This window comes from Corynebacterium sp. H113, assembly GCF_037572315.1.
Lineage (GTDB): Bacteria > Actinomycetota > Actinomycetes > Mycobacteriales > Mycobacteriaceae > Corynebacterium.
In genome coordinates this window covers 57,210-114,052 of sequence record NZ_JBBHKZ010000003.1, presented here as the reverse complement: position 1 = coordinate 114,052, position 56,843 = coordinate 57,210, and the positions used below count along the sequence as shown (strand labels likewise).

The following is a 56,843-nucleotide window of genomic DNA, read 5'->3' as shown; positions in this document are numbered from 1 at the left end:
ATGACTTTCCTCTACCTAGTGAACAGTCGGTCGAGGCTTACTCGCCCTGAACCAAACACAAACACGATGATGAGCCCGCCAATGAGCGAGAGAACCAATTCTGCGCCATCGTCACGTACAAACAACCCATTTCCCCAGTGGACGGCCCACCAAGCCCCCAGCATCTCGATGGCGAGAATGATTGCCACGGTCGGCGCTAACAGTCCCAGAATGAGCAGCGCCCCACCGACGAGCTCAACGAGTGCGACAACCCATACCGTCAGACTTGCCTGCGGAATGCCAGCTGCCACGAAGTAGCCCGTGGTGGCCTCGACACCCGTGCCAAAAATCTTGTCCCAGCCATGAAAAATGAAAATCACGCCAAGAATCAATCGGAGTATCAGCAGCGCTCCGTCACGTACGGCGGGTCGGTTCATGCCGGTTATGGTACCGCACCACGCAAAAAAGCCCCCTCCAACCCCTTGGAGAGGACTTTCTGCCATCACACCCGGTGTGTCATGGTGGAGCTAAGGGGAATCGGACCCCTGACCTTCTCGTTGCGAACGAGATGCTCTACCAACTGCGCTATAGCCCCAACACTACTGCGATTGCGCTGTAGCTATTTTCATGTTACGCGCCTCAGGTGTTCATTTGAAATCAGCTGCTAGAACGTAGTGCCGAGAGCTTTTCGACGGTTATTGCTTAGCCAACAGCGCGACGGTAATCGTCGCCGTCGTCATAGTCATCGAACTCGCCATAAGGGAGGTCGGCGAACTCTGGGGCTTCGTCGTCAATTTCTACGACGACGGCGCCTGGCCGGCGAAGACGGTCTGGAATACCGAGTTCTTCATCTTCATTGTTGCGTACTCCAAGTCGGGACATCTTCATACGACGAATACGGCGGGCACGCAGCTCCTGCTCAGCCATGACGGTACGACGCAAAGTCACCAAGTAGAACGTCAGCAGACCGACACCGACAAGTGGCATCCACCAAGCCCAGCCACCGATGAAGAAGGCCGCGACAGCCAGAATGACAATGAGCGCGACAAGACCTGCCACAGAACGACGACGACGTTCGAAGCGAGTTGCAGCGTACTTTGCGTCCGACACTGGGTCGAAACCGCCACGTCCACGTCGACGCTCGGCGAAAGCATAGTCATCTTCGGTGAGCTCGTCATCAAGCTGGTCAGCATCGTTTCGGGCACCAACCGCGACAGCATTGCCACTGTCTTCCGCATCGATGTCAGTCTCAGAATCCGCGTCGGCAGTCGACTCGTCCTCCACATCAGCTACTGCGTCAGAGCCGGAGTCAGCCTCAGCATCGACATCGACAGTGCGCTGAGAAACAAGCTCATCAGCAATTGCATCTTCAATTGCGACATCAATGTCATCGGCCGACATCGGCTCAAGCTTGGCCGTGACGGCCGTAGCAGCCGAGGCTCCCTCGTCTGCGCGAACTGCCGAGGCAGCTGGTTCCGAATCTTGCTCCCCGTCAACATTTGCGGATTCTGCAGTCTTCGCATCGGCGTCAGTATCGTTGTCCGACTCGTCAGCCTTGTCGCCTGCCGACTCCAACTCGTAGACAACGTCACCGTCGACGACTTCCGCTTCCGGTGCCGCTTCCGGCGCAGCCGACCCATCAGCGTCATCAGCGCCATCAGCGTCATCAGACTTGTGCTCCGCAGTCTTCCGCGCAAACTTAGTCGGCTTCACTGGGTCATCGTCGATAAGCACATCAGACAAATCATCGGCATCGTCGACTACCGGATCGACGGTCTCCAACGACTCATCGACTTCCTCAGCATGTCGCACATCGCGCGCAGACAACGTCGGACGACGACGCGACGATTCCACCTCGTCACCACCACGGTGCAACAGGCGAGTCTTTCCCAGCGCGTCTGACGTGCGACGAATCGGCTCACGGGTATTCACCACGAGCGGTGCCAGCACAAATAGCCACACCACGATGAATAGCACCAGAATCAACGAAGTCGACATTCTTGGGGGCTCCTCCGGGCTCTTGTTAGGTTCATTACACCGTATCGCCCCAGCGTGCACGCAACATTGTGCCACGCCGCAAATTCACGGCATGTTAGCCAGAGTTCAGCTCAGCGTAGGTCCCAATCACAGTCGTCTTCAGTAGGAGCTGCTTCACGACGAAACTTCCCTGCATCAACAAGCCGATCTACTGTCCGAGCGCCATCAATATTGGACAGCATGAGATGATCGCGCCATGCGTGGTCCATATGGAACGCCTCACGGGCAACGCCCTCTTCGACGAAACCACAATTCTTCAGCACCTTGATGGACGCAGTATTGTCTGCGCGGACCGTCGCTTCGATACGATGCACACCCATGCTGGCGGCATAATCGCAGGCCAACGCAAGCGCCGCCGTGGCGATTCCCTTACCCACGTACTCAGAACTAACCCAGTAACCAATCCAACACGTAGAAATAGGGAATGGTTGGATACCGCCAATGGTCACCATGCCGACGAATTCGTCGTCAAGATCGATAACTGCGCTTATCCCAGTTCCGGCAAGCTCAGACGCATGCCACCTTCTACGGAACCGGCGAAACTCACGCAATGTGTGCGCATCAGCCCAAGGCACTCCAACGGTGGGCTCAACTTTACGGAGAATGTTCTCGTCAGCGAGGCGAAGCTCGCGCCAACGGCGACCGTCGCTACGCGCAGGGCTACGAAGCCGAACAGCACCAGCGTCTGTCAGCAAGCGAAAAGTGCGCACCTTAAGCTCAGGCCTGTCGCGCTAGGAACAACACGTCTACGGCATCGCCGGGACGGACGTACGTGACATCGTCATCGATAACAATAAGACAGTTCGACTCCGCCATACCTGCCAGTAAGTGCGTCTGCGCACCACCGGAACCGCCAAGTGGCTGCACCAAATACTCGCCAGTTTCCCGATCTCGCATGAGCTGGCCACGAATGAATCCACGACGATTCTCCACCGATTCAATCGGAGCAACAACACGCGCCGATACCGTACGACGTCGCGGATTCCGCTTCCCCAACGCCAGGCGAATCAGAGGTCGGACCATTACTTCAAAGACAATGAGCGCCGACACTGGATTGGAAGGCAGCAAGAACGTTGGCACGCGGTCGTCACCGACCAATCCGAAGCCTTGCACTGAGCCTGGATGCATGGCGATACGCGACACATCCATGTCGCCCAGCTCCGACAACAGACGACGGATCTCCTCGCCAGCTTGCCCACCAACTGCACCGGTGATGACCAGCAATTCGCTCTTGATCAGCTGGCCCTCGATGATCTCACGGATACGACGTGGCTCTCCATCAACGATGCCCACGCGGTGCACCTCTGCGCCCGCATCACGTCCGGCAGACGCCAACGCGTACGAGTTCACATCAAAGACCTGGCCTGGCCCAGGGGTGCGATCAATATCGACCAATTCCTTGCCGATAGAAATCACAGCCATGCGTGGCTTCGGATGCACCAACACCTTCGACCTGCCAACAGCCGCCAACAAACCGACCTGAGCAGGTGAAATGACGGACCCAGCTGAAACTGCAATGTCACCTGGCTGGACGTCGCCGCCAACACGACGAATGAAATCACCGGTGCGAACCGGACGTAGCGCCGTCACACGGCGACCGCCCTTTCCCGACTGATCAGTCCAGTTCAGTGGCAATACTGCGTCCGCCAACGTTGGCAGCGGAGCGCCGGTCTGCACACGAACCGCCTGATTAGGCTGCAAACGCATCGGGTGCTGAGAACCAGCAGACACTTCGCCCACAACCGGAAGCTCTACTTCCTCGAAAGAGGACAAAGAGCCCTCTCCGGCGCTACGTAAAGCACCAGTTTGGCCACCCACATCGACCGCACGGACGGCGTATCCGTCAATGGCAGCCTGCACGAATCCTGGCAACGGTTGCTCCGCCAAGACATCCTCAGCGCAGAGAAGCCCCAACGACTCAGAAATTGCAATACGTACTGGATCAGGCCGCATTGCATTAGCGGTAATTGCCGCCAATTGTTCTTCTACCGAACGCACAAGATCCTCCTAGCCAAACAGCCGTAGTTACTAACTGAGTCTATTGCTCTTCAGCCAACCGTTGTTCCAGGTACTTCTTTAGTCCTGGGCCATATGCCGGATCCTTCAACCCAAAGTCAACACACGCGCGAATAAAACCACCTGGATTACCCAGGTCATGACGGAAGCCCTGGTGCACCAAAATATGCACTGGGTGACCTTCTTGAATTAGCAGCTCGATAGCGTCGGTCAGCTGGTACTCACCACCCTTGCCACGCGGGATTCGTCGTAACGCATCGAAGATTGCGCGATCCAACAGGTAGCGACCAACTGCGACAAAGTTTGATGGCGCCTCTTCAGGGGATGGCTTCTCCACCATGCCCTTCACGCGCTTGACGATCTCGTTGTTATCCGCGCTGCCATCTGCATCTTCGATGTCGAACACACCGTAGTTGAAGACTTCTTCACGAGGGATTTCCAGCGCACACAGCACCGAACCACCAAACTGCTCACGGACTGTGGCCATGCGTTCCATGACGCCCATCGGCAAGACCAGGTCGTCTGGGAGCATGACGGCGACACTATCTTCGTCATCAGCAAGCAACTGCTCTGCGACCAGCACTGCATGCCCCAAACCAAGTGGCTTGTCCTGAATAACGGATTCCACTGCGATTACTTCGGATGCGCGAGCAACCTTCGCCGCGATTTTTTCCTTGCCACGCTGATTCAACAGCTCTTCCAGGTCCGGGCGAGCCTCGAAATGCCCCAGCACCCCGTCCTTCGATGGAGCCGTCACGATAGCCAACCGAGATGCACCGGCGCTTGCCGCCTCTTCGGCAATAATCTCGATACCTGGCGTGTCCACTACGGGTAGTAGCTCTTTCGGAACCGTCTTCGTAGCTGGCAAAAAGCGGGTTCCCATGCCAGCTGCGGGAACAATTACGGTGCGGGCAGGTGTAATCACACGCTCTTCCGCTGAAGTCACGTCAGAATCGGTCGCAGGGATCATAGTGGCCACGATACCCACAACATCTTTCGAATCTGCGGAGCCAAGGCGGTGAAGTTTGACATTCGTTTCGCATTCTCGGCGTATTCTCATAAACATGGGTACTTTGCCACGATTTGAGACGAAACCAGAGCTCCGGCAGTGGCTCTTGGAGCAGCGCGACCAAATGCTGCGTTCTACTCGCCAGCTTCACGACGATCGCCTGATCAACAACACCCTGACCTGGGTAAACGAACAGTGTGAGTCGCTGAAGAACGCCGGAATCACCACTCCAGTAATCACCTGTTTTGCTCCTGTGGAAACTGAGCCTGGCGCCACTGGTGGGGACAAGATTCCCGAGGCACTTGCTGCAACGACGCGTTTCTTGGACAGGATTCGCCAGGGCATTCCAGCAGAAGCGGAGCTTCTTTTGCCGATCTGCCCGCCAGGTAAACCATCAGCACTCAACTGGGCAAGCTACGACACTTCCCTGGAAGAGCCACTGGTTCCCGGTAAGTACGGTCTGTACGAACCTGCGGGCGAACGCCTAGGCACGTCCGCGATCGTCGGGGCACACATTGTGTTGCTTCCAGGAATTGCTGGAGACCGCAACGGAAACAGGATGGGGCGAGGCGCAGGCTACTATGACCGCTCACTGGAGCTAGTCCAGCAGCGCAGTCGCGTATCGGTTGACGGTTCTCCCGAGGGGGTCCAGGAGACTAAGCAACTCATTGGTTTGCTCCTACACCCTTCCGAACTAGTCGATCATGTGCCATTTGACGATCATGATGTTCCTGTCGATGCCATCATCACCGCTGACGGAATCACCACGATTTGACCCACACTGTGGTGTAGTCCACCGGATTTAACTCAGATGCAGTTCGAAGCGATGGAACCGAAAGTGGTTACGCAGCGTCCGTATAAGTAGAGGGACTTTTACTACACACTGCCATCCACTTGGAGTTCCATCATGCGTCATTCATTTCGGCGTGCGAATCCGCGCCGGTTGTGGCGACAAGCAATCGCCATGTTTCTTCTTGCTATAGCCGTCGCACTCGTTATCGCCGATCGCGTTCAGCCAGAATCAGGTCATGTCACCGTTGCTGTTGCTGCCCGCGATATTTCGGCAGGTGCAGAGGTTGCTGAACACGATGTGGTTCTGACTGCGATTCCCGAAGGTCTTGTGTCACAACACAGCTTTGCGTCGGCTGAGGGTGTCGTCGGACGCCGGGTAGCTACGCCAATCGCACGCAATGAGGTATTGACTGAACCTCGATTCGTCGGCAAGGAGCTAGCAGCTGAACTAACGGGGGTGCCAAACGCCCATGTAGTAGCAATCACACCGCATGACCAAGGCATTTTGCCTGTACTGCATACCGGCGCAGTCGTAGATATTTTTTCTGCTGGTCAAGAGCAGAATTCCGTTCACCTTATCGCCCCGGGCGCGCGTGTACTCGTTACGGACAAGGAAACCGGAGTGGTACTCCTAGCGCTCCCCAGAGAGCGAGCGGGGGACGTTGCGACGGCAAGTCTAGATATTCCTTTATCTCTTGTCTTGTCAACAATGACTGATGCTGCATAAGATGACCGCAGTCAATAACTCGCCATAGCGGGCTCGATCGTGGGATACTCCATGGGGCCAAGATTCGTGGCTGTTCACGCTTTTATTTGAGAGGAACTTCCTTGCTCAAGGGATTCAAAGAATTCATCATGCGCGGAAACGTCATCGACCTCGCAGTCGGTGTCGTTATCGGTTCGGCATTCACCGCAATTGTCACTGCATTCACCGAAAACCTCATTCAGCCACTGCTGAATGCTGTCGGTGGCACCAATGCAGCGGATGGCCTGGGCTTCCGCATCTTTCAGGACAAGGCGAACACTTTCCTTGACTTCGGTACGGTCATCTCCGCAGCAATCAACTTCTTGCTCGTCGCTGCAGTTGTGTACTTCCTCATCGTCGCACCGATGAACAAGCTCAACGAGATCCGCGAAGCTAAGCTGGAAACCCCTGCTGAAGAGGAAACCACCGAGGCAGACCTGCTCACCGAGATCCGCGACCTGCTTGCAGAGCAGAACCGCACGCCTCGCTCCGAACTCAATGCAACCGACGAGTCCCTTGCTAAGCAGGGCATCGAGGACCTCGACGAAGGCCCACGTCACGCAAAGTAAGAGTTCTTAGAAACTCAACGTTCTAGGAACTGCCCCAATGTGGTGGTCGTTCCGAGTTCCAAAACCCCTCATCAAACTCAGAAGATTCTTCTGGAGTTTCCGGTGGGGGGTTTTCGCTTTTCAGTGGCGAGGTGCGTTCACTATCTCGTCGTGAAGCAAATGACTCTGGGGCAGCCCCTGCCCTACGACGCTTACGGCGTGGACGACGGGTACCTTCTTCGCCCATTAGACTGCCCAACGCCCCAGGTCCTTCAAAACATGGTGGGCTAGCGGTCCGAGCGTTGCCATGCCATCGCGAATAGCCGCGCGGGTTTTCGCCATATTCACCACGAGAGTCTGACCAGAAACGCCCGCGAGACCACGGGAAACTCCAGCCTCTGCAGATCCTGCAGAAAGCCCCGACGCGCGAAGCGCCTGCTCGATGCCCATGAGGCGCTTATCCAGAACCTTGCGGGTAGCTTCCGGAGTAACATCACGAGGGCCAACACCGACACCACCGATGGTGATGACTACATCTGCGCCACCCACTACTGCAGTCTCCAGTGCTTGGCGAATACTACGCTTAGCCAACGGACTTGCAACGACAGCATCGACAATAAAACCGTCTTCCTCAAGCAGCTCAACCATGAGCTCACCCAAACGGTCTTCATCTTCCGGATGGTCACTGCACAAAACGATAAGTGCACGGCGCGTGGCTACCGCAGGGTCCATCAGTCGTTCCAGCTCCGCCAAACTACCGGCGTCGGGCTCAAAACCAGGCTCGGTGGACTGCACAGCTGGAGAATCGACCTCGGCTGATTCTTGCTTACTCACGGAAATTCCAATCTACTAACGGATGATCGCTATCCACTGTCTCGCGGAACTAGCCCCTAGCCGGATCCAACGTGACATCAGCAGTGCGCTCGTGTTCACCATTCTCGTCGGTCACTGTAAGTGTGACAGTGTCTCCAACCTTATGCGACCGGATAGCAGCTATCAGTGCAATACCGTTGTCGATAGTGCGGTCACCGAACTTCACAATCACATCGCCAGACTTCAAACCGGCTCGCTCAGCTGCTCCACCAGGAGTTACTTCACGCACCAGCGCGCCCATGACCGGGGCTTGCGTATCAATCTGGGCCTGAATAGCGGGCATCACCACGCGACCATTTTCAATGAGTTCATCGGCAATACGACGCGCCTGATTGATCGGAATAGCAAAACCTAGGCCAATACTGCCAGCCTGCTGTCCTTCAGCACTGTTTGAAGCAATAACGCTGGGTACGCCGATAAGATTGCCTTCCATATCGACCAGCGCGCCACCGGAGTTACCAGGATTAATCGCGGCGTCAGTCTGGATCGCATCGATCACTGAAGTTTCACCACCCTGACCTGCAGCAACAGGACGATTCTTCGCGGATACAATTCCCGACGTTACTGTAGAAGTCAGACCCAACGGCGAACCCACTGCAATAACTTCTTGGCCTACTGACACAGAATCTGACTCACCCAAAGAAATCGGACGTAAATCACGGACGCCTTCCACACGGATGACAGCGATGTCTGTCGCAGCATCACCAGCAACGACGGTTGCTGGATGCCAGGAGCCGTCGCTAAGCAGAACAGTCATTTCAGAGCCAGGCTTCTCGGCAGAAGCGACAACGTGATTATTGGTAAGCACCAAACCATCGGACGACAGAATTGACCCCGACCCAGATTCCTGGCCCGCCATCGAATTCACCTGAATAGACACCACGCTTGGCAGCACCTTTTGCGCGACTTCCTCAATCGACCCCGGTGCAGGTGGCTCAGTACGCTTCGCACCAGGCTCATCCAGTGCATTGTTGCCACCACGAGAACCCGTCGCGGTTGTCGCGAATCCGCCACCGTCAGTGACCAATGCTCCTGCGACACCACCTACCGCCGCGCTTCCCAACATCAACGCAGCGATTGTCACTGCCCCCAGCTTCGAACCACTCTTCTTCTCTGGCTGTGCCAGACCATTCGGCTGCTGCGCAGAATATGCCTGCTGGTACTGCGGGGAACTACCGAAAGATGCATTTCCTGGTGGTGGAGTGCTACCCCACTGTGAGTTTCCCTGACCGGAACTCCCGTAACCGGAACCACCGCTCGTACCAAACAGTCCGTTCGAATCTGGATTTGTCATAGTAAATACCTTGCCCAATGCGTCTAACAAATAGCTGAGAATTCTCTTCAGTTGGACCGTGAAGTCCAAAAGTTAGGCATCGATTTCTGTGTCATGCTTCCGAACTGGCGAACCTGGCAAACACACACGCATCTGTGCACCGCCGTCGTCAGACTCTTCGGCAACAATAGTTCCGCCGTGACGGACGATAACTTGCTTCACAATAGCCAGACCCAAGCCAGAGCCAGGCATTGACCGAGACTGGATAGACCTGAAGAAGCGTTCAAAGACCTTATTTCGGTCCTCAGCTGGGATTCCCGGCCCGGAGTCCGCGACAGTAAGCTCCGCCAAATCCTCGGACAAAGGCACCAGGCGAATCCGTACTGTGCCCTTTTCAGGCGACCACTTTGCCGCATTATCCATAAGGTTCAGTACTGCACGTCCCAGCGCCGCGGGATCACCAAACAGATACCAATCCGTCAGTTTCAGGTCGAAAGTAAGGTCTGGTCGGCGTCGTTCCACTCGCTCGAGCGATGTCTCGACGACATCCACCAAATCAACTTCCTCGATAACCTGTTGAGGCCCATCTTCTCGAGCGAGATCCACCAGGTCACCGACCAGAGTCGACAGTTCCTCGATTTGAGCGATGACGTCAGCTTCCAGGTCCGCACGATCCTGTTCCGGAATACCCGCTGCACCTGGGCGGGATGCCATCATGAGCAACTCGACGTTGGTACGCAGTGAAGTCAATGGAGTCTTCAACTCGTGACCCGCATCTGCCACCAACTCCGTTTGCTTAGTTCGCGATGCTTCCAATGCCACGAGCATCTCGTTGAAGCTTCGGGTGTATCTGGCGAGTTCGTCGTCACCCTCGACGGGGATAGGACGAAGTTCTCCCGTGTCAGCAACACGTTCCGCGGCTTTACGCAAACGAGCTACTGGAGTCAGACCGGCAGTGGCAACCGTGATACCTGCTGCGACAGCGAATAAGACGCCAATGACGGAAATGATCAGTAAGACCATGCCCAATGAGCCCAAAATGGTTCGAGTTGACCTCAGATCCTGAGCGAGCACCAAAGTAGCGCCCGACGGATCGTGGATGGCAAAAATACGTCGCTGATTGAAATCATCCGTCCGGATAGACTCCGATCGGTGCCCACGCAAGACTGCCAGTTCTGGGCCACCTAGTTCGATCACATCACCGCGACCGGTGACACTGCCCCGACCGAAATACATGGCATCCAGGTCAGGGTTCAAAATCTTTAGGGTGTCAGCCGTAATCATCGGTTCGATGGCGAACTCGGAAGCATACGGGGAATTCAGCAACTGCGTCGCCTGTGCCCGCAAGTTGTTATCCACTTCTCGGTACAGCGTGGCCTGCACAGTGACAAACGCCGCCAAAGTCATCAACCCTACGGATGCCGCTACGATCAGCGCCGTCAAGATGGTCAGTCGCCACCGCAATGACACGATGCGAAAACGCCGTAGTAGGAATTCAATGATCCCACCGTGCTCATCCGCAGGCTCAGCACGTTTAAGGCCATCACGCGGATCCACTACAGGAGGCACAACTCCCGGGACTCCCGGGGTTTCGGTCGGAGAAACAGAAGAGACGCCAGCTGAACTAGTATCCAGCCGACGTCGACGCCGCAAGATCACGGAGCGGTCTCCCGCAGCACGTAGCCAACACCACGAACGGTGTGAATAAGACGAGGCTCGCCTTCAGACTCCGTCTTACGACGCAAGTAACCGATGTACACCTCCAGCGCATTGCCAGACGTTGGGAAGTCGTATCCCCACACATCTTCCAAAATAGAGGTACGGCTCAGCACTCGACGAGGGTTGCTCATCAACAACTCGAGCAGCGCAAACTCGGTGCGGGTCAGTGAGATACGACGCTCGCCACGGAACACCTCACGAGTATCTGGATCCAGCGTCAGATCCTCAAAAGACAAGGTTGCTGGCGCAGCTGACGACGATGGTTCCAGAGCAGCACGACGCAACAGGGAGCGAACACGCGCCAAAAGCTCTTCCAGAGCGAAAGGCTTAGGCAGATAGTCATCCGCTCCAGCATCCAGCCCAGCGACACGCTCCGAAACAGAGTCACGCGCGGTGAGCATCAGCACAGGAAGATCGTCTCCCTCGCTGCGAAGACGACGACACACATCCAGGCCGTCGAGCTTCGGCATCATCACGTCAAGAATTGCCAAATCCGGTCGATCGTCTGCGATCTTCATCAGCGCCTGTGAGCCATCTTCAGCAAGGTCAACGGTATAGCCATTAAACGTCAACGAACGGCGGAGGGATTCCCGGACCGCCTGATCGTCATCGACAACCAAAATCTTCATACTCTCCATTGTGCCGTCTATGTATGTTGCGTGCCTAGAGACTTACTGAAAAGTTCCTGTATATCCCAAACCCGGACTCCCACAAGCGCTGAAAACAAAAACCCGCGCTACCTGCCGGCAATGCCGGAGGTGGCGCGGGTCTTTTCAGCCGAAGCTTGAGTTCTAGTTAAGAACTAATTAGTACTGCTCAACATCAATGAGGCCGAGCTGTGCAGCCTTGACCAGACGACGTGGGATACGAACCACACGACCGTCGATCTTGACTTCCTGGAGGTCGACGTTGTCGGCCTTCCACTGGGAACGACGTGCACGAGTGTTTGCACGCGACATACGACGCTTTGGAACTGCCATATCGAATTACCCTCCTTACTCTTAGTTCTTCTTAGTGCGGCGAACGCGGTTGCCGTAACGACGCTGGAACTTCTCAACGCGACCAGCGGTGTCCATGACACGCTGTGCGCCGGTCCAGAATGGGTGGGACTCGCTGGTGACGTCAACGACGATCAGCGGGTACTCGTTGCCATCTTCCCACTCAATGGTGCGGTCGGAAGTAGCGGTCGAACGGGTCAGGAAAGAGTGACCCGTGCCGGCGTCCTTGAATACCACTGGGTGGTAATCAGGATGGATATCCTTCTTCATAAGTTCTCGATTCCCTCAGGATTGAACTACGGGTCGCTTTCACATCGGCTGAGCTCTAGAATTACCTAGATCACGATGCGTTCGTGCCCGAGTTGGGATGTACGTGACCGTTTCATCGAGGCCTTACGCGTTGGCCTAATGCGTTCGCGCGGTTTCCGATGAGACTCCGAAAATAGTACAAGGTCACTGGTAAGATTCCTAATCGCTCTATTGCAGCATTCTCTCGACATGCTTTGCGACGACTCGTCGTCAAGCAGCACAACAGTTGATCTGGGCTGAGCCTAGGTGCGTAGCGGTTGCAGGTAATACGGAACCGTGTACGGGCGATTAGGTTTTTCAGGGGTTCCCCGTGTATTCTCGACTCTCGCTGTTGTCTGTTTATTCGTTTACGCTCAATTGCCGATGAAAACGTAGTGCCGGGGGCTAATTTTAGTCATTCCTTGTGCACCGTTGTCGTGGTTGTTGAGCCACCAAGAAGCAAAGGAAATCTCCATGTCGGCGATTTGCCAGGTCACGGGACGGAAGCCAAGCTTTGGCAAGTCCGTTTCTCACTCGCACCGGCGTACGTCGCGCCGTTGGAATCCCAACGTGCAGCGAAAGAAGTTCTACCTCGCATCCGAGGGCCGCACGATCACTTTGACCGTGTCTCCTAAGGGTCTGAAGACCATTGATAAGCAGGGTATCGAAGCAGTTGTTGCCCAGATCCGTGCACGTGGGGAGAAGATCTAAAGATGGCCCGTAACGATATTCGTCCAATCATCAAGCTTAAGTCGACCGCTGGCACGGGTTACACCTACGTCACGCGTAAGAACAAGCGGAACACCCCGGATCGCATCACGATCAAGAAGTACGACCCGGTAGTCCGTAAGCACGTCGAATTCCGCGAGGAGCGCTAAATTCATGGCTAAGAAGTCAAAGATTGCCAAGAACGAGCAGCGTAAGGAAATTGTCGCTCGTTACGCCGAGCGTCGCGCAGAGCTCAAGCGCATCATCAAGTCCCCTAACTCCACTGACGAAGAGCGTATGGACGCTCAGTTCGAACTGAACCGTCAGCCACGTGACGCCGCATCTGTTCGCGTTCGCAACCGCGACGCTGCAGACGGTCGCCCACGCGGCTACCTCCGTAAGTTCGGCCTGTCCCGTGTTCGCGTTCGTGAGATGGCCCACCGTGGCGAGCTCCCGGGCGTTCGTAAGTCCAGCTGGTAAGGAAGACTCAAATGAAGCGCAATCAGAACAATAAGAAGGCGCGGATGGAGCAGTCCCGCCGCCCAAAGAAGAACCCACTCAAGGCTGCTGGTGTTGAGAAGGTTGATTACAAGGACATCAACCTGCTTCGCCAGTTCATCTCTGACCGCGGTAAGATCCGTTCCCGCCGCGTCACCGGCCTGACCCCACAGCAGCAGCGCCAGGTCGCTACCGCTGTGAAGAATGCCCGCGAGATGGCACTCCTGCCATTCACCAGCCGCTAAAAAAGCTGGTCGAGGATTTAGTAGTCCCTCACGGCTGATTTGGCGCTGGGGCCGCATGGTGAATAAACCTGCGACGACAGCGTCTACGGACCCGAGTCTTTTGGCTCGGGTCCGTTTCTATTTCTCTAGGCACGTAGAACACCGCTCGCGGACAAGCACAGCAGAGCGTGCGACGGAAGATACTCTCTAAGGGGGACTCCCGACTCAGCCTCTGCTACCCACCGCTCGACCCCATGAACTTTTCGGTTATTTGCCCACGAAAGCGACCTTAGATGCCCCATATGACAGAGATCCTCACCGGCTTCGGATCTGTCGCGCTGATCATTGCCGTGGGCTGGCTGGTCGGTCGATCTGGTGTCCTGGGTAAGAATGGTGGCATCACCCTGAATATGGTCGTGTTTTGGGTTGCTATGCCGTGCATGTTGGTGCACACACTGGCCACCTCTGATACGAGCGCTGTATTCGGTCTTCCCTTCTACGTCGCTGCAGGTTCTGCATTAACCGTTGCGATCTTTTATCTTCTTATCGCTGCCCCGCTTCTCAAACAACGCGGAGCAGACGCCGTTGTTGGCGCCATGAGTTCCAGTTACAACAATGTCGCGAACCTCGGTATCCCCATTGCCATCGCAGTGCTTCACGACGCCACCTCCGTCGTACCTGCGCTTATTTTCCAAATTGCCTTTTATGCACCCTTTTGTTTGACGATTCTTGATGTTCTGACTTCGTCGCAAGGTTCGCTGAACCTCGGAAGATCGTTGCTGTCGCCGCTAAAGAACCCGATTTTCCTGTCTGCAATTATCGGGCTCACTATCAATGCGACCGGGGTAACGCTGCCGACGATGGTAGAAACGCCAGTCAGTTTGCTTGGCCAGGCGGCAGTGCCCATGGCGTTGCTTGCTTTCGGAGTCAGTCTTCATGGCATGCCGTTTCTGCGGAATGGAGTGTCTCCACGACGAGCGGTGGCGGTGTCCTCATTTGCGAAGAATATAGGCCAGCCAGCAGCTGCCTGGTTGATCGCTTCTCAGCTGTTCGGGATGAGTGGGCATACCTTGTTGTCCGCCGTTGTAATCGCTGCCCTGCCAACCGCACAGAACGTCTACACATTCAGTACTCGCTACGGGCGGAATACTATTCAAGCACGTGATTCTGGCGTTGTTACGACGCTTGCGTGTGTCCCTGTAGTCGTCGTCATCGCACTACTCCTCGGGTGACGGGCAGAAGTCGCTACCATTGAGAGGCGTGGAACTTCTGAAAAAGCTTCTCAACTCCGATCCCAGTATCCCCCGCCTTACGTGCTACGACGAAACGACGGGCGGACGCGTCGATCTTTCCGCGACAACGCTTGATAACTGGGCCTCCAAGATCGCCAACATGCTTCACGACGAATTCGACTTGGAAGCAGGAGATCCCATCTGGATCGAATTGCCCCCGATCTGGTCGGCAGTGTGCATTCTGGTGGGCGCTCGACGCGCAGGCATGCATCTCAGTCCTACCGAGCCGTTGGCGGTTTTCACCACCCTGGATCGACTGAGCGAGTGGGACGAGAAGTGCCCAGATGCCTACCTTGCTGCTGTCACTGATGATGTCTTTGGGCGCGGGGTCGCTGAATGTGGTGGCTCGATTCCTCCAGGTGTCATCGACTTCGGCCCAGAGGTTCGACTCCATCCTGATCAGTACCTGGGGCCAGGGTTGGATGATATGGGAGCGGAGTTGATCGAGGGGCATTCCGTCGAGAAGCTGTTGGAGATGGCCGAGCAATACGCCAGCGATCAGGAGCTACCAACTCAGGCGCGTGTCCTAACGCGTGGTTGGCTTGTCGACGGAGATCGTGGCTTTAACGCCGAAGCTTGGACTCAATCAGTACTTGCGCCGTGGATGCGTGATGGTTCTGCGGTGATCGTGCGGGGTGGAGACGAAGATCGGTTGCGGGCGATCGCGGAGGCAGAAAAAGCCGTGATTTTGTAACTGTTTTCAGCTGAAAACATAGATCTGGCATTGTGTTTTCCTCTGTTCCTCCTCTCCATCGCGAATTCGCACATACCATTGCAATGTGATTACTCGTCCGTACATCCTGGCAATTCTGGCCGTACTCAACATCATCGCGGCGCTGGCCGTATGGGATCTAGGTCCCTGGTGGTGGATTTTGATGGGGCTAGTGCTCGTTCTCGATTGCATCGCAATCTATGACCTCAATCAGAAGAAGCACTCCCTCTTGCGTAACTATCCAGTTCTGGGACACGCTCGATATCTGCTGGAAGCAATCCGTCCGGAAATGCAGCAGTACTTCGTCGAGAGGAACTTCGACGGTGCTCCATTTGACCGGGATACTCGTACTGTCGTGTACGAGCGGGCAAAGGGATTGAGCTCGAAGAAGTCATTCGGTACAGAACGGGATGTCACACAACCCGGATACGAATATGTGCGCCATTCAATGGCTCCCGCTCACACTGTGTTGGTCAACCCTCGCGTTCGCATCGGCGGCCCCGACTGCACCCAACCGTATGATGCGTCGATCATGAATATCTCGGCGATGAGCTTCGGCTCTTTGTCTCCTAACGCTGTGCTGGCCATGAACAAGGGCGCTGCGATGGGAAAATTCGTCCAAGACACCGGCGAAGGTGCAATCAGTCCATATCACTTGGAGCATGGCGCAGACATTTACTGGCAGCTGGGCTCGGGTTACTTCGGAGCGCGAACCGACGATGGCGACTTTGATCCAGAGCTGTTCGCCCAGAAGGCTGCAATCCCGCAGGTCAAAGCAACTTACTTGAAGGTCAGCCAAGGCGCAAAGCCTGGCCTTGGCGGTATGTTGCCTGGCGACAAGGTCAATGAAGAGATCGCGGCGACTCGTCACGTTCCAGTTGGCAAGGGTGTCATGAGCCCGCCGTATCACCGCGTATATTCCACTCCACGTGAGCTAGTTCGATTCATGGGCACTATGCGTCAGCTCAGTGGTGGCAAGCCAGTTGGGTTTAAGCTCTGCGTGGGCTCACAGGTGGAGTTCCTCGCGGTGTGCAAAGCGATGATTGAAGAGGACATCACACCAGACTTCATCATCGTCGACGGTTCCGAAGGTGGCACGGGTGCTGCACCCTTGGAGTACTCTGACCGCGTTGGCCTCCCGCTTTCCGACGGTCTCATGCTGGTGCACAACGCACTCGTTGGCGCGGGTCTCCGTGATCGCATCAAACTGGGCGCAAGTGGCAAAATCATCACTGGGTTCGATGTCATCAAACGCATGTGCATCGGCGCCGACTTCGTCAATTCTGCCCGCGGCATGATGATGGCCGCCGGTTGTATCCAGTCTCAGCTGTGCCACACAAATGAATGCCCGGTAGGAGTAGCCACCCAGGATCCAGCTCGTTGGAAAGCACTGGATGTTGATGACAAAGCTCGTCGGGTAGCTAATTATCACGAGGCAACGGTGCAGGAAGCTGCTCAGATTCTTGGATCAATGGGATTACAGGACTTCGCAGCCCTCGGCCCGACGCATCTGATGCGTCGAACTAGCGAGGAAGTTGGGGAGGATTATTCAGAGCTATACAACTGGCTTGAACCAGGCGAGCTGCTGCGTGGCACTCGATTCGCAAATTGGGCATTCACGTGGAAACAAGCAGATCCGGATACTTTTCGGTACCCGGAACTGTATCTGAAAGCCTAATGCTCGCTAGTTGCCCATTAGTTTCTGGCGTAGGGCTTCGTCCTTCTGAAGAACAGCATCACGCATGTCAGCCTGGTACTTCTCCATTGCAGCGACCAACTCTGGGAAGCCAGCAGACAAGATGCGAACTGCCAGCAAACCAGCATTCTTGGCGCCACCAACGCCAACAGTTGCCACCGGTACGCCGCCTGGCATCTGCACGATTGACAACAGGGAGTCCACACCTTCGAGGTTCTCCAGTGCACGCGGCACACCGATGACAGGCAGTGGCGTGGCTGAGGCCACCATGCCTGGCAGGTGCGCTGCACCGCCAGCTCCTGCGATAATGACGCGCAAGCCCTTTCCTGCCGCAGACTTCGCGTAGTCAATCATGCGCTCAGGCGTACGGTGTGCCGACACCACGCCAACTTCAAAAGGAATGCCGAACTCGGCAAGAACCTGGGCTGCTGGTTCCATCGTTGGCCAGTCGGAATCGCTGCCCATGATGAGCCCTACCAGCGGACCCTGAGCATCTTTCAGTTGATCTGCCATTATGTACTCCTCTAAATAAGAGCTAGTGAGAAAGAACTAGTTAGATTTCGGGGCGTGGTTCGCTGACGCTACGCGACGTCGTGTCCATCTGCCCACACAGCATTAACAATAAAACCTGCAGACAGGGCTGCGATTCGACGAACCTCTGCAATTCCTTCTGCAGAGTCATCGTTGCCACACACGTTAACGTGTCCTAGCTTTCGCCCGGCGCGCCAGTCCTTGCCGTACCAGTGGATTTTCACCTGGGGGAAACGACGCCACACTGCTGCGAAACGGTCTGCCATCGGCATCGCCGGATCCGTGTCGGCGCCAAGGGTGTTGGCCATCACTGTTACCGCTGCGGTCGTCTCGACAGAACCCAGTGGATAATCCATGACTGCGCGCATGTGCTGTTCAAACTGGCTGGTCACGCAACCGTCTTGCGTCCAGTGACCGGTATTGTGCGGGCGCATTGCCAGTTCATTGACGAAAATCTGGGGTGCGCCGTCTGCATCAACAGTTTCGAAAAGTTCAACAGCTAGTGCGCCCGTCACACCAAGCTTCTCGGCGATCTTCGTCGACAAAGACCGTGCTGCAGTTTCCAGATCGTCGTCAAGACCCGGCGCAGGGCAGACTGCCTCAACACAAATGCCATCCGTCTGCACCGACTCGAGCACTGGCCACGCAGCCACATCACCGGACGGAGTACGCGCGCACATTGCAGACAGTTCGCGAACGAGATTGACCTTCTCTTCTGCCATCAGCGGAACGCCTTCTGCAAGAAGCTTCTCGACGAGCCCCGCCAACTCTGCGCGCTTTGGAAACCACACGCCATGCCCGTCGTAGCCGCCTCGTCGTGCCTTCAAGCACACGGCATCGCCGACTTTGTCAGCGAACGTCTCGGCATCCGCAACGGATTCAATTGCTGCGAATGGAGGCACTGGCGCGCCCATCATCTGCAGCTTGCCGCGCATGAGCAATTTATCCTGCGCATATATCAGTGCATCCGGGCCAGGCTGCACGGAAACGCCCTGTTCCTGGAGCTTATGTAAGAACTCTGTTGGCACATGTTCGTGATCGAATGTCACCGCATCTGCGCCAGCTACTGCAGCCTGCAGATCGTCCCAGTTCTTGTAATCCCCCAGGATCACATCCGCACACACTTGCGCTGCAGAAGAGTCCATTGAACCAGCCAGTACTCGAACGGACTGCCCCAGTTCAATCGTTTCGGTTTGCATCATGCGAGCCAACTGCCCGTCACCAATGACAGCAACGACAGGCATACCAGGCGCATGCGCAGCAGGATTGCCATTGACCTTTGACTCGGACACGGAGTTTTCACCAGAAGAAGCAGAAGTCACGGTATTCATCATAAGGGTTAGGCACCCTATCTCTGGAACCGGCGAAAGCGACAACAACCACTTCCCCAGTGATTACCTCTTGCTCGGCTACGTCATGCGGGCAACCATTTTGGCGACTTTTCTTGTCGACGGGACGTCACGAAGCGCCATCGGCGGTCCAAAGGGGTTCGTTCGTAGCAACAGCACCGTACCGTTCCTGTCGATTCCTCTAATAGAACGGAGGTCAATAGTTACGACTCGTGGACGTACCAGGCCTCGTCGCAAGATAATGCGCCGGTCAGTGAGTACAAAGCGCTCGCCCAGCCAAGCAAGTAACGGTCGTGCGACGCGAAAGAAGACCAACACTATCCAGGCGAGGAGTAGGAAGTTTCGGATGGCCATGAAATCGTTCGATGCGACTCCGGGATTATCGATGAAGCCGATGAGCAGCCAAACAATGCCGGTGATCACCAGCAGTTCAAGCAGTGGCCATACCAGTCGACCGAACACCGGATTCGTGTCCAGCAGTATTTCCTCATCATCATCGATTTCGTCCCATGGAAAAGCCATTATCGCGCGCCGCCTCCCGACGAATATCCACCTTCAGCATTTCGCAAATGTTGCACATCACCGGCAGCTACTACATGAGATGTGCCAGTTTTGTCGGTGACAATTAATTCACCGTCGTCACGTACATCAACGGCCTTACCCGTGAGAAAGTTCCCGCCCGGCAACTCGACGCGCACTTCAGTGCCGATGGTGCGACACCACGATCGGTAATCGGCCATGAGGCTGGCAGTATCTATACGCCACTGATACTCACGACGATCCAACGCATTCAACAGCGCTGCGGCCAGTTCAGTGCGGTTCACATTTTTCGCACCTTCCAGGGTGAGCGAAGTTGCGTGCGGGACTGGCAGTTCGTCATCAAGCAGGTCGACATTGATACCAATTCCAGGAACAAGTGCTGGTGGATCGATAGATCCAGCCTCAACCAAAATTCCGCAAATCTTACGGCCACGAACGAGAACATCGTTCGGCCATTTCAATCCGACATCGGAGGCGGGGATGCCAGCTTCATTCACAATCATGTCAACAACGGCAAGACCACTGACCAACGGCAGTAAGCCCAACTGCTCCGCTGCTAGCTGCTGAGGTTTGAACAGCACTGAAATTGCCAGCGACGCGCCGGCTGGTGATTCCCATACCCGTGACAGTCGACCGCGTCCAGCAGTCTGGTTCGACGCAACGATGGCAATGCGGTCTGGGGCGTCGTCGTCAAGCATGGCAAGTACATCCGCGTTTGTAGAACCCGTGGACTCCTTCACGTGTACCCGACGCCACGCGGGAGTGGCCGCGATGAGCTGCTCAGGATTGAGGGGTGCGCGAGCAGGACGGTTCTCGCGGGGGCTTACCGGTGTGTTGACCATGGAAACAAATCCTACCGATATCCAGCACCTTTCCGAAACTGTGAGGTAGATCACAGGCGCTATTCTTTATCTTTTGCCCTCAAAACACTATGTTGACAAAACATGACCATTCCCTCACGTTTATCGCGTCAGCAGCGAACCATCAATCGAGCAGACGCTCAGCCAGTCGGACACTCGACAGCAACGAGCTCTGCGGCACCGCACCCAATCCAGCAGGCTTGGAAGGATTCCCCTGCGACAACCGCAGCTAAGAACGAGGATCTTCTCCGCCGTCGCGCTGAAGCCGCGATGCCAATGGGCCCAGCAGCCCAGCAGAGGGTTCACGATGCCGATCGACTGACCGCCAGGGAACGACTCGACTACTTCCTCGACGAAGGCTCATTCGTCGAAATTGACGCACTCGCGCGCCACCGCACCACCGACTTCGGCATGAGCGATAAGCGACCAGTCACTGACGGCATCATCACCGGTTGGGGAACCATTGATGGTCGCGAGGTTTGCGTTTTCTCGCAGGACGGCACCGTCTTTGGTGGCGCACTCGGCGAGGTCTACGGCGAAAAGATGGTGAAGCTCCAGCAGCTGGCCGTCGATACGCAGCGTCCGATCATCGGCATGTACGAAGGCGCAGGTGCCCGCATCCAGGACGGTGCGGTATCGCTTGACTACATTGCACAGACTTTCCACCACAACGTCCGCGCATCTGGCGTTGTGCCACAGATCTCCATCATTTTCGGCGCCTGCGCCGGAGGTAACGCGTACTCCCCTGCACTCACCGACTTCGTGGTCATGGTCGAAGAGTCGTCACGCATGTTCGTCACAGGCCCGGATGTCATCAAGACGGTCACTGGCGAAGAAATCACCCAACGCGAGCTCGGTGGCGCTGACGCACACATGCATCTCGCTGGCAATACTCATTACACGGCTACCGACGAGAAGGATGCTCTCGACTGGGTTACCGATCTCCTCGATCACCTGCCTGACAATAATCAGTGCCTCCCAGAAGCGTGGGACTCCGACTTCGACGAGTCCATCACTGACGAGGACCGCGTCCTCGACTCCATCATCCCCGACACCCCTTCGGTGCCTTACGACGTCCGCGACGTCATCACCACGATCTGTGATGATGGCGACTTCATGGAAATTCAGGAAACCCGCGCGCACAACGTTGTGATCGGTTTCGGCCGCATTGAAGGCAATGTTGTGGGCTATGTCGCCAATCAGCCCATGTCGTACGCTGGCTGCCTTGATATTGATGCATCTGAGAAGGCTGCGCGCTTCGTCCGCACCTGCGATGCATTCAACATTCCACTTGTCCTCCTCGTCGATGTACCTGGCTTCCTCCCCGGCGCGGAGCAGGAGCACCAAGGCATCCTTCGTCGTGGCGCAAAACTGCTGTACGCATACGCAGAAGCATCCGTACCTAAGATCACTGTCACCATGCGCAAGGCTTACGGTGGCGCATACTGCGTCATGGGTTCCAAGGGCCTAGGCGCTGACCTGAACCTGGCATGGCCTACCGCTCAGATCGCCGTCATGGGCGCTGCCGGAGCAGTCGGCTTCTTGCACCGCAAGGAACTCCGCAAGGCGATGGAAGACGGCCGTGAGCTTCAGCCACTCATTGACGAGTTTGAGCGCGAGTATGAAGATCACATGTTGAATCCATACATCGCAGCCGAGCGGGGGTTAATAGATGAAGTAATTCTTCCATCAGAGACCCGAATCCGTATTGCAAAGAACCTCCGACTACTTTCCACTAAGAAAGTGGCCTGGCCTGCGCGTAAGCACGGGAACATGCCTTTGTAGGTTCAAAATCAGGGCGAAAAACGAATCCCCCCGACGCTCCCCCCTCGTTAACGGTGATTGCCCCCGTTTCTCGCCCCCACAATCGGAAACGTAGACTGATAAACATGACGACCGCCGCAAATACTCAAACCGGCACTGAGCCGGACAAGACCACCACGGCCGGCAAGCTGGCCGACCTCCGCGCCCGTCTGGCAGAGACCCAGGCCCCTATGGGCCAGGCTGCAGTCGACCGCGTTCACGACAAGGGCAAGATGACTGCCCGTGAGCGCATCGAGTTCCTGCTTGATGATGGCTCTTTTGTCGAAATTGACGCTCTCGCTCGCCACCGTTCGAAGAACTTCGGTCTGGACGCTAAGCGCCCAGTAACCGACGGTGTTGTAACCGGTTACGGCACCATCGACGGACGCAAGGTCTGCGTTTTCTCCCAGGACGGCGCCATCTTCGGTGGTGCTCTCGGTGAGGTCTACGGTGAAAAGATCGTAAAGATCATGGATATGGCTGTTAAGACCGGTGTTCCTATCATCGGTATTAACGAAGGCGCTGGCGCGCGTATCCAGGAGGGCGTTGTCTCCCTCGGTCTCTACTCCCAGATCTTCCTCCGTAACACCCTCGCTTCGGGCGTTATCCCACAGATCTCCTTGATCATGGGTGCTTGTGCAGGTGGCCACGTTTACTCGCCTGCGTTGACCGACTTCATCATCATGGTCGACGGCACTTCCAAGATGTTCATCACCGGCCCAGATGTCATCAAGACCGTCACCGGCGAAGAAGTAACACAGGAAGAGCTCGGTGGTGCTTCCACCCACATGGCAACCTCGGGTACCTCTCACTACACCGCTTCCGACGACGAGGACGCATTGTCGTTCGTCCAGGACCTGGTTGGCTACCTGCCATCCAACAACCGTGCTGAGGCTCCACGTATGGAAGCCGACATCATGGAAGGTTCCATCCAGGACAACATCACTGAGACGGACCTCGAGCTGGACACGCTTATTCCGGACTCGGCAAACATGCCATACGACATCAAGGATGTCATCACCCGCCTCTCCGACGATGGCGATTTCTTGGAGATCCAGGAAGACTACGCTCAGAACATCGTCATTGGTTACGGTCGCGTCGAAGGTCGCTCGGTTGGCTTCGTTGCAAACCAGCCAATTCAGTTCGCAGGCTGCCTGGACATCAAGGCTTCCGAGAAGGCTGCTCGCTTCGTCCGCACCTGTGACGCGTTCAACATTCCAATCATCATGCTGGTTGACGTTCCAGGCTTCCTGCCAGGCACCAACCAGGAGTACGACGGCATTATTCGTCGTGGCGCTAAGCTGCTGTACGCATACTCTGAGGCTACTGTTCCGAAGATCACCGTCATTACCCGTAAGGCTTACGGTGGCGCATACTGCGTGATGGGCTCCAAGGACATGGGTGCAGATATCGCACTGGCATGGCCAACTGCTCAGATCGCTGTCATGGGTGCTTCCGGCGCTGTCGGCTTCATCTACCGCAAGGAACTGAAGGAAGCTGCAGCTGAGGGCAAGGACGTTCTTGCTGTTCAGAAGGAATACGAAGCAGAGTACGAAGAGACCTTGGTTAACCCATACATGGCTGCAGAGCGCGGCTTTGTGGACGCGGTTATTCCTCCAAGCGAGACCCGTGGTCAGATCATCGAAGGCCTGCGTCTCCTGGAGAACAAGGTCGTCAACGTACCAGCCAAGAAGCATGGGAACATTCCGCTGTGACCGATACCAACGCAACCGAAGCAACCACCGACACCGCTGCCGAAGAAAAGCCAAAGGCACCTTTCTTCACAGTCGTTAAGGGAAACCCAACCCCTGCAGAAGCTGCAACTCTCGCAGTCCTGTTTGCCGGTATGGCTAACGCAGCTGCAAACGCTGATACCGACAAGGGTCCTCGCAACGACTGGGGCGCTCTGGGCTCCGGCTTCCAGAACAACACTCGCAGCTACAACCCTGCGGTTTTCCGCAACGTCGCTTACTACTAATCGCATGTAGTTGAGCATGTAGCTCGAATCGACTACTTCCAGTCGGTCGCATAAGAATGCGCCCTCACCACATGGTGGGGGCGTTTTCTTTAGCTCAAATCTCGCATACTCCCATTAATATGAAGGAATGATTCACTTGTCGCACAACCGAGTCCATCGAGGTCGTCGTCCGCTTGTGGCAGCTGCGGTGGCAACGGCGCTCATGTTGGTAGGTTGTTCAGGTGCAGGTGGTTCCGAGGAGCCATCGCCAAAGGCCAAAACTCCGTCTCGCATCGTCTCGCTTTCACCTACCGCTACCGAGACGTTGTTCGCAATTGGTGCGGGCGATCAAGTTATTGCCGTCGATAGTTTGTCGGACACCCCGAAAGAGGCTCCACGCACGGACTTGTCGGCATTTAATCCCAATGCCGAAGCAGTGCTGGCGGAAGATCCCGATCTCGTGATCATTGCTCAGGACGTCAACGGAATTGCTGACTCATTGGAGTCCGCAAACGTAGAGGTCATTCTCGCACCAACTGCGGCATCGATCGACGAGGCGTACCAGCAGGTTGGAATGCTCGGCGAGGCTACGGGCCATACCGACGAAGCGGCCGAGGTCACAAGCACGATGCACGACCGGATCACGAAGGCCATTGCTCGCGTGCCGGAAAGCGTCCGTAACGCAGAGGTGTCGTACTTCCACGAGCTGGATTCGACGTTGTACACCGCGGGTAATGGCACGTTCCTCGGCGAGATTTACGGGTTGTTTGGTCTGACCTCCATCGCTGGAGACGGCGCTGACTACCCGCAGCTCAGTAACGAACAAGTAGTGTCAGAGAATCCAGAGCTCATCTTCTTGGCGGACGCTGGTTCCGACGGAGGCGTCTCACCGGATGACGTGAAGGCGCGTCCTGGTTGGTCTGAGGTGGATGCGGTGAAGAACGGCAACGTCTTCCCTATCGATGCCAACCTGGCCAGCCGGTGGGGTCCTTCCCTACCGACGTTCATTGAGTCTTTGTCCAAGATTCTGACTGAGCAGGCTAAGCTCCCTGAAGTTGCGCCTGCAACTTAGGCTGTCGTGTCGAACTAGCAGCTGCCTCGTTTCTCACTAGACAGTCTGGATCTGCATGAAATACGCGCTTTCTATCGCACTTGCGACGATTGCACTGCTGGCCACATTTGTTTTTGGCATTATGGCCGGTGCCGCTCCACTTCCAGTGACGGGTATCCTGTCGGAGCTAACTCAGGGTTTTGTCGACCCCTTGCTGGGTAATCCTGAGTCTTTCACGGATCGTCAAGCCGCCATCTTCTGGAGCATCCGCTTGCCTAGAGTGGTTCTCGCAGCGCTTGTTGGCGCGACGCTCGCAATTGCGGGCGCGGCCTATCAGGCTGTCTTCCGAAATCCTCTCGCCGACCCGTACCTTCTTGGTGTGTCCTCGGGTGCAGCGTTGTCAGTGACCGTGGGCATCATGTTGGGGATCTCGTCGGCAACTGTGCCGTGGATTGGCTTTTTCGGCGGTATACTCGCGGTCGTGGCGACCTACCTTGCAGGTTCGTCGGCAGGTGATCGCTCTGGTCCGCTCACCGTTGTGCTGGCAGGTGTTGCCGTCGCTGCATTTGCGAATGCAGTGCAGTCGTACTTGCTGCAGAAGAACTCCGAAACCTTACGACGAGTCTACGGCTGGATGCTGGGTCAGCTCGGTACAGCTACTTGGTCATCAGTTGTCGCAATGGTGGTGCCAGCCGTTTTAGGGGTCGGAGCAATATTAGTGGCGGCGAAGCTCCTGGATGTCATGACGCTCGGAGACATGGAAGCCAGTTCGCTGGGTGTGAATCCTCGGTTGGTTCGCTTCGCATTAGTGGTTGCTGCGACCTTGGCGACATCTGCTGCGGTGAGCGTTTCGGGTCTGATCGGTTTTGTGGGCATTATCGTTCCACATACAATCCGGTTGATTGTCGGCCCCGGCCACGTGCTACTCCTGCCTTTGACCGCACTATGGGGTGCTACGTTCCTCTCCGTTGCAGACATTTTCGCGCGGGTTGCATTGGCTCCAGAGGAGATTCCGGTGGGGGTTGTGACCGCTGCACTTGGCGCGCCGTTCTTCTTATTCCTGTTGCATAGGCATGGGAGGTCACGGTCATGAAGCCCGACCATGACGTAGCGATTACCACGGAGTCATTGTCGGTCCGTTATGCACGCGCGCATCGGAATGCGGTTCATGAGCTATCCATCGATGTTCCCATGGGAAGTTGGATGAGTATCGTCGGACCGAATGGCTGTGGCAAGTCAACCTTGTTGCAAGCTTTGGCAGGAGTGATCCCGTATTCAGGGACTGCAATGATTGCGGGTCTCGCTCCGAAAGACACCCGTCGTCGAACGTTTGCACAGTCTGTTGCGCTCATGCCACAGCGCCCAGTTCTGCCAGAGGGGATGATCGTCCGCGACTACGTCAGGCTCGGTCGAGCCCCGTATCGAGGTCATCACCCTGAGATTGCTGATTCCGTTCTGGATAGTCTCGACCTGTCGCATTTCGCCGACCGTCAACTACTTGAGCTCTCAGGTGGCGAGGTTCAGCGTGTTGCCTTAGCCCGCGCGTTGTCGCAGGAACCTCAGGTCCTGCTTCTCGACGAGCCGACATCTGCCCTCGACATCGGTAATGCTCAGGATGTCCTGGAGCTGGTGGATAGAGTTCGGATTGCCCGTGGTCTCACCATCATGTCGGCAATGCATGACCTAACTTTTGCAGGCATGTTCAGTGATTCTCTGATGCTCATGCAATCTGGTGAGAAGGTCGCGACAGGCCCTGCCGAGGATGTTTTGACTGTGGATCGAATCAACTCGGTGTATGGGGCGGATGTCCAGGTGTCGACGTCGTCAGGTTTCCCCACTGTCGTTCCGAAACGTAAGTAGCGCTTCTCCCGTGGAGCTACACCGGTCGCGACAGCAAAGCGTGAGTCATTAAACTGGACGATCATGAACCGCGTCATCCTTGCTTCCTCGTCGCCGTCTCGTCTCATGGTGTTGCGAGGCGGTGGTATTGAACCAGAGGTTATTAAACCTGATGTCGATGAAGATGCGATTCTCGCTCAATGCGCCGATGCTTCGACTGTCCACACCGTTGCAGAATCGTTCGAAAGCGCGAAGTCCGCAGTCTGCGCACTTGCCGAAGCCAAGGCAGCAGCCGTGGTGTCCGGTTTGGCTGCGTGTACGCAGGAAACCGTCGTTATTGCGTGTGATTCCATGCTGCTTCTCGACGGTCACCTCACTGGTAAGCCCCACACTGAATCGGAAACAATTCGCAGGTGGGAGGCGCAACGTGGCAGGGCTGCAGAGTTGGTCACCGGGCACTGCATTGTGCGATTGTCGCCAGAAGGTGGATCAACCGGAGCGCAGTCGGGAGCACCGTCACTGGCATCTGGCCAGAAAACGGCCGTGGGCATTACTGCTCAACACACCGAAGCTGTATCCACGACTGTCCGCTTTGGACAGGCATGCGACGCAGACATCGCAGCCTACGCTCGCACTGGCGAACCATTCGGCTGCGCGGGTGCCTTTACGTTGGAGGCGTTGGGTGGTTGGTTCATCGACAGCATCGATGGGGATCCATCGAGTGTTCTAGGGCTGTCGTTGCCTCTTATCCGTCGGGTCGTGAACATGTGGGATATGCCCATTTCTAGCTTCTGGAATCGCTAGCTCACGCTTGCTCGGGATAGTCCCGGGGCAGCTCGAAAGAAGCTAGGACAACGCCCGGAGCGAGGTTTCGCACTCTGGCCGCTAGTACACATGAAAAAGCGCCGGCACACCACGTGTGCCGGCGCTTTCCTTCTAGAGAGGTACCGCAGCTAGGCAGCTATAGTCCAGCTGTGGTGAGAGGAGTTACTTCTTGTTCTCGCAGCGCAGGATAGCTTCCTGAGCAACCAGTTCCTGAATGCCCATGTCCAACTCAGAGGTAAAGCCAACACACGAGCAGTTGATCTCGCCGAGAACGTAGGTGTCTTCGCCGTCCTCGCCATCTTCCAGCATGAAGTCTGCGGTCCAGATCAGTGGGATGTTGTCGCCACCGAGCTTTTCAGCGATGACTGGGCGAGCCTCAGCGAACATGTCGATGAGATCCTGCCATGCCTCTGGCTTGTCGTAGGTGTACTTCGCACCGGAGAACAGGGTTGCAGAGAAGTTGTCGCCACCTGCAGCAGGCTTCTTGTGGACAACGAAGACTGGGTGTGGACCAACGAGGAGAATGCGGATTTCGCCTTCAACAATGCGTGGGCAGAAGCGCATATCCACGAGCATGCCGTTGTCACCGATGATGTACTGGTCACAGAAGTCCATGAAGTCGCCGAGTTCGCGAATCTCTGTGTGGTTGTCGACAGCTTCGGTGCAGCGCAGCTTGGTGTCCAATGGCAGTGCGGTACCTGGAACAACCGAAGCTGCCAGCTCCTTGTCTTCGAGCTGAACGCGCCAGATGCCGGAGCCCGTGGAGCCACGGTTCTGCTTCAGTACACGCTCGCCGTAGGAGACGGAGGTTGGGAAGGTGTTGTGGAAAGTCTCAACATCGTAGTATGCAGCGGTGTCAGTTGGAACAAGGTCAGTGTCCTTGAGCTTGACCAGTGCATCCTTTGCACCATAAGCCATCATCTCTTCTGGGGTGGACATACCAACCAGGCCCGCTTCGTTGGACAGCTTGGACAGCAGTCCAAAGTAGCCCTTTTCGCCACCAGGAATGTTGCCTGGGTTTACGCGGGAGATGTAACCGTCGAAGTTAGCGGCGACGTACTCGTACAGGGCGTCAGTCCACTCTGGGCGGTAGAAGACAACCTCGGCGCCCCAACCCTTTTCCTGGATTGCCTTAACAATTGGCATGGTGTCCTTGCGGTGGCCGTCAATAAACTTGTCCGAGCCGCCCTCGACCTCGAAAACTACAATGTTCTTCTTCACTTGTTCTCCTTTGTTGCAAGTGCAAAGCGGGGCGTTTTATGGCACCTTCTGTATTTCTTGGTGGGTCGAAGGGACGCCATTACCCCACGTTCAGTGGTATCGAGCCAGGGGGTTCAACCGCGACTCTTTAAGAAAATTTTAGTCTTGTTTATATGCAGGTCGCTTAGGGAAAAACCCCGATTTACCCCCAATTGTGAGCAGTGTCCTACCGTTGTTCCTGTGAACTTTTCCTTGATTTACTTCGCGTTCATTTAGTGTCCATAGCGCACCTTATTTGCGACGATTCCGATTCCCCATCTACATACCCGCCGAGGCATACACTGAGTCCAAGGAAGTCCTGAGAGAAGGTCACTCAACTGACCGACGAAAGCGAGCATCAAATGGCGTTGATTTCTGTGGCGACGGATCGTCGTAAAGCTGCGCTCGAGCAGTGGCAGGGATTAGGTGGCGCGTCTGCGTGCGCGCTGGCAAAAAGTGGCATCAGCTTCCCTGCCGGAAAAATGGCAGAAGGACGAGTCGCTGCATTGGGGGAACTCGTTCGAGCGTTACGCCGGCAAGCTCGAGAAGGAGATGTATCGGTCGCGCAGGAGCGAGACATTGCGTCGTCGATCCGAAATGAGTGGGTAGAAAAGTTGCAAGCGAGCAACCCGGCAGAGCTATCGAAAGACTGGCGCGCCTACCTTACTGGTGGCGCAGATGAGCTGGACGAGATTCTGCAGTTACTGAACTAACGGTTCCGTCGCTACGGAAGGCATGTGAGCTGTGTCATTCTACTGTGGTTTCCGTAACCCCGTAAGCTGAAGTTGATACCGCTACGACCATTTTCGTTTTGTCAGGAGCACCGATGCCCGCACCGTTCGATCCACATCCATTGTTTGCGCAATATGCACATCCTGAGCGATTGGTCTCTAGCAACTGGTTGGCAGCTCGACTTGGTACGCCAGGGCTACGAGTGGTGGAATCCGACGAGGACATGTTGTTGTATGACATCGGACATATCCCAGGCGCGGTTCGCATCGACTGGCACCGAGATCTCAATGATCAGACGATTCGCGACTACATTGATGCTGAAGCTTTCGCAGAATTGATGCGTTCGAAGGGTATTTCACGCGACGACACCGTCGTGATTTACGGCGACAAGTCCAACTGGTGGGCTGCATACACTCTGTGGGTGTTCGAGCTCTTCGGACATCCGGATGTTCGCCTACTCAACGGTGGTCGCGATGCGTGGATGACCGAGGAACGCGACACCAGCTTTGAGGTCCCCGAGTACCCACGCACCGATTACCCCGTAGTGGAGCGCAACGATCACATGCTCCGCGCATATGCAACGGATAGTTACGACATGATCGGCAATGGCACTCTTATCGACGTCCGAACTCCCGAAGAATATGCGGGAAACCGGACCCACATGGTCGATTATCCACAGGAGGGAGTCCTCCGCGGTGGACACATTCCCACCGCTGTGAACGTCCCGTGGAATCAGGCAGTCTATCCAAACTCTCGCTTCCGCCCACTGGAAGAGCTGCAGGCGATCTATAAGGATGTCGAACTTAACGACGACGCGATTGTCTACTGCCGCATCGGTGAGCGAAGCGCTCATACCTGGTTCGTCTTGCGCTACTTGCTCGGCAAGGAGAACGTGCGCAATTACGACGGATCGTGGGTCGAGTGGGGCAACATGATTCGCACGCCAATTGCGACGGGAAGCGAACCTGGCGAGCTAAGTAGCGCACATAACAAGCCACCGCGCCTAAACTCGGCTGAATAACCTTCGCCGAATCCCCCCTTTAAGGGGAAATTAGGTGTACGAAATAACTACTGAATATGCAGGTAATTCCTTTTCGCCCATGCTCAATGCCCTGGTTTTTCCCTAGAACCCCAAGCTTGAACGGTGATCAAGCTGCAGTTTCTACCCCCGACTACACGGGGCTGACAAAAGGCAATTCCAGCAACTATGACACAATAGTTTGTATTGGGTTGCACGGTGTTAGCCGTACGTTAGCTCGCGTTCATTCGTGAGTCACTGGCTGAAACCGTAGAACCTTGATGATTGTCGCCCCACTGCCGGTCGGATGAGCCGCCCGGCAACTCACGAAAAACTGGAGGATTTCGTGTCCGAGCAGACCACTGAAAAGATTACGAAGGTTCTCATTGCGAACCGTGGCGAAATTGCCGTTCGCGTCATTCGCGCAGCGAAAGATGCAGGCATTCCGTCCGTAGCTGTCTACGCTGAGCCGGATGCGAATGCTCCGTTTGTCGAGATGGCAGATGAAGCATTTGCGCTTGGCGGACAGACGTCTGCCGAGTCCTACCTGGTATTCGACAAGATCCTGGACGCAGCTAAGAAGTCTGGCGCTAACGCAATTCACCCAGGCTACGGCTTCCTGTCCGAGAACGGCGACTTCGCTGAAGCTGTCGAGAATGCTGGTTTGATCTGGATCGGACCATCTCCAGAGTCCATCCGCGCACTGGGCGACAAGGTTACGGCCCGCCACATTGCTCTGCAGGCTGACGCACCGATGGCTCCTGGCACCAAGGAGCCTGTCAAGGACGCCGCTGAGGTCGTTAAGTTCGCTGAAGAATACGGCCTGCCTATCGCTATTAAGGCTGCTTTCGGTGGTGGCGGTCGCGGTATGAAGGTTGCTTACGAGATGGACGAGGTCGCTGACCTTTACGAGTCCGCTACGCGTGAAGCTGTGGCTGCTTTCGGCCGTGGCGAGTGCTTCGTTGAGCGCTACCTCGATAAGGCACGTCACGTTGAGTGCCAGGTTCTGGCTGACAAGCACGGCAACGTCATTGTTGCTTCCACTCGTGACTGCTCCCTGCAGCGTCGCTTCCAGAAGCTCGTCGAAGAAGCTCCAGCTCCATTCTTGACCGAAGAGCAGGATCAGCGTCTGCGCGAGTCCGCAAAGGCTATCTGTAAGGAAGCTGGCTACTACGGTGCAGGCACCGTTGAGTACCTGGTCGGCTCCGACGGACTCATCTCGTTCCTCGAGGTCAACACCCGTCTCCAGGTTGAGCACCCAGTAACCGAAGAGATCACGGGCCTCGACCTTGTTCGCGAGCAGTTCAACATTGCTGAAGGCAAGGAACTGTCCCTGAAGGAAGACCCTGAGCTGCACGGCCACGCTTTCGAGTTCCGTATCAACGGCGAAGACGCGGGCTCGAACTTCATGCCAGCTCCAGGCACCATCACCAAGTACTCCGAGCCATCCGGCCCAGGTGTCCGCATGGACACTGGTATCCGCGAGGGCGATGTCATTGGTGGTCAGTTCGACTCCATGCTGGCAAAGCTGATCGTTTGGGGTAAGGACCGCGACGAGGCTCTGCGCCGTTCCGCACGTGCACTGGCTGAGTACAAGGTTGAGGGTCTGGCTACGGTCATTCCATTCCACGCTCACATCGTTGAGAACCCAGCATTCGTTGGTGACGGCGAGAAGTTCGATGTCTACACCAAGTGGATCGAAGAAGAGTGGGATAACCCAATCGCTCCATACGCTGGCGACTCCGATGTTGAAGAGGACGAGGCAGTTCCATCCCAGAAGGTTGTCGTCGAGATCGATGGCCGTCGCGTAGAGGTTGCTCTCCCAGGCGACCTGGCACTGGGTGGTGGCGCTGGTGGCGCTAAGAAGAAGTCCAAGAAGAAGCGCGCAGGTGGCGGCAAGAAGGCTGCTTCCGGTGACGCAGTGGTCGCTCCAATGCAGGGCACCGTCATCAAGGTCAACGTCGAAGAGGGCGCTGAGGTCAACGAGGGCGACACCGTTGTTGTTCTCGAGGCTATGAAGATGGAGAACCCTGTTAAGGCTCACAAGTCCGGTACCGTCACCGGCCTGTCCGCTGAAGCTGGCGCTGGCGTCGGCAAGGGCGATGTCTTGATGGAAATCAAGTAAATCATCCCGCACAGCTCATCGCTGAGCACCTTTTGTAAAACCGGCCAGTACGCATCGCGTGCTGGCCGGTTTTACTTCTATCCACTTCCCTTCCTCCCACGAAAGGACATCCGCTATGGAGCCATTCGACCTCAACTCTGGCCGCTTCTACCTGCGTCAACTGCGTCACGACGACCGCGTCGATGATGCACCAGTACTCTCTAACATCTACGGTCGCGAAATCTCGGACGAGTACTTTGCTCAGGCTGAGCAAGATTGGTCTGACGGTACTGTCTTTCGGTGGGCGCTGTCTGAACAGACGAATATTGAATTGGTGGCGGAGGTCGTCGTCACGCGTAACGCAGATGGAACCACGGACATAGCGATTACCCCGAACGGTGACCTGGATCGTGTGCTGCCAGGCGACGATGACACGCTTGTGCCAGTAACGGTTGGCGATGCCGTGGAGACGGCACGCGGAACCGTGAGCCGGTGGGTTGCGGATGAGTTCGCTGGGTAGGCTGATTTCGTGAGGATTCCTAGCCAGTTCAAGAAAGAATTCGACGCGCAAGCTCGCGCGTTGTTCAATCCGCGTGGCAGCTCGATTGTCGCGGCGATTGACCAAGGGACAACCTCGACGCGGTGCATCCTGTTTGATCGGGAGGGGCGTAAGCGTGGGTCTAGTCAGATGGAGCATCGGCAGATAATGCCGAAGCCCGGCTGGGTTGAGCATGATGCCAAGGAGATTTGGCGGAATACGCGACGGGTTGTTGCCGATGTGATGGCGAATTCGGATTGGACGGCTCAGGATATCGCTGCGCTGGGTATTACCAACCAGCGTGAGACCACGATCGTGTGGCATAAGGACACAGGCAAGCCGGTGTACAACGCGATTGTGTGGCAGGATACGCGCACGTCGGAGATCTGTACGCGGCTAGAAGAGTCAGTGGGCGCAGAGCGAGTGCAGCGGGTTACTGGCCTGCCTATTTCGACGTATTTCTCCGGCCCGAAAATCACGTGGATTCTGGAGAATGTCGAGGGCGCCCGCGAAGCTGCGGAGGCTGGCGAGCTGCTGTTTGGCACGGTTGATACGTGGTTGACGTGGAATCTCACGCGTCGCGACGGTCGCGCTCTGCATGTCACCGACGTGACCAATGCGTCCCGAACGATGCTGATGAACCTCGAAACCTTGGAGTGGGACGAGCAGCTGTGCGAGGCCATGGGTATTCCCATGTCGATGCTGCCTGCCATTGTCAGCTCCTCTCAATACTTGGGGAAAGTGCGTTGGCAAGGAGCGCTGACAGGTGTGCCTATCGGTGGCATTCTGGGCGACCAGCAGGCAGCAACGTTTGGCCAGGCGTGCTTGGAGCCTGGCGAGGCGAAGAACACCTATGGCACGGGCAACTTCCTCTTGCTGAACACCGGTACAGTTCCACAGCGATCGGATAATGGCTTGATTACGACGGTCGCCTACCGCATTGGTGACGAACTTCCGGTCTATGCGCTGGAGGGATCCATCGCAGTTACTGGTTCGCTGGTGCAGTGGCTCCGCGATAATTTGAGCATCATTTCTTCTGCTCCCGAAGTCGAAGACTTGGCTAAGACCGTCGACGACAACGGCGGTTGCTACATCGTGCCGGCGTTTTCCGGGTTGTTGGCGCCGCACTGGCGCCCAGATGCTCGCGGTGTGATTGCGGGTCTAACGCGCTTTGTAAATAAGGGTCATTTCGCCCGTGCTGCGCTGGAAGCCACTGCGTATCAGACTCGCGAGGTCGTGGAGTCTATGAACGCCGACTCCGGTGTGCCACTGACCACTCTGCGTGTCGACGGCGGCATGGTCCCCAACAACCTCTTGATGCAGTTCCAAGCCGATATATTGGGCGTACCTGTGACTCGCTCCGCGGTGACGGAAACGACTGCTCTCGGAGCTGCGTACGCTGCCGGATTGACTGTTGGTGTGTGGACATCGACAGCTGATATTCGCGCTATGTGGAAGGAAGATTGCACCTTTACGCCAGACATGGCTGCTGAGGAACGCGATCGGCTGTTCGGCGAGTGGAATAAGGCTGTCGAGCGCACGCTCGACTGGGTGGATTAGCGGGCGCGGTATGGTGCGCCTAGCCTGCCAGTGCTAGTCCACCGAGCGCAGCAGGTAGATATCCATAATCCAGCCGTGTTCGGCGCGCAGCTGCTGCTTGAGCTCGGCGATTTCCGTACCAATGTCGCCAATCCGACCTCTGCGCAGTACTTCCTTTTCTGTGCCAAGGTACGCGCCCCACAGAATCTCTTCCTCTGGTCGTGCGTGCTCCAACCACGCTGCCCCACTATCCAGCATGACGACGCGATCTGTGTTTTCCGGGGCTTCCGCTAGACGACGTCCCGTCGTCACCAGCACCGGCTTGCCAATGCGGTTGAGCGTCGCTGCGTGCGCTGCCGTCAGGGCTTGAATTGCAGTGATTCCGGGGATGACGTCAATGTCTACCTCCAGCCCGTGATTGCGCATGCGCTCGATGATGCGCAGCGTGGAGTCGTATAGGGAGGGATCGCCCCACACGAGGAATGCGCCGGTGGCGTTGGTGCTTGAGGAGTCGTCGCAAAGCTCCGTTTCGATGGCCTGCTTGAGCAAAACGGCGCGGGCTTCGTGCCAATCGCGGACTTCGGTGCCGTATTCCTGCGGATTGCGATCGCGAGGTGGGTCGGGGACGGTGACCAAGCGGACATGTGGCGCGTGGGTGTTGATGATGACGCGGCGGGCGTCGAGAAGATCATGCTTGGTCGCGCCCTTGTCCAGGGCAAATACGACTGAACACTGTTGGAGCGCGTCGATTGCTTCAAGAGTGACGTGCGCTGGTGAGCCCGCGCCGATACCGATGACCTTCAGTTTCCGCATGGTGTTCATTCTAGATTCTGGGTGGAGGCGCGGGTTCTAGTGGGAGTGGCTGCGGGTGCTGGCAGTGCTCGGAGTGGCTGTGGAGGAACGCCGTCGGGGCGCTTTTCGTGGGCGTTTGAAAGTGCGCTAAAGTAAGCGTGTTGTTGCACAGGCAACGTGGTTGCGAGGAGCGACCAAGTTGCGCGACATGGTTGCGTAACGAAACCTAGCCCTAGTAGCTCAGTGGATAGAGCACGGCTCTCCTAAAGCCGGTGTCGGAGGTTCGATTCCTCTCTGGGGCACGCTACTTACCCCCGCCGCGGCCTGGTGTTTTTCCAGTTCGGCGGGGGTTTCACCCTCTAGGATTACCCCCACTAATGTTGCACCGTATTGGGTGAAATTGGGTCAAATGTCGTGGAAATGTCGTGGGATTCCCAGACATGAAAAAAGCGCCCCACCACAGCCACACAGGCCACGATGGGGCGCATCCCTTAGTCAGGTATTTCTTCATCCTCACCAGCCATGGTGAGCTCGTCAAGCAGCCGTAATGTCGGGTCCACCGCCTGCACCTCCGCGACGATCACCAGAGGAACAGACTCCAAATCTTTTGGGCGGTTCGGCCACTGCTTCCGCGTCCACGCCTCACGATGCGCAATATGCTCCACAGCAGCCTGATGCCGACGCGTCACATCAGTCAACCTCACACTCATGTCAGCAATCGTCGTATCCTGCACAGTCATCCGCTGCGACAGCTCATCCAGCCGAAGCTTCTGAACCTCCATAGCCTCCGACATCACATCGACAGCACCCCGTGACGCCTCCACCGCCGTATCAACCGCAGCGGTTTTCGCATCCTTGGAGTCTTTGCGGACTTTGACCCACAGGCCGATGATGGCCAGCAGCGATGTGAGAGCACCACCGGTCAGTAGCTCCCCCACTGTCTGAGGCCCCATCAGTCCTCCAACCGGTGCTCACCGATGTAATCCACAGCAACGGAGTCGCCGTCACGGCGGAACATGATCTCGTCGACAACGATGGTTGGTGTCTTCGCAGCAGCAGTCGCGGTACCAAGAGCCGGAGCGACGATCGCGAGGATTGTCTGCCACTGGGCATCACTGCCGTATCCATAGACGGTCAGGACAACGGTGACGGATGCAAGCAGCCCATACAGTGCGGTACGAACAGGACTGGTGGAATGCAACACAGCGAACAGCAATGTGACGGTCGCAACCAGCACGCCAATCACCGCTGCAGCCTGCTGCTCGTCCAGCACGCCCCAGGCGATCAACGCCGGTGCAAGCGCTGTGACCGTCGCATAAGCGACGCCACGAGTCGACGGGGCGACAGTATTACGAATCGATTCCAACATTTTGCCTCCTTCAGGCATGAAAAAAGCCCCCACCACCTTGGTGAAGGCATGAAAAAAGCACCCAGTGTGGGTGCTTACTTGGCGCGGTCGCTCCGGAGTTCCTTAAGCTCCCGCTCAATCGCGGCTTGCCTTCCATCAATTCTCTGCAACAAGGCGAGAATCGCTTCACTATTCTTCATCGCAAGGAAACTGTTCTTATCCGCGTACATGATGAAATCCGCTAAAGGTGCGGTGTGCTCCGACCCGTCCACATGCGTCTTACACGGAGTGTCCAGGGTCAGTGGTGCTCGTTCTGCTGGTGCCACTGGTGTCACCTCCCCCGCCTTACCCGGGTGGAAAACCCGGGCGAGCTGCTCGCGCGTCCCCTTGAAGGCATTTACGTCAACGGTGAACCCAGCGACCATGCCATTGCTGCCGTACTGCAGAATGTCCGGTTTACGGTCTCCCAACGGGTACGACCAGCCTGGGTGGTTATCCCCACCATCTCCGATATAAGCGTCCTTATATGGCGCGGTTCGGTTCCTGCCGTAGTTCGATACCCACAGGTGGCCAAGTCCCTGCATTGATGGTTCCCCGCCGGGCATCTTCTCCCAGTACCACGCGCCTGAATAGATGCCTGGCACGTGGTAACCACGCTTTTCCAGCTCACGCTTAGCAGCCCACACATCATCCTTGGTGAGCAGCTTCTTCTCGCCAGGGCCGATGGATTCAACATCGATCCACACACCGAGGTCGCGACGCCCGCCCATCTGCTGGTCGATTACATCAACCTGCTGGGCGATGGTTGTTCCCTCAGACGGGGCGCGCAAGTACCAGTAGGTACTGACAAGCATTCCCGCGTTTTCTGCATCTTCTAGATGAGAACGGAACACTTTATCTTTGTAGGTTCCGTCACACAATCGCAGAATTGCGAAGTCGATGCCCTCACGCTTCGCCTGCACCAGCGACATGCCGTCCTGGTGCTCACTCACATCAACGCCGTAAATCACTTTCGCCTCCACTTCCGGGATTCGATGCTTCCCTGCTCCTGGCCATTTAGCCCCAGCGAGTTTCGTCATCGGGTCTAGCCGGTCTGGCCCTGGTGGTGTCCAGGTGTAGCGGTGCCACTCCAGATGCAGGTGCGGGGCGACACCACCATTCGTCCGCGAGTCCGGGTTGATCCGCCCGATCCGCTGCCCCTCGCTGACCTGCTGGCCGAGCGTGACCTCAGGGATGATGTGGCCGTAGATGGTTTCTCCACCGCCGTTTGTGGCTGGGTGGTCGATTCCGATCCACTGCCCAAACCCAGAAGCGGGGCCGACACGTGCGACAGTTCCATCCTTCACCGCATAAATCGGTTTCCCGCCAGAACCACCGTCAAGACCGAAGTCAGTTCCCCAATGGTGCGTCCCCCAACGAGGACCGAATCCGCTGGTGACTACGAATCCTTCATCAACTGGCATTGTGACCATTGCTCACCCCTTACATGAGAAAACCCCCGCCATGTAGGCAGGGGCTGGGTTTATTTACTGCTTCTGGACCCACTTGTGCGTGCCCGGCTGATTAGGGTTGTCGGACGGCGCCCACTCGCCCTCGCCGTACTCAGAGGAAATGACGTAGGTTACATTTACAATGTCAATTGCCCATTCCCCCTCGCCGGGGTCAGCCGGGGACAACACATTAATATTCCACTCTCCCTGCCCAGATAGAATCGTTGTGGCGATCGTGTCCGGCCCCTGCATGTTCGTGAATACATGCTGCACAACCTTATTGGTTGCCGCTGGTAGGCCCATGATGATCGCGCCGTCCCGCAGTCGGAAGCCGGCGTCTCCTGTGTCCACTAGCTGAATGCTGACTGTTTTGTCTGTGGCAAAGGCGTTAAGTATCACCGTGCCTCCCGCGACCGGGTTTCCGAAGTTCATATCCGATACGGTCAACGTGTCCACGTCAACCACGACCTGCGCTGAACCACCGCCCGATGCCGGTTGATTTTCCAGCGTGGTGACTCGATTAGCCACCTCGTTGACGGTTTCCACGGTCGCAAAACCAGACAGGTCAACCCCGCCAGCCTCGGCTGCCTCCAGCGCCTCCACACGAGCTAGCAGTGATGCCCACAGGGCGTGTTCAAACTCTGGTGCCTGCGACCCCAACAGGTCAAACAAATCATGCGTACCCTCATCAGGCACAACCAGCGGGAAGCTCTTGGTTACGCAGCCGACCTGCACGTTTGCGCGAACCTCGCCAGGTGGAACCTCCACCGACGACACGCCATCAACGATGCTGACGTTCATGGACGATGGGACAATGTCGGGGTCGCCGAGTCGCCACTCCTCCAGGGTAAACGTGAGTGTACCTTCGGGTTTTGACCCATCCAGGTTCTGTAGGTTAACAGTAATCGTTGTCATTAGCCCTCCTTGGGCATGAGAAAACCCCCACCATGTAGGCAGGGGCTAGGTTTGTTTACTGTGCCTGATACAGGCTTGCGACCGCATCAGGTCGCCAGTGGTCAGCGCTCGTATGAGCCTGTAGCACCAGGTAGACAGTGCCGCCATTGTAGGCGACAAGGTCCCCAGCGTTATATGTCACTCCAGCAGACCATTCAGGCACAGCCGGTTCAGCCGGGGCTTCCGGTTCGGTTGGCTCATCAGGTTCAGGCTCAGGTGGGGTCAGCGAATCCGTAATATCCAGCCAAATGAAATCGTAAACACCCGTACCACCCGGCTCCCACGAATTCAGGCCACTAGTCATCGACTCCCACACGCGACCGTTATGCCTCACTCTATTCCCGAACGTATACATCAACGCATGGATAGTCCCCGGATTCTTCCAGGCTGGGTACGCATCAATGTTGTACTTATCCGCCTCATCCACCGGCGGTGCAGGTGACTCGACCACACCATCAGCGCGCATCTCATCCAAAAACTCGGCCTTAGCAGCATCGTCTTTCCTGCGCTGAGTCTCAGTGATGTTCACCCATCTTTTGAACTCCTGAAAAGCATCATCAGACAGTTTCTGCACATCTTCTCGAATCGTCATAGCAACTCCTACCCAACACCTTCGAGCGGAGCCAACTCGCCCGTCCGGTTGTCATGCAAAATCGCGGTAACATTCGTATAGCGGATACCACCATCCAAATATCTCCTACGCCCCGTCTTTGCGCGGAACCTCAAAAACACAAACTGTGCATCATCAGCCCACTCCGGAGACTTCTCGGGCACCGTCACGGGAAACGTAAAATGCAAAGTCGCAGCATTCGTACCATGAGGCAAATCCACCTGATGGGTATAAGTACTACGGCCAATCTCAACATTCGGGCTGGATGTTGTCACATCGACAAAAAGGTTCGTCTCATCATCAGCCCCCAACCCCTTAGCAGCCGAGGTGCCCCTCGCATGCACCATTCCGGAAACAATCCAGGTGCCAGGAGAATCCAAATAGACGAGGCCGTTTAACAGACGCGCGCCCTTAGATACGCCTTCCACTGCATCAAACGGCAAAGTGACCGTATTTCCAGCAGATGTATTCTCAATATTCCTTGACATAGTTGCTTTGATGAACCCCGGAACGCCCGCAAGCGCGATCTCCGCCCGCAACCGATCCTCCAACGCAGCCTGCTCGGCATCAAAGTTATTCACTTGATCGGCCATCTCCGCAAGCTGGGAATCAATCGCAGCCTGATCCATCCGGTATGCGTCAGCCACCGTCTGCATATCCGCAGATGGAGCCTCGCCCCGGAAGATTGCGGACAACCCGTCAATCAGTGGATTCTTCGCAGTCGCCTCGATTCGCTCACGCAAATCCGACGCCATGCCCTCAAACACAGTGCCGACCGTGGTCTGGCCGGTAAATACACCACGCAAATCAGTGGCGAACTGAGTCATCCCAGACGACACACGCTGACCTACAGAATCCCAAAAATCACCAGCAACATCAGGCAACCACGACGTGCGAGAGTCCAAAGGACCAAGAAGCTGCCTATTCAATTCCGATGCACCACGAGACACCGCAGGAGCACCAACCCCGGTCGCAAACTGCCCAACAGCACCCTCCGACCGAAGATCCTCCCCCACACCCAGACGCTCCAACATCACGCCCCCTCAACACGAACAGGCGTCACATTAACCCGCAAGTACGCCCGCTCCTTACGCGTCTGCAACGTAATCGCAGACAACGACTCCACACGACGCGCAATCAAATAAATCACCGCTTCTCGACCAGGCTGCACAACCGACGACGAATCATTAAACGACGCCGTCTCATCAGCCGCCGGCATCAACTGACGAGGCACCCAATCACCCAAAACCCCATCAGACTCCGGACCAGCACCCAACGCCAACAACGGACCAGACACCGCATTCAACCGCGCCTCAATATCAATTCGCACCATGATGCCGTCCACCTTCGCGTCCACCATGCCGAACACCTCAGGCTCCCACGGATACGCCTGCGGAGGGATCGTCAACTTCGTGATCTCCACATAATCACCGCGCCACCCAACGCCCGTATTCACTGCCTCCCAGTCACTATCGGCGCCATACTTCTTCACGGTTCCCGCAGCGATCTGCGGCTTCGCAGGACCCCAATCCCCATCAGCACGCATCGTCAACACATCACCGACAACAGCAGGCACCCCACCATCGTCATAGTCAACCGCGCTACTAATCGACGCCGAGTCTCCGGTCTCACCCTTCTGCCCTGGCACACCCTGCTGTCCCCGCGGAATAGTGAAATCGAAAATGACGGTCCCATCCACGTCCTGCCGGGTCGCAACACCAGGCACCTCGTCCACATGGATCTCACCCACGCGCACAGCAGGAGCAGGGCCAATAGGACCGCGCGCACCAAGATAATTCTCCAACGGCACCAAGTCATACCCATTGAACTGGTACACCGTGGTGGAACCCTTGATAGGCCACATCCACCCAACATCTTCAACACCAAGCGCCCCAGGGTTCGGCAACTCCGCCACCGTTACCGGAGCATGGAACCGAGGTGGAACGCCATCCCGACCAGGATCACCTTGGTCCCCCTTGATCGCCGGGATATCAGTAGTGATGGTGTTACCACCTTCCATCACCAGCACACCTCGCTGGGTGGAGCGAATATCCCACTGGTCCTTCAACTGCAGACGCAGCTCAGCGGGCATCTTAAACTCGACCATATTTGCTTCTCCTTTAGTACTTCAGGGACAGGGCATTGACCATCGTCAGCGCCCCAGATGCGATCCGCCGAGCCTGCTCACCAGGAGCCACCACCGGCGGGGTACCAATGCTTGTTTTCGTCACCTCGCCGTCCTCTCGGGAAACACCCAAGTCAACCCTCGTCACGGGGCCGACATATAATTCACCGTCCATGTGCCACCACCCCGCGGCATCACCGATGTCGTAGTCCTCCCCGAACCGCCACGGCATGCCATCCATCACAGTCAATTCGGTAAACGTCTGCGGAGCAGCCTCAAACAATGCGGTGCGAGCGGTCTGCATCGCATCGAGCGTGAGCGCCGCCGACGTTGATTGGAAGGTCTCGGGGATAGCCTCAGGACCAACAGACAACAACGTCTGCCAGTCCACAGTCCGCTGGTATGTTCCAACGCGATTCGTCAGAGCCTTACCAACGATTCCGCCAAGCCCCGGCATCACAATTCCCATGCCAGCCAGCAGCCGAGTAACCGCCAGCTCAGAACCATCCTGGATCAACGTATTCAACCAGTCAGGGGCCGCACCTCCAACCACTGCTGCAGCAGCAGTCGGGTGCTGGTTATCCACCACAGCGTCTAGAACACCGCCACAGTCCTGCTGCCAAATCACCGACGGCACGGGCTTACCGTTAATCAGCTCATCCCACCGTTTCGACAGATGCCGAGACGAACCCTGAGCAATCCACCCGACGGCATCGCCAACAAAAGTCGCTAACTCACGAGCAAGGGACGAGAAGATAGTGTGACCACCGCCAACCCCATACATCCACGGGGCTTGCACACAATCGATAACGATTCGCGGCGTGGTGTGGATCCACAGCGGGTGCGGTTTCGGGTCGCCCGGAAGCCACTGGCGAACCCGAAGCCTCCACCCTTGGGCATCCTTCAGCATCTCATCTGCCAACTGCGATACCGGCTCCATTGCTACCGCCCAGGTGCGCCACGGTGAACCATCAAAAATGGGGTTCACTGGAAGCACATCGATCGGGATGCCTAGCTGACGATGGGGTCTCTGCAGACGCTGCACATTCATCGCAATAGTGCCCAACAGGCCCGTGACCACCGGACCCGTGAACACGGCTTTGCGCAAAACCTGCGCCCACTCAATACCAATCAACGGCTCTGGGTACACCAGCAAACCGTCAAGAATCTTTTCCACGCCGACACACTCAACGTCGACACGCCAGTCAGAACCAACACCGTGATCACGAGTGGTAAACACACGACCATCCCAATGGATGTCCCCGTACCAAACACGGACACGCACCAGAAGCTTCCGGCACTTCCGCACCAAGGCAGCAAGTGGATCATTCCCGCGGATCGTAAACACAGCCTGCCCGCGAGAAGACCATCGAACATCCACCTTCTCCCACGCACCAACCGTGCCTGCATACCCCTCACGAGTCCACAAATCGATCCGAGTAACCGGGGGAACACGCAAACGAAACGCAGCCTGCATCGCCAACTGCGCCTGATCAACATCTAACGGAGTCATCGTCACCACGGGCGTCGCCTCCTCGGCTGCAACTGCACAACAGCAGACGTCACACCAGGGATACCGCCCTCAACACGGAGCTTGTCAACACGCCAATACTGATGCGGAAGAACCTGGTACAGCGGGCGCTGCCCGCCCAACCAACGATGAGCATTCTCCCGCATATCCGACACTGCCAGCCGCTGCATCGGATCACCGGTAAGAACCATCGTCTCCCCGGGAAACAACACAACCGTCGTCTGACCGTCTACAAGAATCTGCCCCATGCGCAGCAAATCCTTCAACCACTCCGGCAACAAATCCAGCACCCACCCCTCAAGGCCCTTAAAGTCCTTTGGGGCAATATCCGGGATAGTGAAAACACCTGGACCCCGTAGTGTCCACACGGGCCACTCCGGAAGATCACCAAAGTTCCACAACTCAGGCGACGGATCCCAACCTCGACCCTCAACCCAGGTACGAACAACCTCCGGGGCAGCGTAGTGCGACTGCTCCGACACCAACGGAATGAGATAGTCCTGCTCCTGAGAAATCGCGTCGTCATAGCGCACGTCTGCCACCACTGGCTTATCTTCCATCCGCACATCCAGCCACACCGTCCCAGATGGGCTGTTGATGTATAGCCGCGATGGTGTGTGAAAGTCGATGTCGGAGAAAAACTCATCCCGCACCACCTCAAACGATTTGGTGCGAGTGGCGTGCATCGTCACCGGAAGCTGGAACCTCCGTGGCTCTGCAACCGCGCCGAGCCACATGGCGCCATGCATCTGCGCCGGAGAAAACCACTGGTGAGACACAGTGGGCTCTTGGAAATCAGCCCACCCTTCGGCCACAGCAACGCCCTGCTCGTTTGATTGCGCAGTCGGCCAATCCGACAGATGCCACGCCCGCTCCGGCAAATTCGCCGCAGCCCCGGGACCGGCCAACACAACATTGGCAGCCCCATCAGGAAACATCTTTCCTCTTGGCATTAGAAACCAGACTCCCATCGTTCCTCGTACCGTGCCTGGCGAATACCGTCCGCCAAGTCACGACGGTCATATCCACGGGCATTGACATTGATTTGACGCTCCGCAGCGCGACTCTGATTAGCAGCAGCCTGTGATTGCGCAGCAACAGCAACATCCCTGATCCGGGTTGATTGCAGCTCGCGACGTTGCTTTTCAGCACCCTCGCCAACAAAGAACTGCGCAGCAGACGATGCCGCAGTGTCAACCACCTTCGTGGAAATCTCGCCTGCGGCCTTAGCCAGCCGGTCAACTGCGACGCCACCAAAGTCCATCGCAGTTTCCGCCAACGGCATCAACGCCCCCAACTCCGGAACGCCCGCCATAGCCACCATCCCGGCGCTACCAGCAGCATCAACACCCATAGATGCCAACCTGGCCCCGTTCTGCACGACCGCCTGCGACATCATGTGTGCAACATCTGCGCCCGAGTTGATCAACTCCAGCACCGCTTCGTTCTGCCGAGCAGACTCTGCGTTAACAACAAACTCGTCCTCGGCCAGCCACGCCAAAATGTCATCATCAGGCCCTCGACCACCGAACCGGTTTCGGCTAACCGAACCGCCCAGCTGATAACCAGCCGTCGTTGGCCATGGCAAACGGTCATACCGCGAATTCACATAGTTCAGCGCAGCGACTCCGTTAGACAACACGTCATGTACATCGTTGACCAGGTTCGGGTCCCTAAACGCCTCGTAGGTACCAGGCTTAACCTGCCACACGCCCTCAGGATTCCCCTCCGACGAACCAGGCCCCACTGCCTCTGGATTACCACCAGATTCAATGTCGCCCTGCTCGGTCATCGGGCCCTGCCACGACGACGGATTTCCCGTAATCTCCAACGCTCGAACAATCAGCTCAGCCCACTGCTCAGTTCCCCGCGTCGGGTCGTACACTGCGGAACCCGCGGGCTGCAGCTCCTCCGCTTCCGCGCGACTAATACCCGACTGCGACCGAGATGGCTCAACCGCCGTGGAGTCCTCAATAACAAGTCCCCCAGAAGCGTCAACACCTTGGTCTTGGAGTAATGCCTGCTGCCCCGCCAATAGCCCAATCTGTATCACTGGGCCAAACTCATCATCGTGCCCAAGTACCGAGGTGATGTCCTGGACAGCACCCGAGGCCGCAACCTTGGCCACATTGCCGGCCAGCTCAGAATAGGAGCTCGGCATGTTCTCCAGCTCACCCTGCAACTGCGTCAGCTTCAAAGTGAAATAGCCACCGTTTTTACGGGCTGCGTCGACCGCCTTTACAAGCGATGATTCTTTGCCCGCTCGGTAGTGATCTCCGAAACGTCCGGTCCACACACCGGCCTCGATCATTGCCCGCAAACCCGTGGGGTCATTGTGTTCATTGAATGCGCGAGCCAGATCAAAATCTGGTTCACGCTCCCCGCCGTATGCCCACAGTAGGAACTCGACAAGCCCATCAGCCTCAGGGGCATTGTGGGATAACCCGAACCGCTCCGTCCACGCTCCGCCCTTTGTCAGCTCACGTAGACCATCGGGATCGTTTGTCGCGTTCAGCAGTCCTGTCACAACAGGGTCAGGTGGAATATTGGTGTTCGACCGAGCCAACCGTGGTCGAGACTCCGCGGCCATGTCATCTAGACGTTCGCGTTCCCGTTCCGCCTCCGACTTTGTATCTGCCTTGGCCGAAGAGCTACTAGAACGGGAACTCTTCGATCCAGTTCCAGTACCGCCCTTGATCAGATCATCAGGCAGATAAAACAGCGTGGCGCCAGATAAGTCGAATGGGCTCGTCGCACCGGCACCGATCTGTACACCATTGTTTCCGGATTCAATGTTCGTTCCGTCTAGCTGCGCCACCATATGCGTCGTATTCGACCCAACAATGAACACGCCATCCGTTCCAGGAACAAGATCAGGCCAGGACCCGCCCAGGAGCGTTTCGGTTGTGCCAAGTCGCTGTTCACGCGGGGTGAGGTCTTGCAGCGACGCCTGCCACAGGCTGACCTCTCCGGAACAGTCCGCACCGTCAAGTTGCTCGCCACCCCACACATATGGTGTACCGGTACGCCCACCGAGTTCATCGAACGCCCGGTCCACCCCGGACTGCCGATCGTCCTCTTCCTCGTCTTCCTTACTCTTCCCAGGATCGCGGCCGGTGGCATGTCCAGGAAGCTGCCGAAAAGCTGCAAGCGCAGCTCGAGCTGCTGGGGTGTCATTATTGATGCCCCGCAGCAGCCTGTCATACACCTCAGACGAGTCACCATTGATAACCCATTCGTCAGCATCTAGCCGGGCAATCGGCATTCCCACATGATCGAGAGCAAGGAATCCATCAGTGATCTGTGTCCCAGGACCAGTACCAGGAAGCCGGTACCCATCGTGCCTGTCACCATAGGCGTACGCCGGAATTCTGGCAGTAGCTGAAAACTCTGGGAAGCGTCCACCTGTCTGCCCTACTGGTACTGGGCCGTACTGTCGAGCGGCCTCAGCCCTAGAGAAGCCTCGGCTTTCGAAGTATTGAATATGACGTTCCAAGAACGTCACCGTGTGGGTAGAGCTTGTATTCCTATTGTTCAGCTCATCAATGCGCGCCTTAACAGTAGGGACATTGTCCCCTTGTGCGTGACCAGCACCAGTGTTAGCACTGTTCAGTGTGCTGATACGACCGTGAGTTTCACCAACATTGTCGCCCTGCGTGTGATCACCCGCAGTTTGCGTCCCATCCAGACCATTGAGCTTGGCTAAGACTTCCTCAACATTGTCGGAAATCTCCAGCTCACCGGTCAGCGGATTTTCCACCAGAAGCCCCAGCGCAACCATACGATCGCGAACCTCAGGGTCATTTGAATCAATTATCACCTGACCATCAGGCAATGTTGTGACAGCGAGCCCCAACATCTCCAGGGACTCCCGCACCTCCGGGCTGTCATTTGTAATCGCAATGTGCCCATCAGGAAGCGTCTCAATCTGAACACCCAGTTCCTGCAGCATGGTAACTATGTCCATGCCCTCTGGGAAAGTGACCGTAACCTCACCGTTTAGTGGCTTAGATACCTCAAGACCAATATCTTCAAGCTTCTTACGCGTCTCGTCGGTAACCGCGTCAGACTGAACCTTCAAGGTCTTATTGTCTGGAATCGAAACGATACTGTCGCCCAGCAGCTTCGCAACATCAGCCGTATCCTGCATGGCCTTCTGCAACTCAAGACCAAGATTCTTCTTAATAGCTTCGCGCTGCGCCTCAAGGTCCTTTGCAGAACCCGACACACCATCACGAAGTTCTCGCGCAGACTTCGTCGTCTCGTCAATTTCCTTACGAGTACCAACCCAGTCTGCACGTGCAGACGGACCAAACGCCTTATCCGGAATGCTATCCAGCGCCTTATTCACACGCTTCGCGGCGTCAGCGTTACCATCCATTGCCTGTGCAAAGTCCTTAGACGATGCACCAGCAGCCTCCAGCTGCGAGCCGTACTCTCTCCAGAACCCCGTGTTCTCAACAGCGCGCTGGCCATTAGCATCCACAGCGGCATTGACTTCACGGATCGCGCTAGCGTTGCCTTCCATAGCCGACTGCAACGTTGACTGCGCCAAACCCATACCGCGAGCGGTATCAGTCCAGCCTTTCTCCGTGGCATTCTTCATCTGCAGCTCACGAGTCTGCTCTGTGATCGCACCAGTGGTCTGATCCAGCGACGCCCTAAGCGATTCTTGTGCAGCCTTGTGCTCTTCCTCAGCAGCCTTCGCCTCTTGGTGCTTCTGCACCAGGTGACCAATAGCCAACCCAGCACCAGTAAGCGCGGCTCCCCACGGTCCACCCAGGGCGCCAATCAGCCCACCTATACCGGACTTCGCCAGCGACAACCCACCAGCAACCGTGCCACCAAGAACACCACCGAAGTGCTGAGCTACACCCTTAGCTTGCAACAACGATCTATGGAAACCGCCAGTCTCCGTCGACGCCGCAAGAGTCAGAGTTCCCATGTCACGGAGAGGACCACCTACCTTGCGGTACGCGTCTCCCATGCGACCAATAACGGGAACCCGAGCTTCAATCGTCGCCATCGCAGAACCAATGACTCCAATAGATTGCCCAGCCTGTGCAGCCAACGACTTCTGCAGCTTCATCTGCTCACCGAAACCACGCAGCGCATTCGTACCTGCCGTCATACGCTGCGGGAACTGTGTGAAATGCGAAATCGCAAGAGCCGAAGCCACACCAATTGTGGCGCCTTCAACACCATCCAGCGCCTTAACCAGCTCACCACCAGCTGCACTCACTGCATCAATGCCGGTAACCGCTGCAGGGCCAATCTTCTCCAACGCGGATGTTGCCAGATCAGCACCAACCACAAGCTTGTCGCCCAGCGCGGTATACACCGCCAAACCAGCCTCTTCAGCAGCGTTCTGCATACGCTCCAAAGCACCAGGCAACCCCTGCGTCTGCGCAGCAGCAACCTCCGCAGCCTGCCCCTGACGCGTAACCGACTCCTTGAGCTGATCAAAACCGCCCCTACCCTGCTCGGCTGCAATACCAGCAAGACGCATCGCGTCAGAACCAAACAAAGTAGCAGTAGCAGCCTGATACGCCTCAGGCGTCATATTCTTCTGCGCCTCAGCCAACTGCCCAAACAGCGACGGCAAGCCAACGAAGTTTCCATGCATGTCATACACAGACAAGCCCAGCTCTTCGATCGCAGCCTGTGCAGGCTTACCCTGGTCCGTCAGCGCCAACAACGCAGACTTCAACAACGTGCCCGCATCAGAACCTTGAATACCCGCGTTAGCAAACATCGCCAACGCAGTCGCCGTGTCCTCAATAGACACACCAAATTGATTAGCAACCGTGCCCGACTGCTGCAGGCCTTGCGCAATACCCTCAATCTCAGCAGACGACGCATTAGCCGCACCCGCCAAAATATCCGACACCCGCGCAGCATCCTCAGCCTCAAGACTGAACGACTGCAACGCCTGCGACTGAATCGTCGCAGCAGTAGCAGCATCAACTTGCGCAGCAGCAGCCAACTGCAGAGTGCCCTTCGCAGCCTCCATCGACTGCTCAACAGTGAAACCACCCTTGGCCAACTCGGTCATCGCAGCAGCAGCGTCGGACGCAGATGTAGCCGTCAGAGACGTGTCTGAACCAAGCTCACGTGCCTTTGACGCAACCGCATCCAACTGCGTGCCCGTAGCCTGTGACACAGCAGCCATGGTGTTCATCTGAGACTCAAAGTCCACACCAACCTGGATGATCTGACGACTAATCTCAGCGCCACCGACCGCAACACCCAAGGCTGCGCCAATCTTGCCGGCAACACCCAGCGCCCCACCCAAACCGGACTCGAGCTTACTGTTGAAGCCCTGCAGATCAGGCTCTACGAGAATGTCAATCTTGCCGCCAGCCACGGGCACCTCCTACTTACCACGCATCGCAGCTAACTCCGCGATACTGATTTTCTTCTTTGGCGGAGCTTCAGCCGCAGCAAGTTGCGCAGCCACCGCCTCCGCCAGCTGCACCTGCAAATGCGCAGGGCGCGCCGCCACCGGCCGCAGGATCGGCATCGCCGGTGGTTTCACCCCGAGCCTGCGACGCCGCTCCCTCTCAGCCTTAACCTCTGGGTCATCAGGATCCGTCGTCCACCCCGAATACTCAGAGTTCAACCAGTAGTCCTCGCGATCGACCAATCGAGCTATGTTCTCGTCGGTCAAAGACCACTCACTCAATCCATCCACAAGCGCCCCCAAATCGAGGTGCCACATGGTTCGCCTCGCTTCGCGCCAGTCCAGCCCGTACTCACGGCGAAATCCGACTAGCGCACGACGGTGCGCAGCCTCATCTAAGAGACAGGCGCACCAGGTAGGAAATTTCCCTGTTCGTCACGCAGCCCCGCGATCTGCCCAATCTTGACTACCACCCGATTAATTTCTGGAATCGTCAATTCCATGACGGCATCGATGAACGCAGCCTGCGCATCATCAGCAGAATCCGACAGGGACCCCACAATGTTCTGCAGCTGCTCCTTCAGCGTCGGAGCCGACTCTCCCTCACGGTGTAGCTTCAAATACTCGTGCACCTCATCACCAGTGAAGTTCCGGCGAATTGATAGATCATTCTCGAAAACATTCACTGTGACGGCTTCCCCGCCAGCGACGCCAAGAGCAAGGTCAATAAGGTCAATGGATTCAGACATGATGAGTCTCCTAATGGATCAAGAAATGTGAAGTCTATGTGGGGGTCATGGGGTTGGGCCCGGAGCGACCCACCACGAATTCTCCGGGCCCATCAACCAGCTACGGGGTAACTGGATCCTCTACCGGCTCGTCCATGCCGACCGGCAACGCAGGCAGGATCTCTACGAATGGCTCAAGCGCCGTAATCGTGAACTCCCAACCATCAATGTTCTGGCCGTCAATCTGCGCACGCGTCGCAGGTCCCGACAAGGTAACGCGAGGCGAGAAGAACGCCGTCGTATCGTCACCATCATCGAGGCGAACGATCAAGGAGAACTCTTCGCCAATACCCTTTTCCAACTGGTAGCGGTCACCAACCTTGGTGATCTTTCCGCCCTGAGCACGAGTCAACGCGGTTGCCTTCGTGTTATCGACAGCACGGAACTTAAAGCCCTCATCAAGAGGATCGCGCATAACCTTGTACGCGCCCTGCCGGTAGTTGAATACCTTCTTCTTCGTCACCGACTGGTCGGAGGTCAGCTCAAAACCAGCCTCAATACCGCCGTACGCGTCAAAGCCTTCAGCATCCAGGGATGCCGCGAAAATATCGGCTGGCATCGTTGCGCCGGCTTCGCCACGGAACGCGTCGCCATCAAGCCACGCATATGCATTATTCGGATTTGCGTAAGTGGACATTGCCACTTCCTTTCCGCCCACTTCTGGGCATAAAAAATGCACCCACTATGTGGGTGCTAAAGAATTGATTTAGCGTCTATCTGCGGCGCAGATGCACCTGAAAACGAACGGGCGCGTAAAACAGCGGACGATCGGCACCACGCTTCGTGTCGTACAACTCGACTGGGCCATCCAGCCACGTAGCTGACCACGCATGCTTGTCGTCAAGCACAATGTTTCTTGCCCTGCCAAGCAGCTCCCCTGCCGTCGCGGCAAGGTTCCATACCGTCACACGCGGATCCTCAGTAAGCCCTGACACCTCACATGTCGGAGCCCACGGAGTTACCTGAACAACCAAACGCCGAAGCATTGGATCAGTCCCCACATGACCCGTAACAGCAACTGTCACATGCGGTTTAACCAGCGGATCCGGAGGTGCCTCACTAGTGTTGACAACACCGCCCTGCAACAGCGCCAAAAACTGCTCATGTTGAAGCAGCCACTTTCTAATTTCCCCAGATGGGTACGGCATGGGGTCACGCATCAACTACCTCCGAGGTCTCATACCGGAATACTTGCCATACGCCATCGCCGCGTTTGTCAACGCAGCATGTGCCGGAGTATCCGAGGTGCCGTATTCCTTGTGAATCGCATCAGGATCATTGTCGACAACCATCACGGTGTCTCCGTCTTCCTCAACACCAATTCCACCCCGATACGCACCAGTCACTACCGGAGCTGAACTACGGGCATCAGCCGCAATCTTCCCGGCAATATCACGACGCTTCTTCGTCGACTCCTGTCGAGTCTCCCTCCGCAGCTCCTGCTGGAACAGCGTCAGTTTCGCGAACGACATCCGGCACCTCCTCAGCCCGGCGCTGACCAGATGCAAGATAGTCCTTATGATGCTTCGAACCACGTGCCGTAAACACCAGGTTTCCAGCGTCATCAATGAATGACACTGCAATATCAGTCATTCCTTCTCCTTCGCTCTGCATACCCGCACCGCCAAATATTCTGGTGGGTGCCCAGGGATGCCACGCCACATACCATCAGTAGTTGCCTGCCAGACGTGCCCCTCTGGGGATACAAACTCATCATTGGCCGTAACCTCTGGATGAATGTCACGCAACGGACGCCACAGAACAAGGCGTTCGTCCGTCACACTGCTCTCGGTGACTTCACTGAATCCAGTCCACAGAGGAGATTGGATCAGCCCTCGCCCCTGTGTAGTCGTGACAGTGTGCCCAACAGTGTTTCCGGTCAGCGGGTCAACCGTGTCGGCTTCTCGCTTTCGCAGCACCCATCCTGGCTGGAATAGAACCGCAGCGCTCACCATGACGGCCTCGGCTTTCGATAAACCGTGAACGCAGCAGCAGGCTCTGGAGGAGTCAGAAGCATCAACTCATCCACGGTCAGATACAACAGTGAACCGCTGCCCGCCCCACCGTCAGACCACTCCATGGTGACCTCTGGGTACGACAGCTTGTCGATACCACCGCGTTGCTGAGAGGCGTGCGCTCGGCTCACCATGTCTTCGACAATGCCTGCCACTACTTGGCAGGACAGCGTTCCGTCCGAGACACGTCGCGCGGTTTCCGGGAAACGCTGGGCGATAATCGCCTCAGCACGATCAACAAGCCTCTCTAGGCTCGCCCGCTCTATCTCAGTAGTATCTGGCCACACGGAGCGGACGCTAGTCAGCCACCTCGCCATTGTGTGCCTCCCACATGTCGATCAACTGTGCGCGAGACGCATCCTCAGGATGCTCAATGCCCTGGGATGTGAGGAACTCCGCCCACACCACAGTTGAAGCCGCTCGGGACGGAACCTCGAAATCTGGGGCTTCGGGAACCCCAGCGTCCTGATCAGATTCCGTGTCCTCTGCAACTTCTTCGTCTTCGTCACTGATCACATAACCCTGCTCCAGGTAGTACCAGCGCTGCGACTCTGACGCGTTCTCACACACGCCGTCAACGAAAACATCTCGCCCGATGCGACCGCCATACTCCTTATTTGGGGCTTCAACTCGCATGATTTACGCCACCTTCACACCACGAAGAACCGCAGCAGCCTTTGTGCGCTTCAACGCCACACCAACTGGACCGAGCTCACACTCACCCTTCTTCACCGCGCCAGCAGTAGTGAAGTCCGGCAGCCACGTCTGAAGCATCGAACCCTCCGTGGTAGTCACACCATGGAAGCCATCCAGACCAAGACGAACTGCATACAGGTCAGTGGTTCCGGTCTCGGACACTGGGATGATCGGATCATTCGAGCCAGGCTTGGTACCAGCATCAATCAGCACCAGGTCGCCAACAGTTTCACGAGACACTGGAATACCATTCGGGTACGTCAGTCCATCAACCGGAGACTTGGTGTACAGATTCGCACGACGCGCAGCAGCACGAACCTTCGCCAGTACACGCGCGTTGCCAACAAGCACAGTCACGCCGTCCATAACCGACACGAACTCATCCATATCATCGAGGACGGTCAAAGACTGCTCCGCCGACGTAAATGTCGACCAGTCCTTAGCCTCAGTGATTTCCGTAGTAGAGCCGATGAGCGCCTTAGACAGTCCATCAAAACCATTAGCATCCACGGCAGTGTCACCATTGATGACCGAATCCATGAACTTAGCCGTGGTCGACTTCACCAACTGAGACAACTGGAATGCGATCTCGCCAGACGCTGCAGGACCCAGCTTCGCAATCACACGGTCAATCTCAAACGCACCACCAAGAGGCGCCAACGTCGTAGAAATCTTCTCCGTAGTAGCAGCTTCAGTACCGTACTCGGTATTGAGCTCACGGAACGCTGCACCACGCTCAGTCTTCACACGACGGTAACCATAATCCAACGTGGCACCACCACCAGCCGGAGATACGGCGCGGTCAAACTGCATCATGTCCAGCAGCGTCGAGTTCTTACGGAACTCATCAATGATCGCTGGATCGTAATCTTCCATAGTGTTGAGCTTTGCCTGCTCAAGAGTAATAGGAGCCATGATTGGCTACCCCTTTCTATTGATATTTGGCCGCGATGGCGGCTTCCAAAGTTGCCGGCTTACTCGTGCCATTGCCACGACCAGCCGACGGGTCAGACGGGCCGTTATACGGGCCCAATGCCTTAGCCAAAGCCTCAGCATCAGCGCGCATCTCCTCAGGTGTCCCACCCGTGATGCGTCCAGCCATCGCGGCTGGGATGTTGAACTCGGACGCAAGTTCGTCACGAGTCCGCGCCAAATCACGCTTGCTCAACTCGGCAAGCATCTTCTCCTTCTCAGCGCGTTCTTTCTCCAGGTCAGCCTGCAGTTTCTCCAGCTCAGTCATTTCCGAACGCTTACGTTCTTCCTCAGCCTTTTCAAACTCGGCGATTTTCGCCTCAAGCTCTTGCCGCTTGTCACGCTCTCGAGCCAAATCAGCAAGCACCGCTTGCTTCGACCCACGACCATCCGGATTTTCACCATCAGTGGCTTCCTTCTCAGAACTACCCTCGGCCGGATTCTGCTCACCCGCCGGTGGAGTCTCCTCACCATCCGAGGATCCCTCAGGTGCCGACCCTGCTGCACCCGAAGCACCATCGTTAGTTCCTTCTAACGCACGAACCCATACTGGGCGATTCTTGAACATAGAAACTCCTCCATCTCGGAAAAAGAAAAGCACCCCGAAGGGTGCTACTTAGCTAACGCAGACTTCACGTCCGCAAGATTCAAACCAGGCGAAACATCACGCAGATACCCATGCCTGTACAACAACGCAATACGGCCATCCGGGTTACCTCCCGTCCACCGCATAATCTGTGGCACTGACAACCGATCAAACTGCGGAGTACCAATAGGCACATCGTCCTGCGCCAAGTAATAACGAATCGCCCCACCACGCCGAGTAGACCCCGACGTCGTCAAACGATCCCCAACAGCACTCATCCCCTGATTAGCGTTGACAACCTGCGAAACGTCCGCGCCATCACGAATCGCTTCCGCCCCAGCCTTGGTAAACAATCGATCCTGATCAGCACGCGACATCGACTCAAAAGCAGCCTTGGGGTCAAACGCTGGCCCCTCAAACTTGTCTGAGCTGCCCTCCCGGACAGGCACCTGCGAGCAATCACATCCAGGATGACGTTTGAAAGGCTTCGCCCAATAACCCCGCTTACCAGCAAGCACCGCACACCGAGAACACGACGGCGGTCGCAACATCCGCACATACAGAGTGCGAGGGCGAGCCAACCCAGCCACCATCTTCGCCATCCGAGACGAATCCGATAGCGCCGTCTGCACAATCGTGGCAAGCAGCTTCCCTCCTGCTTGCCACGCCTGCAAAGGATCAGAACCCGTCGCTAATCGCTCACGAACTCGGTTCGCCACAGCCTTCGGAATCAAATCCAGAGGATCCCCCTCTGGCATCTGCCCCGCAAACATCTCTGGATCAATCAATCCCAGTGGCTCTGTGTGATAACCCTGCGCCGTCAACGCCAAATCAAACGTCTCATCAACAAGAGCCGCATTATCGACCTGTGCTCGAGTCACAACCCGAATCACCTCTCGACTTCGCGTCCGCTCCCAATAATCAATGTCCATCGGATAATGACGAGGCATCACCTCTGTACGTAGCTCCGTCAATGCACGACGAATAACCTGCCCACGGGCCATAGCCTCTTCACGAACCCCAGGAGGCAAATGCCGAAACGAATACGTCACACCCATCAGCCATCACCAACCGGTATCCGCTCCAACTTCTCATCCACCGGCGTGTACAAACCATGCTGCTCCTGCTCCAACCAGGACGTTTCCTTGTCGATACGCGCCTGCGAATACCCCATTTGGTTCATCGCACCACGCACCGACAA

General features: G+C 56.5%; 63 protein-coding genes and 2 tRNA genes (2 of these 65 cut by a window edge). 23 read left to right on the top strand and 42 right to left on the bottom strand.

Annotated elements, in window-relative coordinates:
- The 7 genes from WG938_RS07185 to WG938_RS07155 form a co-directional block, all read right to left on the bottom strand.
- Positions 1–2, bottom strand: a 2-nt sliver of a protein-coding gene (locus WG938_RS07185) for a zf-HC2 domain-containing protein (protein ID WP_339979178.1). Its footprint begins 796 nt before the window's first position; only 2 of the gene's 798 nt are visible here; its start codon straddles the left edge of the window (only 2 of its three bases are visible, at positions 1–2); its stop codon lies beyond the left edge, outside the window.
- 9 nt (positions 3–11) lie between these two features.
- Positions 12–416: a DoxX family protein gene (locus WG938_RS07180; RefSeq protein ID WP_339979175.1), complete on the bottom strand. Its 405-nt coding sequence runs from the start codon at positions 414–416 to the stop codon at positions 12–14.
- An 82-nt stretch (positions 417–498) separates the two neighbouring features.
- A tRNA-Ala gene (locus WG938_RS07175) sits at positions 499–574 on the bottom strand.
- 107 nt (positions 575–681) lie between these two features.
- Positions 682–1,977, bottom strand: a complete 1,296-nt coding sequence (sepX, locus tag WG938_RS07170; protein WP_339979172.1) for a divisome protein SepX/GlpR — start codon at positions 1,975–1,977, stop codon at positions 682–684.
- 110 nt (positions 1,978–2,087) lie between these two features.
- Positions 2,088–2,726 (bottom strand): GNAT family N-acetyltransferase, encoded by a 639-nt coding sequence (locus WG938_RS07165; RefSeq protein ID WP_339979170.1) that lies wholly within the window; start codon positions 2,724–2,726, stop codon positions 2,088–2,090.
- A 7-nt stretch (positions 2,727–2,733) separates the two neighbouring features.
- Entirely contained in the window at positions 2,734–4,014 is a 1,281-nt protein-coding gene (gene glp / locus WG938_RS07160) for a molybdotransferase-like divisome protein Glp (RefSeq protein ID WP_339979168.1), read from the bottom strand.
- Positions 4,015–4,054: 40 nt separating this feature from the next.
- Positions 4,055–5,002, bottom strand: a complete 948-nt coding sequence (locus tag WG938_RS07155; RefSeq protein WP_339979165.1) for a UTP--glucose-1-phosphate uridylyltransferase — start codon at positions 5,000–5,002, stop codon at positions 4,055–4,057.
- Between the two features lie 94 nt (positions 5,003–5,096).
- Here WG938_RS07155 and WG938_RS07150 point away from each other — a divergent pair, with 94 nt between their 5' ends.
- The 3 genes from WG938_RS07150 (at position 5,097) to mscL (ending at position 7,147) form a co-directional block, all read left to right on the top strand.
- A complete protein-coding gene (locus WG938_RS07150) occupies positions 5,097–5,816 on the top strand; it encodes a 5-formyltetrahydrofolate cyclo-ligase (RefSeq protein WP_339979162.1) in 720 nt (239 codons plus the stop codon).
- 132 nt (positions 5,817–5,948) lie between these two features.
- On the top strand, positions 5,949–6,560 hold the full coding sequence (locus tag WG938_RS07145) for an SAF domain-containing protein (protein ID WP_339979160.1): 612 nt from the start codon (positions 5,949–5,951) through the stop codon (positions 6,558–6,560).
- 101 nt (positions 6,561–6,661) lie between these two features.
- Positions 6,662–7,147 (top strand): large-conductance mechanosensitive channel protein MscL, encoded by a 486-nt coding sequence (mscL, locus tag WG938_RS07140; RefSeq protein WP_339979157.1) that lies wholly within the window; start codon positions 6,662–6,664, stop codon positions 7,145–7,147.
- A gap of 225 nt (positions 7,148–7,372) precedes the next feature.
- Here mscL and WG938_RS07135 read toward each other — a convergent pair whose 3' ends face one another.
- From WG938_RS07135 to WG938_RS07110, 6 genes are all read right to left on the bottom strand, one after another.
- On the bottom strand, positions 7,373–7,858 hold the full coding sequence (locus tag WG938_RS07135; protein WP_339979639.1) for a MogA/MoaB family molybdenum cofactor biosynthesis protein: 486 nt from the start codon (positions 7,856–7,858) through the stop codon (positions 7,373–7,375).
- Positions 7,859–8,009: 151 nt separating this feature from the next.
- Positions 8,010–9,293, bottom strand: a complete 1,284-nt coding sequence (locus WG938_RS07130; protein ID WP_339979155.1) for a S1C family serine protease — start codon at positions 9,291–9,293, stop codon at positions 8,010–8,012.
- 72 nt (positions 9,294–9,365) lie between these two features.
- Positions 9,366–10,775, bottom strand: a complete 1,410-nt coding sequence (locus tag WG938_RS07125) for a sensor histidine kinase (protein ID WP_445228225.1) — start codon at positions 10,773–10,775, stop codon at positions 9,366–9,368.
- Between the two features lie 152 nt (positions 10,776–10,927).
- Positions 10,928–11,620 carry a response regulator transcription factor gene (locus WG938_RS07120; protein WP_339979149.1) on the bottom strand — a complete coding sequence of 231 codons (693 nt, stop codon included), beginning with the start codon at positions 11,618–11,620 and terminating at the stop codon, positions 10,928–10,930.
- Between the two features lie 177 nt (positions 11,621–11,797).
- Positions 11,798–11,971 (bottom strand): 50S ribosomal protein L32, encoded by a 174-nt coding sequence (gene rpmF, locus WG938_RS07115; protein WP_339979146.1) that lies wholly within the window; start codon positions 11,969–11,971, stop codon positions 11,798–11,800.
- Positions 11,972–11,992: 21 nt separating this feature from the next.
- Positions 11,993–12,259 (bottom strand): type B 50S ribosomal protein L31, encoded by a 267-nt coding sequence (locus WG938_RS07110; RefSeq protein WP_339979144.1) that lies wholly within the window; start codon positions 12,257–12,259, stop codon positions 11,993–11,995.
- A 492-nt stretch (positions 12,260–12,751) separates the two neighbouring features.
- On the opposite strand from WG938_RS07110, the gene rpmB reads away from it, so the two are divergent.
- The 7 genes from rpmB (at position 12,752) to WG938_RS07075 (ending at position 17,389) form a co-directional block, all read left to right on the top strand.
- Positions 12,752–12,988 (top strand): 50S ribosomal protein L28, encoded by a 237-nt coding sequence (gene rpmB / locus WG938_RS07105; protein WP_339979142.1) that lies wholly within the window; start codon positions 12,752–12,754, stop codon positions 12,986–12,988.
- 2 nt (positions 12,989–12,990) lie between these two features.
- Positions 12,991–13,155 (top strand): 50S ribosomal protein L33, encoded by a 165-nt coding sequence (rpmG, locus tag WG938_RS07100; RefSeq protein WP_005511413.1) that lies wholly within the window; start codon positions 12,991–12,993, stop codon positions 13,153–13,155.
- A 4-nt stretch (positions 13,156–13,159) separates the two neighbouring features.
- On the top strand, positions 13,160–13,465 hold the full coding sequence (gene rpsN / locus WG938_RS07095; RefSeq protein ID WP_339979126.1) for a 30S ribosomal protein S14: 306 nt from the start codon (positions 13,160–13,162) through the stop codon (positions 13,463–13,465).
- A gap of 11 nt (positions 13,466–13,476) precedes the next feature.
- Positions 13,477–13,728: a 30S ribosomal protein S18 gene (rpsR, locus tag WG938_RS07090; RefSeq protein ID WP_339979124.1), complete on the top strand. Its 252-nt coding sequence runs from the start codon at positions 13,477–13,479 to the stop codon at positions 13,726–13,728.
- A 281-nt stretch (positions 13,729–14,009) separates the two neighbouring features.
- The gene (locus WG938_RS07085) at positions 14,010–14,939 is read left to right on the top strand and encodes an AEC family transporter (protein WP_339979122.1); all 930 of its coding nucleotides are present in this window, start codon (positions 14,010–14,012) and stop codon (positions 14,937–14,939) included.
- Between the two features lie 28 nt (positions 14,940–14,967).
- A complete protein-coding gene (locus WG938_RS07080; protein ID WP_339979120.1) occupies positions 14,968–15,693 on the top strand; it encodes a TIGR03089 family protein in 726 nt (241 codons plus the stop codon).
- 85 nt (positions 15,694–15,778) lie between these two features.
- A complete protein-coding gene (locus tag WG938_RS07075) occupies positions 15,779–17,389 on the top strand; it encodes an FMN-binding glutamate synthase family protein (protein ID WP_339979118.1) in 1,611 nt (536 codons plus the stop codon).
- A gap of 6 nt (positions 17,390–17,395) precedes the next feature.
- Here WG938_RS07075 and purE read toward each other — a convergent pair whose 3' ends face one another.
- From purE to WG938_RS07055, 4 genes are all read right to left on the bottom strand, one after another.
- Entirely contained in the window at positions 17,396–17,920 is a 525-nt protein-coding gene (gene purE / locus WG938_RS07070) for a 5-(carboxyamino)imidazole ribonucleotide mutase (RefSeq protein WP_339979116.1), read from the bottom strand.
- Between the two features lie 68 nt (positions 17,921–17,988).
- Complete coding sequence (locus WG938_RS07065; RefSeq protein ID WP_339979114.1) at positions 17,989–19,260, bottom strand: 5-(carboxyamino)imidazole ribonucleotide synthase; 1,272 nt, start codon at positions 19,258–19,260, stop codon at positions 17,989–17,991.
- 87 nt (positions 19,261–19,347) lie between these two features.
- On the bottom strand, positions 19,348–19,809 hold the full coding sequence (locus WG938_RS07060) for a hypothetical protein (RefSeq protein WP_339979112.1): 462 nt from the start codon (positions 19,807–19,809) through the stop codon (positions 19,348–19,350).
- Positions 19,809–20,669, bottom strand: a complete 861-nt coding sequence (locus WG938_RS07055) for a biotin--[acetyl-CoA-carboxylase] ligase (RefSeq protein ID WP_339979110.1) — start codon at positions 20,667–20,669, stop codon at positions 19,809–19,811. The genes WG938_RS07060 and WG938_RS07055 overlap by 1 nt, the downstream gene beginning before the upstream one ends.
- Before the next feature lie 207 nt (positions 20,670–20,876).
- Between WG938_RS07055 and WG938_RS07050 the strand changes: the two genes are divergently transcribed.
- From WG938_RS07050 to WG938_RS07020, 7 genes are all read left to right on the top strand, one after another.
- Complete coding sequence (locus WG938_RS07050) at positions 20,877–22,472, top strand: acyl-CoA carboxylase subunit beta (protein WP_445292910.1); 1,596 nt, start codon at positions 20,877–20,879, stop codon at positions 22,470–22,472.
- Positions 22,473–22,576: 104 nt separating this feature from the next.
- The gene (locus WG938_RS07045; protein ID WP_339979105.1) at positions 22,577–24,205 is read left to right on the top strand and encodes an acyl-CoA carboxylase subunit beta; all 1,629 of its coding nucleotides are present in this window, start codon (positions 22,577–22,579) and stop codon (positions 24,203–24,205) included.
- Positions 24,202–24,468, top strand: a complete 267-nt coding sequence (locus WG938_RS07040) for an acyl-CoA carboxylase subunit epsilon (protein WP_339979103.1) — start codon at positions 24,202–24,204, stop codon at positions 24,466–24,468. The genes WG938_RS07045 and WG938_RS07040 overlap by 4 nt, the downstream gene beginning before the upstream one ends.
- A gap of 127 nt (positions 24,469–24,595) precedes the next feature.
- Positions 24,596–25,519, top strand: coding sequence for an ABC transporter substrate-binding protein (locus WG938_RS07035; protein ID WP_339979100.1), 924 nt, complete (start codon positions 24,596–24,598; stop codon positions 25,517–25,519).
- Positions 25,520–25,574: 55 nt separating this feature from the next.
- Entirely contained in the window at positions 25,575–26,591 is a 1,017-nt protein-coding gene (locus tag WG938_RS07030; protein WP_339979098.1) for a FecCD family ABC transporter permease, read from the top strand.
- A complete protein-coding gene (locus WG938_RS07025; RefSeq protein WP_339979095.1) occupies positions 26,588–27,358 on the top strand; it encodes an ABC transporter ATP-binding protein in 771 nt (256 codons plus the stop codon). Before WG938_RS07030 ends, WG938_RS07025 begins: the two co-directional genes overlap by 4 nt.
- Before the next feature lie 63 nt (positions 27,359–27,421).
- Positions 27,422–28,141 (top strand): nucleoside triphosphate pyrophosphatase, encoded by a 720-nt coding sequence (locus tag WG938_RS07020; RefSeq protein WP_339979093.1) that lies wholly within the window; start codon positions 27,422–27,424, stop codon positions 28,139–28,141.
- 183 nt (positions 28,142–28,324) lie between these two features.
- Here WG938_RS07020 and WG938_RS07015 read toward each other — a convergent pair whose 3' ends face one another.
- Complete coding sequence (locus tag WG938_RS07015) at positions 28,325–29,383, bottom strand: Cj0069 family protein (protein ID WP_339979091.1); 1,059 nt, start codon at positions 29,381–29,383, stop codon at positions 28,325–28,327.
- A gap of 380 nt (positions 29,384–29,763) precedes the next feature.
- Here WG938_RS07015 and WG938_RS07010 point away from each other — a divergent pair, with 380 nt between their 5' ends.
- From WG938_RS07010 to glpK, 5 genes are all read left to right on the top strand, one after another.
- Positions 29,764–30,114: a hypothetical protein gene (locus WG938_RS07010; RefSeq protein WP_339979088.1), complete on the top strand. Its 351-nt coding sequence runs from the start codon at positions 29,764–29,766 to the stop codon at positions 30,112–30,114.
- Between the two features lie 113 nt (positions 30,115–30,227).
- Entirely contained in the window at positions 30,228–31,154 is a 927-nt protein-coding gene (locus WG938_RS07005; protein ID WP_339979085.1) for a sulfurtransferase, read from the top strand.
- A 304-nt stretch (positions 31,155–31,458) separates the two neighbouring features.
- Positions 31,459–33,276: an acetyl/propionyl/methylcrotonyl-CoA carboxylase subunit alpha gene (locus tag WG938_RS07000; protein WP_339979083.1), complete on the top strand. Its 1,818-nt coding sequence runs from the start codon at positions 31,459–31,461 to the stop codon at positions 33,274–33,276.
- 115 nt (positions 33,277–33,391) lie between these two features.
- Positions 33,392–33,775: a hypothetical protein gene (locus tag WG938_RS06995; protein ID WP_339979080.1), complete on the top strand. Its 384-nt coding sequence runs from the start codon at positions 33,392–33,394 to the stop codon at positions 33,773–33,775.
- A gap of 60 nt (positions 33,776–33,835) precedes the next feature.
- Positions 33,836–35,353, top strand: coding sequence for a glycerol kinase GlpK (gene glpK, locus WG938_RS06990; protein WP_339979638.1), 1,518 nt, complete (start codon positions 33,836–33,838; stop codon positions 35,351–35,353).
- Positions 35,354–35,386: 33 nt separating this feature from the next.
- Here the strand turns inward: glpK and cobF are convergent, their stop codons facing one another.
- Positions 35,387–36,145: a precorrin-6A synthase (deacetylating) gene (cobF, locus tag WG938_RS06985; protein ID WP_339979078.1), complete on the bottom strand. Its 759-nt coding sequence runs from the start codon at positions 36,143–36,145 to the stop codon at positions 35,387–35,389.
- Positions 36,146–36,353: 208 nt separating this feature from the next.
- Here cobF and WG938_RS06980 point away from each other — a divergent pair.
- A tRNA-Arg gene (locus WG938_RS06980) sits at positions 36,354–36,426 on the top strand.
- A gap of 189 nt (positions 36,427–36,615) precedes the next feature.
- Here WG938_RS06980 and WG938_RS06975 read toward each other — a convergent pair.
- From WG938_RS06975 to WG938_RS06865, 23 genes are all read right to left on the bottom strand, one after another.
- Positions 36,616–37,077 (bottom strand): hypothetical protein, encoded by a 462-nt coding sequence (locus WG938_RS06975; RefSeq protein WP_339979075.1) that lies wholly within the window; start codon positions 37,075–37,077, stop codon positions 36,616–36,618.
- Complete coding sequence (locus WG938_RS06970; protein WP_339979073.1) at positions 37,077–37,493, bottom strand: phage holin; 417 nt, start codon at positions 37,491–37,493, stop codon at positions 37,077–37,079. The genes WG938_RS06975 and WG938_RS06970 overlap by 1 nt, the downstream gene beginning before the upstream one ends.
- A gap of 74 nt (positions 37,494–37,567) precedes the next feature.
- Positions 37,568–38,944 carry a GH25 family lysozyme gene (locus WG938_RS06965; protein WP_339979070.1) on the bottom strand — a complete coding sequence of 459 codons (1,377 nt, stop codon included), beginning with the start codon at positions 38,942–38,944 and terminating at the stop codon, positions 37,568–37,570.
- A 54-nt stretch (positions 38,945–38,998) separates the two neighbouring features.
- Entirely contained in the window at positions 38,999–39,877 is an 879-nt protein-coding gene (locus tag WG938_RS06960; RefSeq protein ID WP_339979068.1) for a hypothetical protein, read from the bottom strand.
- A 55-nt stretch (positions 39,878–39,932) separates the two neighbouring features.
- Positions 39,933–40,508 carry a carbohydrate-binding protein gene (locus WG938_RS06955; protein WP_339979064.1) on the bottom strand — a complete coding sequence of 192 codons (576 nt, stop codon included), beginning with the start codon at positions 40,506–40,508 and terminating at the stop codon, positions 39,933–39,935.
- An 8-nt stretch (positions 40,509–40,516) separates the two neighbouring features.
- Positions 40,517–41,560, bottom strand: coding sequence for a hypothetical protein (locus tag WG938_RS06950; protein WP_339979062.1), 1,044 nt, complete (start codon positions 41,558–41,560; stop codon positions 40,517–40,519).
- On the bottom strand, positions 41,560–42,633 hold the full coding sequence (locus tag WG938_RS06945; protein WP_339979060.1) for a hypothetical protein: 1,074 nt from the start codon (positions 42,631–42,633) through the stop codon (positions 41,560–41,562). Before WG938_RS06945 ends, WG938_RS06950 begins: the two co-directional genes overlap by 1 nt.
- 13 nt (positions 42,634–42,646) lie before the next feature.
- The gene (locus tag WG938_RS06940; RefSeq protein WP_445292909.1) at positions 42,647–44,164 is read right to left on the bottom strand and encodes a Gp37-like protein; all 1,518 of its coding nucleotides are present in this window, start codon (positions 44,162–44,164) and stop codon (positions 42,647–42,649) included.
- A gap of 2 nt (positions 44,165–44,166) precedes the next feature.
- Positions 44,167–45,120 carry a hypothetical protein gene (locus WG938_RS06935; protein WP_339979056.1) on the bottom strand — a complete coding sequence of 318 codons (954 nt, stop codon included), beginning with the start codon at positions 45,118–45,120 and terminating at the stop codon, positions 44,167–44,169.
- A 14-nt stretch (positions 45,121–45,134) separates the two neighbouring features.
- Positions 45,135–50,549: a phage tail tape measure protein gene (locus tag WG938_RS06930; RefSeq protein ID WP_339979054.1), complete on the bottom strand. Its 5,415-nt coding sequence runs from the start codon at positions 50,547–50,549 to the stop codon at positions 45,135–45,137.
- A gap of 9 nt (positions 50,550–50,558) precedes the next feature.
- Entirely contained in the window at positions 50,559–50,903 is a 345-nt protein-coding gene (locus WG938_RS06925; RefSeq protein WP_339979051.1) for a hypothetical protein, read from the bottom strand.
- 77 nt (positions 50,904–50,980) lie between these two features.
- Positions 50,981–51,334, bottom strand: coding sequence for a hypothetical protein (locus tag WG938_RS06920; protein WP_339979049.1), 354 nt, complete (start codon positions 51,332–51,334; stop codon positions 50,981–50,983).
- Between the two features lie 100 nt (positions 51,335–51,434).
- A complete protein-coding gene (locus tag WG938_RS06915) occupies positions 51,435–52,010 on the bottom strand; it encodes a hypothetical protein (RefSeq protein ID WP_339979046.1) in 576 nt (191 codons plus the stop codon).
- 76 nt (positions 52,011–52,086) lie between these two features.
- On the bottom strand, positions 52,087–52,533 hold the full coding sequence (locus WG938_RS06910) for a hypothetical protein (RefSeq protein ID WP_339979044.1): 447 nt from the start codon (positions 52,531–52,533) through the stop codon (positions 52,087–52,089).
- A 3-nt stretch (positions 52,534–52,536) separates the two neighbouring features.
- Positions 52,537–52,845: a hypothetical protein gene (locus WG938_RS06905; protein WP_339979042.1), complete on the bottom strand. Its 309-nt coding sequence runs from the start codon at positions 52,843–52,845 to the stop codon at positions 52,537–52,539.
- Positions 52,766–52,966: a hypothetical protein gene (locus WG938_RS06900; RefSeq protein ID WP_339979040.1), complete on the bottom strand. Its 201-nt coding sequence runs from the start codon at positions 52,964–52,966 to the stop codon at positions 52,766–52,768. The genes WG938_RS06905 and WG938_RS06900 overlap by 80 nt, the downstream gene beginning before the upstream one ends.
- On the bottom strand, positions 52,963–53,328 hold the full coding sequence (locus WG938_RS06895) for a hypothetical protein (RefSeq protein ID WP_339979038.1): 366 nt from the start codon (positions 53,326–53,328) through the stop codon (positions 52,963–52,965). Before WG938_RS06895 ends, WG938_RS06900 begins: the two co-directional genes overlap by 4 nt.
- Positions 53,322–53,675, bottom strand: coding sequence for a hypothetical protein (locus WG938_RS06890; RefSeq protein WP_339979036.1), 354 nt, complete (start codon positions 53,673–53,675; stop codon positions 53,322–53,324). The genes WG938_RS06895 and WG938_RS06890 overlap by 7 nt, the downstream gene beginning before the upstream one ends.
- A gap of 10 nt (positions 53,676–53,685) precedes the next feature.
- Positions 53,686–54,024 carry a hypothetical protein gene (locus WG938_RS06885; RefSeq protein ID WP_339979034.1) on the bottom strand — a complete coding sequence of 113 codons (339 nt, stop codon included), beginning with the start codon at positions 54,022–54,024 and terminating at the stop codon, positions 53,686–53,688.
- 3 nt (positions 54,025–54,027) lie between these two features.
- On the bottom strand, positions 54,028–54,999 hold the full coding sequence (locus WG938_RS06880; protein WP_339979032.1) for a major capsid protein: 972 nt from the start codon (positions 54,997–54,999) through the stop codon (positions 54,028–54,030).
- 16 nt (positions 55,000–55,015) lie between these two features.
- Positions 55,016–55,624 carry a capsid assembly scaffolding protein Gp46 family protein gene (locus WG938_RS06875; protein WP_339979030.1) on the bottom strand — a complete coding sequence of 203 codons (609 nt, stop codon included), beginning with the start codon at positions 55,622–55,624 and terminating at the stop codon, positions 55,016–55,018.
- Positions 55,625–55,668: 44 nt separating this feature from the next.
- Positions 55,669–56,700 carry a hypothetical protein gene (locus WG938_RS06870; protein ID WP_339979028.1) on the bottom strand — a complete coding sequence of 344 codons (1,032 nt, stop codon included), beginning with the start codon at positions 56,698–56,700 and terminating at the stop codon, positions 55,669–55,671.
- Positions 56,700–56,843: the end of a phage portal protein gene (locus WG938_RS06865; protein WP_339979026.1), read on the bottom strand. It continues 1,251 nt past the right edge of the window; 144 of the gene's 1,395 nt are visible here — the last part of the coding sequence; its start codon lies off the right edge, out of view — the gene reads right to left on this strand; it ends in the stop codon at positions 56,700–56,702. The genes WG938_RS06870 and WG938_RS06865 overlap by 1 nt, the downstream gene beginning before the upstream one ends.

Coding starts and splice junctions, on each gene's coding strand:
- WG938_RS06950 (WP_339979062.1), bottom strand. CDS start 41,560: ATGTTGGAGCGTCTGGGTGTGGGGGAGGATCTTCGGTCGGAGGGTGCT.
- WG938_RS07060 (WP_339979112.1), bottom strand. CDS start 19,809: ATGGCTTTTCCATGGGACGAAATCGATGATGATGAGGAAATACTGCTG.
- WG938_RS07030 (WP_339979098.1), top strand. CDS start 25,575: ATGAAATACGCGCTTTCTATCGCACTTGCGACGATTGCACTGCTGGCC.
- WG938_RS07130 (WP_339979155.1), bottom strand. CDS start 9,293: ATGACAAATCCAGATTCGAACGGACTGTTTGGTACGAGCGGTGGTTCC.
- WG938_RS06975 (WP_339979075.1), bottom strand. CDS start 37,077: ATGGGGCCTCAGACAGTGGGGGAGCTACTGACCGGTGGTGCTCTCACA.
- rpsN (WP_339979126.1), top strand. CDS start 13,160: ATGGCTAAGAAGTCAAAGATTGCCAAGAACGAGCAGCGTAAGGAAATT.
- WG938_RS06895 (WP_339979038.1), bottom strand. CDS start 53,328: ATGGTGAGCGCTGCGGTTCTATTCCAGCCAGGATGGGTGCTGCGAAAG.
- WG938_RS06970 (WP_339979073.1), bottom strand. CDS start 37,493: ATGTTGGAATCGATTCGTAATACTGTCGCCCCGTCGACTCGTGGCGTC.
- WG938_RS06900 (WP_339979040.1), bottom strand. CDS start 52,966: ATGACTGATATTGCAGTGTCATTCATTGATGACGCTGGAAACCTGGTG.
- WG938_RS06880 (WP_339979032.1), bottom strand. CDS start 54,999: ATGGCTCCTATTACTCTTGAGCAGGCAAAGCTCAACACTATGGAAGAT.
- WG938_RS06940 (WP_445292909.1), bottom strand. CDS start 44,164: ATGACTCCGTTAGATGTTGATCAGGCGCAGTTGGCGATGCAGGCTGCG.
- WG938_RS06995 (WP_339979080.1), top strand. CDS start 33,392: ATGGAGCCATTCGACCTCAACTCTGGCCGCTTCTACCTGCGTCAACTG.
- rpmG (WP_005511413.1), top strand. CDS start 12,991: ATGGCCCGTAACGATATTCGTCCAATCATCAAGCTTAAGTCGACCGCT.
- WG938_RS06965 (WP_339979070.1), bottom strand. CDS start 38,944: ATGGTCACAATGCCAGTTGATGAAGGATTCGTAGTCACCAGCGGATTC.
- WG938_RS06935 (WP_339979056.1), bottom strand. CDS start 45,120: ATGTTTCCTGATGGGGCTGCCAATGTTGTGTTGGCCGGTCCCGGGGCT.
- WG938_RS06925 (WP_339979051.1), bottom strand. CDS start 50,903: ATGTGGCACCTCGATTTGGGGGCGCTTGTGGATGGATTGAGTGAGTGG.
- WG938_RS06910 (WP_339979044.1), bottom strand. CDS start 52,533: ATGCGTGACCCCATGCCGTACCCATCTGGGGAAATTAGAAAGTGGCTG.
- purE (WP_339979116.1), bottom strand. CDS start 17,920: ATGGCAGATCAACTGAAAGATGCTCAGGGTCCGCTGGTAGGGCTCATC.
- WG938_RS07085 (WP_339979122.1), top strand. CDS start 14,010: ATGACAGAGATCCTCACCGGCTTCGGATCTGTCGCGCTGATCATTGCC.
- cobF (WP_339979078.1), bottom strand. CDS start 36,145: ATGCGGAAACTGAAGGTCATCGGTATCGGCGCGGGCTCACCAGCGCAC.
- sepX (WP_339979172.1), bottom strand. CDS start 1,977: ATGTCGACTTCGTTGATTCTGGTGCTATTCATCGTGGTGTGGCTATTT.
- WG938_RS07000 (WP_339979083.1), top strand. CDS start 31,459: ATGAGCCGCCCGGCAACTCACGAAAAACTGGAGGATTTCGTGTCCGAG.
- WG938_RS06920 (WP_339979049.1), bottom strand. CDS start 51,334: ATGTCTGAATCCATTGACCTTATTGACCTTGCTCTTGGCGTCGCTGGC.
- WG938_RS07025 (WP_339979095.1), top strand. CDS start 26,588: ATGAAGCCCGACCATGACGTAGCGATTACCACGGAGTCATTGTCGGTC.
- WG938_RS07155 (WP_339979165.1), bottom strand. CDS start 5,002: ATGATCCCTGCGACCGATTCTGACGTGACTTCAGCGGAAGAGCGTGTG.
- WG938_RS07045 (WP_339979105.1), top strand. CDS start 22,577: ATGACGACCGCCGCAAATACTCAAACCGGCACTGAGCCGGACAAGACC.
- WG938_RS07145 (WP_339979160.1), top strand. CDS start 5,949: ATGCGTCATTCATTTCGGCGTGCGAATCCGCGCCGGTTGTGGCGACAA.
- WG938_RS07035 (WP_339979100.1), top strand. CDS start 24,596: ATGATTCACTTGTCGCACAACCGAGTCCATCGAGGTCGTCGTCCGCTT.
- WG938_RS06915 (WP_339979046.1), bottom strand. CDS start 52,010: ATGTCCACTTACGCAAATCCGAATAATGCATATGCGTGGCTTGATGGC.
- rpmB (WP_339979142.1), top strand. CDS start 12,752: ATGTCGGCGATTTGCCAGGTCACGGGACGGAAGCCAAGCTTTGGCAAG.
- WG938_RS07150 (WP_339979162.1), top strand. CDS start 5,097: ATGGGTACTTTGCCACGATTTGAGACGAAACCAGAGCTCCGGCAGTGG.
- WG938_RS07120 (WP_339979149.1), bottom strand. CDS start 11,620: ATGAAGATTTTGGTTGTCGATGACGATCAGGCGGTCCGGGAATCCCTC.
- WG938_RS06905 (WP_339979042.1), bottom strand. CDS start 52,845: ATGTCGTTCGCGAAACTGACGCTGTTCCAGCAGGAGCTGCGGAGGGAG.
- WG938_RS06875 (WP_339979030.1), bottom strand. CDS start 55,624: ATGTTCAAGAATCGCCCAGTATGGGTTCGTGCGTTAGAAGGAACTAAC.
- WG938_RS06960 (WP_339979068.1), bottom strand. CDS start 39,877: ATGACAACGATTACTGTTAACCTACAGAACCTGGATGGGTCAAAACCC.
- WG938_RS07110 (WP_339979144.1), bottom strand. CDS start 12,259: ATGAAGAAGGATATCCATCCTGATTACCACCCAGTGGTATTCAAGGAC.
- WG938_RS07005 (WP_339979085.1), top strand. CDS start 30,228: ATGCCCGCACCGTTCGATCCACATCCATTGTTTGCGCAATATGCACAT.
- WG938_RS06945 (WP_339979060.1), bottom strand. CDS start 42,633: ATGGTCGAGTTTAAGATGCCCGCTGAGCTGCGTCTGCAGTTGAAGGAC.
- WG938_RS06870 (WP_339979028.1), bottom strand. CDS start 56,700: ATGGGTGTGACGTATTCGTTTCGGCATTTGCCTCCTGGGGTTCGTGAA.
- WG938_RS07020 (WP_339979093.1), top strand. CDS start 27,422: ATGAACCGCGTCATCCTTGCTTCCTCGTCGCCGTCTCGTCTCATGGTG.
- WG938_RS07010 (WP_339979088.1), top strand. CDS start 29,764: ATGGCGTTGATTTCTGTGGCGACGGATCGTCGTAAAGCTGCGCTCGAG.
- WG938_RS07135 (WP_339979639.1), bottom strand. CDS start 7,858: ATGGACCCTGCGGTAGCCACGCGCCGTGCACTTATCGTTTTGTGCAGT.
- WG938_RS06955 (WP_339979064.1), bottom strand. CDS start 40,508: ATGACGATTCGAGAAGATGTGCAGAAACTGTCTGATGATGCTTTTCAG.
- WG938_RS07055 (WP_339979110.1), bottom strand. CDS start 20,669: ATGGTCAACACACCGGTAAGCCCCCGCGAGAACCGTCCTGCTCGCGCA.
- WG938_RS06885 (WP_339979034.1), bottom strand. CDS start 54,024: ATGCGAGTTGAAGCCCCAAATAAGGAGTATGGCGGTCGCATCGGGCGA.
- rpmF (WP_339979146.1), bottom strand. CDS start 11,971: ATGGCAGTTCCAAAGCGTCGTATGTCGCGTGCAAACACTCGTGCACGT.
- rpsR (WP_339979124.1), top strand. CDS start 13,477: ATGAAGCGCAATCAGAACAATAAGAAGGCGCGGATGGAGCAGTCCCGC.
- WG938_RS07180 (WP_339979175.1), bottom strand. CDS start 416: ATGAACCGACCCGCCGTACGTGACGGAGCGCTGCTGATACTCCGATTG.